Source organism: Nocardia sp. NPDC050697 (genome assembly GCF_040654395.1).
Classification (GTDB): Bacteria; Actinomycetota; Actinomycetes; order Mycobacteriales; family Mycobacteriaceae; genus Nocardia.
The window spans coordinates 54,364-110,609 of sequence record NZ_JBFAHY010000004.1 but is presented as its reverse complement, the minus strand read 5'-3'; the positions used below and the strand labels follow the sequence as shown (position 1 = coordinate 110,609).

The window sequence follows — 56,246 nt, the reverse complement described above, 5'->3', positions numbered from 1 at the left end:
TCGGCGCGTTCTGGAAGACGAACAGGGTGTCGAAGAGCGAGCTGTGCCCGGCGGCGCGCTGCACCGCCGAGAGGCTCAGGAATCCGGCGTCCCGCATGGCCGCCGATTCCCGCTGCAACCGCAGGCACTCCGCCCCCACCGGGGCCGCCGGGTCGAGGTCGAAGACCACCGGGATGGTGTTCAGGAAGAGCCCGACCATGCGCTCCACCCCGGCGATGGTCTCCGGCCGCCCGGTCACGATGGTGCCGTAGACGACATCGCGGCGGTCGGTGAGCCGGGAGAGCAGCAGCGTCCAGGCGAACTGCACCGCCGAGTTCACGGTCAGCCCCTGCGCGCGGGACCACTCGCGCAGCCGTGCGGTAGCGCCCGCGCCGAGCGCGAAGCGGGTGACCTCGGCGACCGCGCCGGTCCCGGCACCGACCATGAGCGGCCCGCTGAGCTGCTCCAGCTTGGCGCTCCACCAGCGCTGCGCCCCGGACATGTCCTTGGCGGCCAGCCAGCCGATGTAGTCGCGGTAGGGCCGGGCCGCGGGCAGCGCGTCCGCCGCGCCCCCGGCCGCGTACAGCGCGCGCAGCTCGCCGAAGAGCACGCCGAGCGACCAGCCGTCCAGCAGGATGTGGTGCACGGCCAGGATGAGCCGGGCCCGGGCGGCGCCGTCCGGGCCGGGCGGCAGCGTCACCAGGGTGGCGCGCAGCGCGGGTCCGGTGCCGAGGTCGAACGGCCGCGCCACCTCCTCGGCCTCGATCCGCGCCAGCTCCGCGTCGGTGGCGGCGCGCTCGGTCCAGGGCAGCGTGACCGCGCGCGGCACGATCTGCACCGGCCGGGGCAGGTCACGATCCCAGAACACCGCGCGCAGGTTGGGGTGCCGCCGCAGCAGCGCCTCGAGGCAGCGCCGCAGCAGCGCGGGGTCGAGCGGGCCGTCGAGGTCGACGACGAACGGGATCGTGTAGACGTCGGGGCCGTCGCCGGCCAGCCGGGCCAGCGAGAAGAGCCCCTCCTGCAGCGGGCTCAGCGCCAGCACGTCCTCGATCTCGGGCGGGGGCTGGTTCATGCGGTTCTCCTCCTCCACCGGCGGATCAGCGCTGCGCCGACCAGGAACTCTGCAACGCCGCGAGCGCGTCGGCATCCAGCCCCGAGACCGACATGGGGGCGTGCTCCCGCTCGTCGGCCGCGGGCGGATCGGCGGCGGCCGCGTCCACGGCGGCGCCGAGCTCGGCGATGGAGAAGTGCTCGAACACCATCTGCGGGCTCAGCGGCAGCCCCTCCTCCGCGGCGCGCGCGGCCCACTTGACGGCGATCACGCTGTCCCCGCCCAGCCCGAAGAAGCCGTGCTCGCGGCCGATCTCCGGCACCCCGAGCAGCTCCTCCAGCAGCGCGGCCAGCGCCCGCTCGGTCTCGGTCTCCGGTTCCACGTAGACCGTGGCGACGGCGGCCTGCCCGTGCCGCACCGCCGAGCGGCCGGTGTCCCAGCCCGCGGGCAGCAGGTCGAGCTCGGCGAGCGGGCGGTCCGGCTGCTCGGCGAAGGCGCGCAGCACACCGGTCAGCACGTCGGCGAAGATCTCGGCGGTGGCGGGCTCGTAGAGGTCGGGGTTCACCACCACCCGTGCGACCAGTTCGCCGGTGGTGTCCACCGAGTAGTCCAGGTGAAAGTCCATGAACGAGACGTCGTAGTAGCCCGCGATGCCGGTCATGGTGGTCGCGCCGTCGGTGCTGAACGGCTCCGGCGCCGGACGGTGCCGGAAGTGCATCATCACCTGGAAGAGCGGGTTCCTGGCGAGCGAGCGCGCCGGGTTGATCGCCTCCACCAGCCGCTCGAACGGCACGCCCTGGTGCGTGATGGCGTCCAGCGCGGCGGCGCGCACCCGCTCCAGCAGGGTGCGCGGGGTCGGCGCGCGGGAGACGTCGTGCCGCATGACGACCACGTTCGCGAAGAGCCCGACCAGCTCGTCGGTGGTCTGCCCGATCCGATTGGCGACGGCGGCGCCGATCGCCACGTCCTCGATGGCGCTGAGCACGTGCACCACGGCGGCGCTGACCGCCTGGCACAGCATGAACTCGGTGGCGCCGACGGCATCGGCGGTCCCGCGCAGCGCGGTCCAGGTGGCGGCGGGCAGCACCCGGTTCGCGCTGACGCCGTTGCGGCCGAGCACGGCGGGGCGCGGGTGGTCGTGCGCGACGGCGATCTCGTCCGGCAGCCCGGCCAGGGTGGCGCGCCAGTAGTCCAGCTCGGCCTGGCCGTAGGGGCTGACCGCGCGGTCCGCGCCGCGGTCGAAGATCTCCCGCTGCCAGATCGCGAAATCGGCGAACTGCAGCGGCAGCTCGGCCCAGCCCGGCGCGGCGCCGGTAGCCCGGGCGCGGTAGGCGGTGGTCAGGTCGGCCAGGAAGATCTGGCACGAGCGCATGTCGGCGATGATGTGGTGCATGAGGATCGAGAGCACCGTGCGGTCCGGGCCGAGCCGCAGGATCCGGAACCGGGCCATGGGCTCGGCCGCGAAGTCGAAGACGTAGTCCCAGTCGGCGGCGAGCTCGGCGTCGAGCTCCGCCTCGGTGATCTCGACGACCGGCACCGGGACCGGCGCGGGCGGCGCGATCAGCTGGTAGGGCGTGCCGTCGTGCTCGGGGAAGGTGGTGCGCAGCGATTCGTGCCGCGCCACCACGTCGCCGATGGCGGCGCGCAGCGCGGCGATGTCGAGCTCGCCGTCGAAGCGCACCGGGTAGCTGACGTTCTCGCCGTCGATCGCCCCCTCCAGCCGCCGCTGCAGCCAGTACACCCGCTGCGAGTACGAGAGCGGGACGTGCTCGGGGCGCTCCCGGCGGACCAGCGCCGGCTTGCCCGGCCGCGCGTGCGCCGCCGGGGCCGGCTCGAACTCCTCGGCGTCGTCCAGCAGGTCGATCTCGTCCAGGTCGATGTCGAACTCGGCGCGGAAGGTCTCGACCAGGTGCCCGGCCAGCGCGGTCACCGTCGGCTTGTCGAACGGCACCCGCATATCGATCTCGATGCCGAACTCCGCGCGGATCATGGTGATCAGCCGCGCCGCCAGCAGCGAGTGCCCGCCCAGCTCGAAGAAGGAGTCGTCGGCGCCGATCGGCTCCCGGTCGAAGAGCGCCGCGAACAGCTCGGCCACCCTGGTCTCGGTCGGCGTCGCGGGCTCGCGGTAGGCGGTGGCCTCGGCGAAGGCCGGGGCGGGCAGGGCCCGCCGGTCCAGCTTGCCGTGCGCCGTCAGCGGCACCTCGTCGATGACGGTGAAGGCCGCGGGCACCATGTACTCCGGCAGCACCGCCGCGACCCGCGCGCGCAGCGCGGCCAGCTCCGGTTCGGCGCCCGCGGCGGGCACCACGTAGGCGGCCAGCGCGGGGCCGAGGCCGGCGTGCTCGGCGACCACCACCACGCAGTGCGCCACCTCAGGCGCCGCGGCGACCGCGGCCTCGACCTCGCCCAGCTCGATCCGGTGCCCGCGCACCTTGACCTGCTCGTCGGCGCGGCCGAGGAATTCGATCAGCCCGGCCTCGTTGCGGCGGGCCAGGTCGCCGGTGCGATAGAGCCGCCCGCCCGCGGTGAACTGGTCGGCCACGAAGCGCTCGGCGCTGAGCCCGGGGCGGTGCAGGTAGCCGCGGGCCAGCTGGTTGCCGCCCAGGTAGATCTCGCCGGTGGCGCCCTCCGGCACCGGCTGCAGCGCCGCGTCGAGCAGGTAGAGGTGCACATTGCGGTTGGGCCCGCCGATCGGCACCACCCCGGTGCCCTGCGGGCCCGCGACCACGGTGTGCGCGGAGCAGACCACCGCCTCGGTGGGGCCGTAGTGGTTGCGCAGCTCGGCGTCGAAGCGGGCGGCGAAGCGGTCGGCGACCTCGCCGGGCAGCGCCTCGCCACCGACCGGGACATGCCGCAGCGTGCTCCAGTCCCCCGCCTCGGGAAGCACCAGGAAGGTGGCGAGCATGGACGGCACCATGTGCAGCACGGTGACGCCGTGCCGCCGCACCAGCTCCGCCACGTACGGGACGTCGCGGTAGGCGTGCGCCTTCGGGATCACCACGCAGGCGCCCGCGGTGAGCGTCACGAAGATGTCGAGCAGCGAGGCGTCGAAGCTGACCGAGGTCGATTGCAGCACCCGGTCTTCGGGGGTCAGACTCCACTCGGCATTGAACCCCGCCAGGTGCTCGGCGATCGCCGCGTGCGGCACCGGGACGCCCTTGGGCTGCCCGGTGGAGCCCGACGTGTAGATGACGTAGGCGGTGTTCGCGGGATGCAGGGCCGCCGGGCGATCGGCGTCGACCGGGTCGTGGGCGGGCAGCCCGGCGGCCTCCCGCTCGGCCGCGGCCAGTGCTTCCGGGTCGAGGACCAGCGCGGGCCGGGCATCGGCGAGCAGGTAGGCGGTGCGCTCGGCCGGGTAGGCCGGGTCGATGGGCAGGTAGGCGGCGCCCGCCTTCTGCACCGCCAGCGCGGCGACCACGAACTCCACCGAGGTGGCCATGCGCAGCGCCACCAGCCGCTCCGGCCCCGCCCCGGCGCGAATCAGCCAGTGCGCCAGCCGGTTCGCCCGCTCGTTCAGCGCGCGGTAGCTCAGCTCGAGCTCGTCGGAGCGCACCGCGATGCGCTCCGGGCCCGCGGCCACCTGCCGCTGCACCATGTCGATCATGGTGTCCGGCCGCTCCGCGACCAGGGTGCCCCTTGACCCGGCGAGCACCCGCTCCCGCTCCGCCGCGCCGAGCAGATCCAGCGCGCGCAGCGGCGCGGCCGGAGCGCGCAGCGCGCTCTCCAGCAGCCGCACGTAGTGGCCGAGCAGCCGCTCGACCAGCGGCCGGGCCAGCGCACCGGGTCGGTAGGTGGCCTCGACCCGCGTGCCCGCGCCGTCCTGAACGACCATGAGCCCCAGCGGTTCCTGCACCGCGACCGGCGGAATCGCCAGCTCGGTACTGCGCACCCCCGGCAGCTCCGGTCCGTTGGTCGCGCTGCGCACGGCGAAGCTCACCCGCACCAGCTGGTGCAGCGCGTCGCCGCCGCCGGTCCGCTGCGGCGCCACCGCCGCGATCACCCGGTCGACGCCGGCGCCCTGGTTGGCGAAGGCGGCGGAGACGGTGGCGCGGGTGCGGTCGAGCAGTGCGGTGAACGGCTCGCGGCCGTCCGGCTGCGCGCGGATCAGCAGCGCATTGCCGAAGTAGCCGATGAGCGGCGCCGCGCGCGGGTCGCGGCGCTCGGTGACCGGCACCGTGATCAGGAAGTCGGTGGCGGCGGTGTAGCGCTGCAGTACCGCCTGGAAACCGGCGAGCAGCACCATGAACGGCGTCGCCGAGCGCTCCCGCGCGGCCGCGGCGACCCGCTCCACGAGGTCGGCGGGGAGCGGGTGCGTCACCCGGTCCGCGCCGGTGCCGGTGCCGCCGCCGGGCAGCTCCAGCGGCTCGGGCAGCGGGGTCAGCGCGGTGCGCCAGTACGCCAGCGCCGCTTCGTCGCCGGCGGTGCGGGCCTGGAGTTCGACGTCGATGTACTGCATCGGCAGCGCGGGCAGCTCGGCGCCGCGGTAGGCGGCGGCGAGCTCGGCGAAGAAGACCGGCCAGGAATCGTCGTCCCAGGCGATGTGGTGCACGACGAGCACCAGGACCCAGGCATTGCCGCCGAGCGCGGCCAGGGTGACGCGCAGCAGCGGGTCCGCTGCGAGGTCGAAGGGAAGGGCCAGCCGCTCGCGGGCGATGGCGAGCGCCCGGCCGAGCCGCTCCGGCTCGTCGACGGCGTTGAGATCGAGCTGCTGCCAGTCGATTCCGGGCTCCGGATGCGCGATCTGGTACGGCTCGCCGTCCGCGCCGACGCCATAGGTCGTGCGCAGCACCTCGTGCCTCGCCACCACCGCGGCGACGGCGGCGCGCAGCCGCTCCGGATCGAGCTCGCCGTCCAGCCGGTACGCCACCCCGATATTCAGCGTGGTGTCGGCCGGATCGAGCCGCTGCACGAACCACATCCGCCGCTGCGCCGCCGAGAGCCTGGCCGGTTTGTCCGGATTACGTTCCGGGACAGCGGTTTCCCGCGACGACGCCTCGACACCGTGTTCCCGCAATCGTCGCTGCAGCAGCTGCTTGCGGCGCTCGAGAATGTCGTCTGCCATCTTCATCCTTCGACTGTCTCGGTTCGATGCGCGGGCGCACCGGACGGGCGGGGATACGGGGGAGTTCCGGGTGCGGCGCGCGGATCCCGCGGCTTCCGATCCGGCCGGACGGTCAGGGGACCGCCGGATTCGCGACCTCGGGCTCGAACGACAGCGCACGCATGACCCGACCCCCTCCTAGCGAATGCTAGGTTAGCCTAGCCTATCGCCCACGCGCATACATGGGATCAATCCTGTACGGGGACAGCGGGTTTACCCGGGGGTGGCCCGTTCCAGCCCTGGGGTGGGTTCTTCCGAGGTCACGGCGGCGGAATCATGGTTACTACAGCAGCCACACCGCCGGATCGAGGGAAGACATCATGGGAACCACCCGCAACCACCTCCGCACCTTCGCCATCGCCACCGCACTCGCCTTCACCGCGCTCGCCGGCGCCGGCGCCACCGCGGTGGCCGACCCGGGCGCCGAGGCCTCGTTCCTCGAGCAGATCGGACTGACCAATGCCACGCTGCCGGGCCGGACGGCGCCGGAGATGGTGGAGGCCGGGTACATCACCTGCGGCCACCTGCGCGGCGGCACCTCGGTGCTGGACGAGATCTCCGCGGTCGAGGGGACCTACCACTTCGACCAGGGCACGCTCTTCGTCAGCGCCGCGACGACCAACCTCTGCCCGGACTTCGCCGGCTGATTCACAGCAGGTGACCGAGCGCCATGAGCAGCATGGCCGCGGTCATCGCGAGGTGGGCGACGGTGCCCGTGACGGATTGGGCGGGTTCGCGCACACCGCGCCCCGCCCACCACACGTGCACCCGCACCCAGCCCCACACCAGCAGCGCCACCAGGGGCAGCGAGAGCCAGCCCGGCCCCGCCGAGCCACCGTGCTGGTGCGCCGCGCCCGGCATCGCCACCGCGCCGGCCGCGCCCACCGCGCCGTCCGCGGCCAGCAGCAGTACCGCCATGACCAGCACATCCGCGATCACCGGGAGCCGGAGGGCGAGCGGAACCGGGGCGTCGGCCAGCCACAGCCCGACCCCGCCGAGCACCAGCGCCCACGGCAGCGGCCCCAGCGGGTCGTAGGCGGGGACCAGCATGGCGGCCATCGCGACGCACAGCACGCCGTGTGCGACCCGCCCGCGCCCCGCACACGGGTGCGGGCAGGCCAGGGCCAGCGCCGAGACCGCGACCAGGGCGGCCGTCACCGGCACGATCCACTGCTGCGGCTCCCCCATCGGCCCCCCGCACATCCGGTAGCGCCGCGGCCGCGGCGATATCGCCGCCGTCAACGGTAACCGGGCGCGCGGGGGCCGCGCACCGGTTCCGATCGAAAGCAGTTCGCTAGATCCCCGACGCCACCGCGGCCTCCTCCGGCGCCTTCGTGCGGTGCCGGGGCAGGAAGAGCGCGGGCAGGATGATCACCGCGGTCAGCGCGAAGGCGACCCAGAAGGCGAAGCCGAAGGCATCGGCGAGCAGCGGCCCGACGATGGGCAGCGCCTCCGGCGGCACCGTGCTGATCTGGTCGGCGCCGCCACCGGCGGTGCTGAGCCCCTTGGCGGTCAGCTGCTCGGTGAGGTGCTGGGTCAGCGCGGTCACCAGCAGGGCGCTGCCGAGCGAGGCGCCGACCTGCTGGATGGCGGAGAGCGTCGGCGCGGCCCTGGAGACGATGTCGCGGTCCAGGCTGGAGTAGGCGGCGGCCATGGTCGGCATCATCACCGAGCCGAGCCCCATGCCGCGCACGAACAGCGCCAGGCTCAGCCAGAGGTACGAGGTATCGGTGCCGACCTGGGTGAACGGGAAGGTGCCGAGGAGCGCGAGCAGCACGCCGACCGGCACCACGTACCCCGCGCCGATCCGGTCCACCAGCCTGCCGCCGATCACCATGGCCACGATGGCGCCGAGGCCCTGCGGGGCGAGCAGCAGCCCGGCGCCGAGCGCGCCCTCGCCGCGCACGGTCTGGTAGTAGAGCGGGAGCAGCAGCATGCCGCCGAAGAGCGCGATCGCCACCAGGAACACCGCGACGGTCGCGCCGGCGAAGAGCCGGTTGCCGAGCAGCCGGACATCGATGATGGAGGCGGAGCCGCGGTTCAGGCTGTGCCAGGTGTAGAGGGCGAGGCCGATGGCGCCGGCGAGCAGCCAGCCGAGCACGCCCCACTCCCCGAAGCCGCCCCGCGACGCCGCCTCGGAGAGGCCGTAGAGCAGGCAGACCAGGCTGCCGGAGAGCAGCACCAGCCCGCGCAGGTCGAGCTTGCCCGGGTCGGCGAGCACGTCGCCCGCGGGCAGCTTCCACACCGCGAGCGCGAGGGCGAGCGCGCCGACCGGCACGTTCACCAGGAAGATCCAGTGCCAGCCGGTGTACTCCACGAGCAGCCCGCCGAGCACGGGGCCGAGCACCGGGCCGAGCAGCATGGGGACGCCGATGATGCTCATGGCCCGGCCCAGCCGGTTCGGCCCGGCCGCCCTGGTGATGATGGCCTGCCCGGCGGGGAGCAGCATGCCGCCGCCGAGCCCCTGCAGCACCCGGAAGAAGACCAGGCTCTCCACCGACCAGGCGGTCGCGCAGAGCGCGGAGCCGAGCACGAAGAGCGAAACCGCGGTGAGCCAGGTCGGTTTCGGGCCGAAGCGGTCCATGGCCCAGCCGGTCAGCGGGATGACCAGCGCCACCGCGAGCAGGTAGCCGGTGACCACCCACTGGGTGGTGGAGAGCGGGGCGCCGAGCTCGGTGCTCAGCGCGTCCAGTGCCACGTTCACGATCGTGGTGTCGAGCACCACCATGATCATCCCGGACACGATGACCAGCCCCGTGACGATCACGCCGCGATCGAGCTTGTCGGTGGGTGCGGCGGTGGCGGCGGTGTTCATGCCTGCTCCAATCGGGCCGGTTTCTCCCGAGTATGCCGGGCGGGCCGTCCGGTGCCGCGCGCGCCCCGACCGGTGTCCGATTGCCGCGTGCCTGCTCAGCGGTGGTTTTGCCCGGATAGTCCCGATCTCCTGCGGGCCGCCCGGGCCGATCGCTGCGCCGGGGCGACCTCGCGTGGCCGGGTAGTACGGGGCCCGGCGGAAAGTCGGCCCGAAGCGGTTTGGGCGCAAAGGGTCCGGGTACCAGCTAGGACGTGCGTTCGCCCTGCCCGGCCGGAAGAGGTACCCGATGAACTCGACGACGATGACCGCCTACCGCGATGTCGCCCGCCGTACCAGCAAAGGCGGCTACGAGAACCTCGAGCCCCGTTTCACCGAATTGGCCGCTCTCGACCAGGCCGATCCGGCCAGGGCCAGGCTGCGCGAGGACATCATCACCGCGGCGCTACCGCTGGCCGAGCACATCGCGATGAAGTTCGCGGGCCGCGGCGAGAACGCGGACGACCTGGTGCAGGTCGCCATGGTCGGGCTGGTGCAGGCCGTCGACCGCTTCGACGTCACGGTGGGCGCCTCGTTCGTCGGCTTCGCGGTGCCGACCATCATGGGCGAGGTGCGCAGGCACTTCCGCGACCGCACCTGGGCGGTCCGGGTGCCGCGCGCCACCAAGGAGCTGCAGCAGCGGCTGGCCCCGGCCATCGAGGTGCTCTCGCACAAGCTGCACCGGATGCCGACCGCGCGCGAGATCGCCGCGCACCTCGACGTCGACCTGGTCGAGGTCACCCAGGCGCTGATCGCCCGCAACGGCTACGCCGCCGAGCCCATCGAGCAGCCGCGCGGCGGCGACGACGACTCCGGCACCACCTCGGCGCTCGACTCCTTCGCCGCCCCCGACCCCGGCTACAACCTGCTGGAGGACGCCATCACCGTCGGCCCGCTGCTGGCCGCGCTGCCCGAGCGCGACCGGCAGGTGCTGACGTGGCGCTTCGGCGACAACCTCACCCAGTCGGAGATCGCCAAGCGGCTCGGCATCTCGCAGATGCAGGTGTCGCGGATTCTCACCCGGGTGCTGGCGACGCTGCGCGAGCAGGCGCTCGCCGAACCCGCCGTGGCCTGACACACCGCGAAGGAGCCCGGGGATCCCGGGCTCCTTCGTCGTTTCCGGTGGATCAGAGTTTGCCGCCGCCGCCGATCAGCCACGGGTTGAAGGTGCACACCAGGCTCGGGTGCGCCTGCGGATCGAGCGCGTTGAGCGTGATCGACAGGGCCCGCGGGGAGTACATCACCGTCAGGTGATCGGAGACGTCCTGCTCGCAGCCGTCCTGCAGCGTGATGTTGCGGACCGTCGCCCCCGGCCCCGCCTTCAGGAACGTCAGGTCGTACGGGTTGGTGATCTCGTCGTAGCGGGTACCGACCACGGTGTAGTCGACGCCGGCCACGGTGTCGCCGTTGGCGTTCAGGTTGTTCACGAAGTCCGAGCCGATGGTCTGCTGGATACCGGCGTGGCCGACGAAGATCTCGATGAAGCCGAGGATGTCGATCCCGAGGTTGTTGATCGCCCGGCCGAGCGCGCCGATGCCGTCCAGGCTGGTGCCGTGGTGGGTGGCGCCGAAGGTGACCAGCTTGTCGACCTTGGCCGCGCCGCCCTCGAACTTGGTGTACCAGTTCGCCATCGAGCCGCCCTGGGAGTGGGCCACCAGGTCGACCTCGTCGGAGCCGGTCGCGGCCAGCACCCGGTCCACGAACGTCGCGAGCTGCTTGGCCGAGTCCTGGATGTACCCGGTGCCCATCACCCCGGGCAGGACCGCGCCGAGACCACCACCCTCGATCAGGCTGGACCGGCCGTAGTTGAAGGTGAACGTGCAGAACCCGGCATCGGTGATCGGCTTGGACATGTAGGCGAACCCGTTGTAGGCGTTCATCCACGTCCCGTGCACCAGCACCACCGGCTTCGGGTGCTCCGCCGTCGGCTTGCAGTTCCAGTCGTTGGTTCCCGGCGGGGCCACATCGGGGTTACCGAGCCCGTACCCGAACGCCGCCACCCACGACGACTGCTCCGGACCGAAACCCACGGTGTCGCTGGCATATCCGCCCGAGGAGCCCGAGCTGGAACCGGACCCGCCGTAGCAGTCACCCGAGCCGTTGCCCGACCCCGCACCACTGCCGGAGTCGCACGCCGACCCCGACGAGCTCCCCGAATCCGCCACCGGGCGACCCGCCGCGATGTAATCGGCCAGCGCCTGCTCATCCGCCGACACCGGCTCCGCCTGCGCGACACCGGTGAACCCGATCGCCAGCATCGAGACCACCATCAGCACCGCCGAGCCCACTGCCCGACCACACCTACGACGTTTCATACCGTGCCTTTCTCCGAGAACGGCATCGTTCTCCCGACAACGTCGCCGACCGCGACTGCGGGCTGACGCTACGGCGGAAACCAGCTTGAATACCCCGGTCAGCGGCGGTTACTGGAATGCTCACTAAGTTCGCCCGGAAAGGGCGGTGTCCGGCCACAGAAACTCCGAAAAGGTTCGGAGAGCGATGTTTTCGGACACGGGAAAAGTGAGCACCGGGCGACGGGAACAGGTTCCGGCCTCTCATCCCGCCCAGGTGGCTCCGGTATTCCCCCAGTTCACAGCCGTCGACCGAAGTTCGGAGAAGCGGAGTGGTAAGCGAGCGAAGGCGCCTATTACCGTTCGATAACGCCGTATTCGTCGAGAACACGGCGGCGCGGCGGTTTCCACGCGAGGAGGTCACCCGTGATGGCCGAGAGCAGCGTCCGGCCCGATTCCGGACCCCACAATTCCCCGATATCGCCCGCGCGACCGGAGATGCACCGGCTGTCGCGCGATCTGACCGCGCACCTGGCGCGCTCCGGCATCGCCTGCGCGGGCGCGCCGAACGCGCCTGCGGGCGCCGACCTCACCGCCGTCGTGCGCGGCTGCCTCGGCTGGCTCGTGCAGCGGCTGGAGCAGGGGCGGGCGCCGGACGGCCGGATCGAGCGGCTGGAGCCGGCCGCGGCCGAGTGGGCCAGGGAGGGCGTCCCCATCGACACCGTGCTGCGCGGCGTGCACCACGGCGTCCGGGCGGGGCTGGACGCGCTCTTCCCCGGCCCGGCGGCGGGGTTCGACATCACCACCGGCACCACGGCGGTGGTCGAGCTGCTCGACCTGATCAGCTGCACCGTCAGCAAGACCTACATCCGGGAGCTGCGCGGCGTCGCCGACGGGCACCAGACCTCCGTGCACACCCTGACCTCGGCGCTGCTCGGCGGGCACGGCGGCTCGGCGATGGCGCGGGAGTCCGGGATCCCGCTGGCGCCGGGGTACTTCGTGCTCGCGCTGGCCGTCCCGGCGCACCCGGACGAGCACCGGGCCGACCTGGACCGGGCGGTGGTGGCGCGGCGCAAACTCCGCAGGCTGCAGTCCGCGCTGGCCGGGCGGTTCGGCGAGCACGCGCTCTCGCTGCTCTCGGTGGACGGCGGGACCGTGCTGGTCCCGGAGGACCACTGCACCGAGGACCAGATCGACGGGCTGGTGCGGGACCTCGCGGCGGCGGCCCGGGTGCCGCTGACCGCCACCGTCTTCAGCGCGACCCCCGAGACGGTCGCCACCGCCGCCAGGCAGGCGCACGAGCTGCTGGACACCGTCGAGCAGCTCGGGCTGGAGCCGGGGGTGCACCGCTTCGACGAGCTCGCGCTGGAGTACCAGCTCACCCGCCCCGGCATCGGCCGCGACCTGCTGCGCACCCAGCTCGCCCCGCTGACCGAGCACCCCGAGCTGCTGCACACCCTGCGCGTCTACATCGAGGCGAACCGGCACCGCCAGCTCACGGCGCAGCGGCTGCACGTGCACCCCAACACCCTCGACTACCGGCTGCGCCGGGTCGGCGAGCTCACCGGGCTCAACCCCACCGAGCCGAGGGACTGGTGGTACCTGCACGCCGCCGTCATCGCGACCACGCGCGGCGGCAGCTGACGCCGGGAAGAATGTCGCCGTTCCGTCGGCGTGTCGTTGCCGAAACATTGCTGGTCTCGCGGGCGATGTACCTGGCACGATGGTTGCGAGGTCGGACTCGCCAGCCGCGGTCGAGCGCGAGGGACGGGAGCGATGTGGGCGAGCGAACGGGGACGTGACCCGAAGCGGCACCTGTGGATGCTCGGGCTGATCGCGCCCGCCTCCGCGCTGCTGCCCTCGCAGCTGGTGTACCGGACCGGGCTGCCGGTGTTCTGGTGGATCGGGCCGATGATCGTGCTCGTCGCCATTCCGCTGCTCGACGTGCTCATCGGCGAGGACGGCTCCAACCCCCGCGACGAGGACTACGAGCTGCTCTCCGCGGACCGGTACTACCGCTGGTGCACCTACCTCTTCCTGCCGGTCCAGCTGGTCGGGCTGCTGCTCGCCTGCGCCATGTGGGGCGGGGCCGAGCTGGGGACCTGGGACAAGATCGGGCTGGCGACCACGCTGGGGCTGGTCTCCGGTATCGGCATCAACGCCGCGCACGAGCTGGGGCACCGCGCCGAGCACCTGGAGCGGTGGCTGGCCAAGATCGCGCTCGCGCAGTCCGGGTACGGGCACTTCTTCGTGGAGCACAACCGCGGGCACCACGTGCGGGTCGCCACCCCGGGGGATCCGGCGAGCGCCAGGCTCGGCGAGTCGCTGTACGCCTTCCTGCCGCGCACGGTGGCGGGCGGGTTCCGCTCGGCGCTGCGGCTGGAGCGGGAGCGGCTGGCGCGCACGGGCTCGGGGTGGTGGAGCCCGCGCAACCACATCCTGCAGGCGTGGACCATGACGCTGGTGCTCTTCAGCGCGCTGATCGCGGGCTTCGGCTGGGAGATAGCGCCGTGGTTGCTGCTCCAGGCGGTGATCGGCGCGGGGCTGCTGGAGACGGTGAACTACGTCGAGCACTACGGCCTGCTGCGCGAGCGCCGCCCGGACGGCCGCTGGGCCCGCTGCTCCCCCCGCGACAGCTGGAACAGCGACCACCTGGTCACCAATATCTTCCTGTTCCACCTGCAGCGGCACAGCGACCACCACGCCAACCCCGGCCGCCGCTACCAAACCCTGCGCAGCACCGAGGTCGCGCCGCAGCTCCCGGCCGGCTACGCGGGCATGATCGTGCTCGCCGTGCTGCCCCCGCTCTGGCGGCGGGTGATGGACCACCGGGTGCTCGCCCACTACGGCGGCGATGCCGCGCGGGCGAACATCCAGCCGGGCAAACGCGAGCACTACCTGGCCGCGCTGCCGTCCGGGCGCTGACGGCGGCCGGTGTCACCCCGGCCCGCTACCCTTCCCCGATGGTCAAACCCGATTCGGCGCTGCGCCGCCTGTGGCGCACAACCGGGAAGTTGCTGGAGCCGTACGGGTTCGCCGGGGCCGAGCCGCGCTGGGTGCGGGCGGAGCCGGGGGGCGTGGCGGTGGTGGAGCGCACCCGGGTGGTCCGCACCTGGACCGACGGGCAGCAGGTCATCAGCTTCGGGCTCGCCGCGAGCGCCGTGCCCGACGCCTGGCGCGACTACGTCACGTGGCGGGGCACCGCCGCGGAGCTGCCCCGGCTCCCCGACCCGCACTCGCCCTGGTCGCTGCGCCCGGACCCGGAGCAGCCGGGCCACGCCCTGGAGAGCGACCTCGCGCTCATCCGCGCCGAGCTCCCGCGCCGGGTGCACGCCTGCGCGCGCCGCGCCATCCAGCTCACCGAGCCGGAGCGCTACCGCGAGGAGCTGCGCGCACTCCCCGGCCCCGAGGCCGCCGCCGCCATCGTCGTGCTGCTCGCCGCCGTCGGGTCGGGCGCCGAACTCGACGCCGCGCTCCGGCACAGCGATTCGCCGGAGGCGGCCGCATATGCCCGCGCCAGGGCCACCCCCGGCGAGGGCCGCGCGGTCATCCGGTAGCGCTCAGAGCTCCGGCGCCAGCGAGTTGCCGGAGGCGATGGTCGCGCAGTTGTTCGGCGCGGGCTTCCCGGCGAAGCGGTCGACCAGCCAGGTGACCGCCTCCGGCGACCAGGCGGCCAGCGCCGGGATGTGGCTGAGCGCGTCGTACTGGCGGTAGGTGACCGTGGTGTTGCCGGTGTCGCAGTACTGGCGCGCCAGCGCCCGCACGTCGCCCGCGATCATCACGCCGTCGCCCGGCCCGACGCCCGGCTTGCCGCCGTCGGTGCCCTCCAGGATGCCGTTGGCGCCCTGGCCGATGAACATCGGCACCGTCGGGGTCGGCGCCAGCCCGAGGTCGATCCTGGCGACCGTCTCCACGAAGGGCGGCACGCTGTTCGGGTTCGCGTACTCCGGCTTGGTCAGCTGCGCCCAGGTCAGCCCCGGGTACTGGAACAGCACATTGGCGATCGACGCCGACGACAGCTGCGCCGCGATCCGCGCGCCGAAATCATTGAGGTACGGCGTGAAGTCGATGTCGTAGGAGCGGGCGATCCCGATGATGGCCATCGCGGCCACCCCGGCCCAGCCGATGCTGCCGTCGATGTAGCGCAGGTTGCGTGCCGGGTTCACCAGCACGCCGCCCTCGGAGACGCCGACCAGGCCGGCATTCACCTCCGGCGCGTACTCGGGCGCCAGCGCCGCCGCCCAGTTGGTGGCGATGGCGCCGCCGGAGTAGCCGAAGAGCCCGACCCTGGCCCCCGGATTCAGCCCGGTGGCGGCGGTGGCGGTCGCGGCCCGGATGGCGTCCAGGGTGTTCATCCCGTACTCGGGCCCGGCGGCGAAGTTCGCCGACTGCCCCTCGGTGTCGGGGACGATCACGGTGAAGCCCTGCGCGAGGAAGAGCCCCATGACCGCGGCCTCGGAGTCGGCGATGGCGCCGCCGAAGCTGACATTGCCGGAGACCGCGCGGGAGGGGCTGTGCTCCGGGTTCAGCGAGTCGTACGCCGACCCGTACGCGACCACCCGCTCCGGGTCGGCGCCGCCGGGGGCGAGCAGCACCGAGGTGACGTTGGCGCTCGGCCTGCCCTGCGCGTCGGTGCTGCGGTAGAGGAGCTGCACCGCGGTGAGCGGCGTGGCGAACCCGAGCAGGTGGTAGGGGAGCGTGCGGCTGGCGAGCACCGTGCCCGGCTCGTAGGCCGCGAGCGGCGTCTGCCCGCGGTAGGCGAAGAAGCTGTTGTCCGGCGCCGCGTTCGCGACCGGCGCCACCGTGCCGCCGGCCAGCACGGTCACGGCGGCGGCGGCCGCGGCCACCGCGAGGGTTATCCGACCGGTTCCCACGTTGCCATCCTCTGCATCGAGGCGCGCCCGAGCGACGCCGCTCCCCAACCGGACACGACAGTCCGATTACCGGTCAGTAGTGTTGCCGGTCGCACCCGGCGCGTCAAGATCCCGGCTCCGCGTGCGGGCGCCGCATGCAGGTGGCGGTCCAGCTCCCGGTGATCGCCGTGTGGTCGGTGATCACGATGCCGGCCCGGTCGGCGGCGTCGACCAGCGCGCCCGCCGGGATATGGCCCCGGTGGCCGGGTTTCGGGGTGAGCACCCAGATCGGCGCGTAGGGCGGCAATGCGTCGGCTACCTCGCGCAGCTCGATCGGCGGCGCGTCGTCGGCGCGCAGCCAGACCAGCGCGGCCTCCGGTGCCGGAGCGGCGAGCCCCGCCCCGAGGTGCGCGGCGAGCTCCGCCCTGAGCTGTTCGTCCACTCCCCCGTCGGCGCCGTACTCCCGGACCGGCATATCCGCGCGCAGCTCCAGCCGGTGCGCCCGTTCTCCGGCGGCGTGCATGGTCTACCCCCTCGCGATCCCCTGGTGCGTGTCGGCTGCCACCCAACCAGGGCGGCGCGCTGCGGGACCGGAGCCACCGGTCGCCGGGCGTGTCCTCAGCGCACGACCCGCAATCGGGAGCGCGGGGCGCTCGCGGTGGTGTCGAGCCAGGTGAGCCCGGCCTCCCAGCCGTGCGTCCTGGCCACCTCGAGCAGCAGCCGCAGCGCGGTCAGGGTGAAGCGGTGCCCGCCGGGGCCGAGGCCGAGCAGCGCGGCGGCGCGCCGCTGCCACCCGTGCTCGGCGAGCTCGGGGCGGCCGATATCGCGCTCCGCGCGGTCCGCGACCACCGCCTCGTGCAGCCCGCAGCGCTCCGGCGCCTCGTCCAGCCAGAGCAGCGCGGTGACCGCGCGGCCGTGGCTGCTCGGGCGGTGCGCGTAGCTCAGCGCCCCCGGCCGCAGCAGCTCGTCCGCGCGCAGCTCGGCGACGAGTTCCGCCATCTGCCCGACGGTCGGGCCGTCGACCCAGCGCACCGTGGCCGGCTCGCCGGGGCCGACCTCGACCGGAACGCCCGCCCGCCGGGTGAGCAGGGCGGCGAGCCCCGCGGCCGCGGGCCGCTCCCGCTGTTCCCTGTCCATGCGACCAGCTCCTGCTCCCTCGGATGAGCGTCGGGTGTCCGGATGCACGAGGATCAAACCGGCAACCGCACACCGTCGGCGAAAGGCCCCGATGACCGAGCTCCTGCGTGGCTACCTCAGCGACAACGCCGCCGGTGCGGCGCCGGAGGTGCTGGCCGCGGTGGCCGCCGCCGCGGCCGGGCCCGCCGTCCCGTACGGCAACGACCCGCTCTCGCAGGCGGTGTACCGGCGCTTCGCGGAGCTGTTCGAGCGGGAGGTGGCGGTGTTCCCGGTCAGCTCCGGCTCGGCCGCGAACGGCATCGCGCTGGCCGCGCTCACCCCGCCGTGGGGCAGCATCCTGGCGCACCCGGACGCGCACATCGACAACGACGAGGCGGGCGCGCCGGAGTTCTTCACCGGCGGCGCGAAGATCGTGCCGGTCGGCGGGGCGAACTCCAGGATCGACCCGGCGGCGCTGCGGGCCGCGGCCGGGCGCAAGCGCGGCGACGTACACAGCGTGCAGCCCTCGGTGCTCAGCCTCACCCAGGCCACCGAGACGGGCAGCGTCTACACCGTGGCCGAGCTGAACGAGCTGACCGGCATCGCGCGGGAAGCCGGGCTGCGCGTGCACATGGACGGCGCCCGCTTCGCCAACGCGCTCGCCGCGCTCGGCGCCACCCCCGCCGAGCTGACCTGGCGCAGCGGCGTCGACGTGCTCTCCTTCGGCGCCACCAAGAACGGCACCATGACCGCCGACGCCATTGCCTGCTTCGACCCCGCGCTCGCCACCGAGCTGGCCTTCCGGCACAAGCGCGGCGGCCAGCTCACCGCCAAGATGCGGTTCCAGACCGCGCAGCTCGGCGCCTACCTCGAGGACGGCCTCTGGTTGCGGCTCGCCGCGCACGCCAATGCCATGGCCGAGCGGCTGCGCGCCGGGCTGGCGGCGGCGCCCGGCGTGCGGGTCTCCGGCGAGCTCGGCGCCAATATCCTGTTCTGCCACTTCCCGGCCGAGCTCACCGCCGGGCTGCGCGAGCGCGGCTACGCCTTCTACGCCGACCGCTGGGAGCCGGGGATCGTCCGCCTGGTCACCTCGTTCGCGCACCGGGAGGCCGATATCGACGACCTCCTCGCCGCGGTGCGCGCGCTGACTCAGAACGCGTAGCGCACGGTGAGCCAGGGCGTGCGGGCGGCGATGAGCTCGGTCAGCGCCGCCACCCCCGCGGCCTTGAGGTCGTTGCGGTAGCGCACATTCCACATGCCGCCGTTCGAGCGCTTGGGCTGCTGCGCCGCCGGCCGCCAGAGCAGCTCCTCGGCCTTCGGGTGCCAACCCAGGTTGACCTCGTGCAGCTGCTCGTTGTGCGTGAGCATGATGATCTCGGCGGCGGCCTGCGCCCGGAAGGCGGGGCCGGTGCCGTCGGCGAGCTGCTCCAGCAGCTCGGCCCAGTCCCGCTCCCAGCCCGCGCGCAGCACCACCGGCGAGAAGTTCACGTGCACCTCGTACCCGGCGGCCACGAAGTCGTCGATGGCGGCGATGCGCTCGCGGATCGGGGTGGTGCGCAGGTCGAGCAGCTTGGCGTCGGCCTCGGGCATGAGCGAGAAGCGGATGCGGGTGCGGCCGCGCGGGTCGAGCGCGAGCAGCTCGCGGTTGACGTACTTGGTGGCGAAGGATGCCTTCGCCGTCGGCCAGCCGCGGAAGGCGGTGACCAGATCGGCGACATTGTCGCTGACCAGGGCATCCACCGAGCAGTCGCTGTTCTCGCCGAGGTCGTAGACCCAGGCGTGCGGGTCGCACTGGTTCGGCTCCGGCTTCGGCCCCTGCCTGCGCACGTGCCGCTCCAGGTAGCCGACGATCCGATCGATATTGGTAAAGACCGTGATCGGGTTGGCGTAGCCCTTGCGCCGCGGGACGTAGCAGTAGGCGCAGGCCATGGCGCAGCCGTTCGAGGTGGAGGGCGCGATCCAGTCCGCGGAGCGGCCGTTGGGGCGCGCGGTCAGCGATTTCTTCTCGCCGAGCACCAGATCCTCGGTCTTCACCCGGATCCAGCGCTCGACATTGCCCTCGTTGCCGTGCAGCCGGTCGATCTTCCAGTGCGAATCGACCGGGATGATCTCGGCCGCCGGGAAGCGCGCCCGCACCTGCTGCCCGCGCGGGCTGGCCAGCGCCGCGGGCTCGGCCCAAATCCGGCGAACATCCAGCAGCCGGGTGCTCGTTCTGGTCATGGCTCCCTGCCTACACCACGGCACCGACACCGCTACTCCACAGCAGCAGCCGGCTCCTCGGTGCCGTGCACCTCCGCGTGCAGCTCCTCCATGCGCCGGTCCAGCTCGTCGGCGACCCGCGCCGCCTCGGCCAGGTCGGCCACGATCCGGGGCGGGACGTCGCCGTCGTACTTGTAGAAGATCTTGTGCTCGGTGGTGGCCCAGAAGTCCATCGCGACGGTGCGGATCTGCAGCTCGACCTTCATGTCCTTGGGGCCGGTGGAGAGGAAGACCGGAATCTGGACGATGGCGTGCAGGCTCTTGTACCCGTTCGGCTTGGGCCGGGCGATGTAGTCCTTGATCTCCAGCACCCGGACGTCGCTCTGCGCGGTGAGCGTCTCCAGCACCAGGTAGGTGTCGGCGATGAAGCTGCAGGTGATCCTGATCCCCGCGATATCGGTGAGCTGGGCCCGGATGCTGTCCAGGTCGGCGGGCACCCCCTTGCGCAGCGCCTTCTGCAGCATGCTGGCCGGCGACTTGACCCGCGAGGTGACGTGCTCGATCGGGTTGTAGTGCCGCAGGTGCATGAACTCCCGGCGCAGGATGGTCACCTTGGTGAGCAGCTCGTCCACGGCGAACTGGTGCTCCAGCAGGAACCGCTCGAGCTCGTCGCGCTCGCGGGCCATGAAGGTGACCAGTTCCGTATCCACCGTTCCCAGGGTACGGAGTGCGGGCCACAGCTATCCGGCAGCACGCGCGGCGCATCCCGCGCGGAACGGGCGGCGCGCCTCCTCGAGCTCGGGAATACCGACCAGTGCGCTCAAAACCGCCCGCTGTTACCGTAGTCGGGTCCATTGTGACGAAGCCCGCTTTTCGCGGCCACGTCACCGGATTCACGCCCGGGTCTCCCGGGTGAGTGGTGCGAGAAGGCTGGGGGAAGCGTGGGGTCGATCGGTCGTGAGTGCGCGCCGGCGGCTCCGCGGGCGCGGCCGGACTCCGCACCGGCCACCCCGGGCGTCGTCCTGTACCCCTGCTTGGAGCCGCGTCTGTGAATACCCCCCGATCCGCCCCGTCCACGCTGTCCGACGCGCCCGCCGGTGGCTGCCCGGTTGCGCACGGTTCGCCCGTCGAGACCGACGGCCCCCGCGTTCCGCTGCACACCGCGGAGTTCGCGGCCGACCCGCACGGCGCCTACCGCGCCATGCGCGACAAGTACGGGTCGCTGGCGCCGATCGAGCTGGCGCCCGGCGTGCCCGCGACGCTGGTGCTCGGCTACCAGACCGCGGTGCGGATCCTGAACGACCCGGAGCACTTCCCGGCCGACCCGCGCGCCTGGCAGGACAGCATCCCGCCGGACTCCCCGGTCAAGCCGATGATGGAGTGGTACCCGAACGCGCTGCGCAACAGCGGCCAGGCGCACCTGCGCTACCGGCAGGCCTACGTCGCCGCCATCGACGGCATCGACCTGCACGCGCTGCACGCCACCGTGGAGCAGATCGCGGTGCCGCTGATCAACCAGTTCTGCACCACCGGAGCCGCGGATCTCATCGCGCAGTACGCCTTTCCGCTGGTCTTCGAGGTGCTGAACCGGATGGTCGGCTGCTCGGCCGAGCTCGGCGCGCGGGTCGCCAACGGCATGGCCATGCTCTTCGACACCGTCGAGGCGGCGCGCGGCATGGAGATGCTGAGCACCGCGCTGCTGGAGCTGATCGCGCTGCGCCGCCGGGAGCCGGGCGACGACGTCACCTCCCGGCTCGCGCACCACCCTGCCGGGCTGGACGACACCGAGATGCTGAGCAACCTGATCAGCTTCTACGGCGCGGGCATCGAGCCGCAGCAGAACCTGATCGCCAACACCCTGCTGCTCATGGTGACCGACGACCGCTTCGGCGGGAACATGCTCGGCGGTGCGCTCTCCACCAGGGACGCCCTGGACGAGGTGCTCTTCGACGACCCGCCGATGGCGAACTTCTGCACCTCCTACCCGCGCCAGCCGATCCTCATCGACAACACCTGGCTGCCCGCGCACCAGCCGGTGCTGATCAGCCTCTCCGGCTCCAACAACGACCCGCGGATCCGCGCCGCCGACCACACCGGCAACCGCTCGCACCTGGCCTGGGGCGCGGGCCCGCACGCCTGCCCCGCCAAATCGGTCGCCTACCTGGTCGTGCAGGAGGCCATCGACCAGCTGCTGGACGCGCTGCCCGATCTCGAGCTCGCGGTGCCGGAGGCGGAGCTGCAGCGCCGCCCCGGCCCGTTCCACCGGGCGCTGGCGGCGCTCCCGGTCACCTTCCCCCCGTCCCCACCGATGCAAACCCGATAAAAGGAGCTTCCCGACCATGAACGCGATCGTGCTGGACCCGACCGGCGCGGATATCCAGGGTGAGTCGGAGCGGATCAGGGCGGGCGGCGCGGTCGCGCCGGTGCTGCTGCCCGGCGGGGTGCCCGCCTGGTCGGTCACCGACGCGGCGGCGCTGAGGAGCCTGCTCGCCGATCCGCGGGTCTCCAAGGATCCGCGGCAGCACTGGACGGCGTTCCGCGCGGGCGAGATCGACGAGTCCTGGCCGCTGCACCCGTGGGTGGCCGCGGAGAACATGTTCACCGCCTACGGCAGCGAGCACCGGCGGCTGCGCACCCTGGTCTCGCCCGCGTTCACGCACCGGCGCAGCACCGGCATGCGCGACCGGATCACCGAGATCACCACCGAGCTGCTGGACCGGCTCGCGGCCACCCCGCCGGGTGAGATCGCCGATCTGCGCACCGGTTTCGCCTACCCGGTGCCGATCACGGTGATCACCGAGATCCTCGGCGTGCCCGCCGAGCTGGGCGGGCCGCTGCACCGGTGCGTGGACGGCTTCTTCGACACCTCGCTCGGCCCGGAGGCCGCGCAGGCCAACTACCTCGAGATGTACGGTCTGGTCACGCAGCTCGTGGCGTACCGCACCGAGCACCCCGGCGACGACGTGACCAGCGTCCTCATCACCACCAGGGCCGAGGACGGCTCCCGGCTCTCGGAGAAGGAGCTGGTCGACACCCTCATGCTGGTGATCAACGCGGGCCACGAGACCACGGTGAACCTGCTCGACCAGGCGATCACCGCGCTGCTCACGCATCCGGAGCAGCTGGCCGATGTGCTGGCCGGGCGGGTGCCGTGGGCGGAGGTGGTGGAGGAGGCGCTGCGCTACCAGGCCCCGGTCGCGCACCTGCCGCTGCGCTACGCGGTGGCGGATATCGAGGTCGGCGGCGCGGTGATCCGGCAGGGCGATGCCATCCTCGCCTCCTACGCGGGCGCGGGGCGGGATCCGAAGATCCACGGCGCCACCGCCGGGCAGTTCGACGTGCACCGGGCGAACAAGGAGCACCTCTCCTTCGGGCACGGCGCGCACCACTGCATCGGGGCGCCGCTGGCCCGGCTGGAGGCGTCGATCGCGCTGCCCGCGCTGTTCGAGCGGTTCCCCGGGCTGCGCTTCGCGGTCGACCCCGCGGAGCTGGTGCCGATGGGGAGCTTCGTCTCCAACGGCCACCAGCGGCTCCCGGTCTACCTGGGCTGATCTGGGAGGGGCTACCCGGGCCGACCTTCGCCACCGCGGTCTTCCGGCGCCGCCGGGTCCGGCCGATCGGCGCCGATCCGGGCCGGTGCCAACGCCGGGCCGGTGGCGGCCGCGCACTGCGGCATGCAGTCGACGCCGTCGAGGCTCGCGGTGTGCCGGGGCCGGAGCAGGACGGCGGCCAGCACCGAGCCGGTGACCAGCAGCCCCGCGCAGATCACCATGGCCCGGCCGAAACCCTGGTCGAAGGCGACCGGGTCGTCCAGCGCGCCGGTGAGCCCGGCCAGCCCGGGCAGCGCCGCCACCGCGAGCAGCTGCGCGGTGCGGGCCACCGCGTTGTTCACCCCGGAGGCGATGCCTGCCTCGCCCGCGGGCACCGCGCCGAGCACCGCCCCGGTGAGCGGCGCGACCAGCGCCGCCAGCCCGAGCCCGAAGATCAGCACGCCGGGCAGCACGTCGTGCAGGTACGGGCTCTCCGGCCCGATCCGGGTGAGCAGCAGCAGCCCCGCCGCCGCGAGCAGCGGTCCCGCCGTCATGGGCAGCCGGGCGCCGTTGCGCTGCGCCCAGCGCCCGGCCGGCGCCGAGAGCGCCAGCATGATCAGCGTGATCGGCACCGTGGCCGCGCCGGACCGCAGCGGCGAGTACCCGGCGACCAGCTGCAGCTGCAGCACCAGCAGGAAGAAGACGCCGCCGAGCGCCGCGTAGACCGCGAGCGTCACCAGGTTGGCCGCGGTGAAGACCCGGGAGGCGAAGAGCCGCGGCGGCACCAGCGGATGGTCGCTGCGCAGCTCGATCGCGACGAACGCCGCGAGCAGCGCCACCCCCGCGACCAGCAGCAGCGGTGCGCCGTCGATCAGCCCGAAGGTCAGCGCGCCGAGCGCGAGCGCGATCACGAAGGCGCCGGGGATGTCCAGCCGGGCCGGGGCATCCGGGTCGCGGCTCTCCGGCACGTGCCTGCGCGCCACCAGCACCACAACCAGGGTGAGCGGCACGTTCAGGAAGAAGAGCGAGCGCCAGCCCGCCACGTCGATGAGCCAGCCGCCGAGGAACGGCCCGAGCGCCCCCGCCACCCCGCCGAACCCCGACCACAGCCCGATCGCCGCGCCCTGATCGCGCCGGTCCAGCGAGGACGCGATGAGCGCGAGGCTGCCCGGCGTCAGCATGGCGCCCGCGACGCCCTGCAGGATCCGCGCCGCCACCAGCATCTCGATACTGGTCGCGGCGCCGCAGAGCACCGAGGTGATGCCGAACGCCACCGCGCCCCAGAGGAATACCCGGCGACGGCCGAGCCGGTCCCCGAGCGAGCCGCCGAGCAGGATGAACGAGGCCAGCGTCAGCGTGTAGCCGTTCAGCGTCCACTGCAGCCCGGCGACATCGGTGTGCAGCGACTCGGCGATGCGCGGCAGCGCGATATTGACGACCGTCGCGTCCAGCGAGGCGACCGAGGAGCCGAGCACGGTCGCGAGCAGGATCCAGCGGCCGGGGGCCGAGGCCAGCCGGGGAAGCTCCGTGGTCACCACCCGCCCAACCTAACCCCGGCGCGGCGCCGCCGTCTGCCCACCGGTGACGCGGAGCAGCTCGAGTCTGCCCGCGTCCGGCGTGTGCGCCGCCGCCGTGTAGGTGACCACCCGCAGCTCGGCGCCGGGGACGAGCAGCACGTCGCAGTCGAGCGTGAGCTCGCCGACCTCCGGGTGCGTGATGGTCTTGCGCTCGCTGGCGTGTGGCTGCGGCGGGGTCGGGGCGGCCCAGAGCCGGGCGAACTCAGTGGATTCCGCGTTCAGGTCGCGGACCAGGCTCGCGAGGCCCGGATCTGCCGGGTACCGCGCCGCGGCGTCCTTCAGGTCGGCCACGATCGACTCGGCGAAGGCCGCGGTGCCGCGCTCGGAGCGCATGGGGTGCATCACCGCCGCGTACGGGCCGAAGAGCAAGCGCGCGAGGTTGCGCTCCCGCGGCGGGAGCAGGGCCGGGTCGCCGTGCAGCGCGCACCACAGCGGGTTCCAGGAGACCAGGTCCCACGCCGCGGTGAAGACGCCGATCGGGACGTCGCCGAGGCGGGCAACCAGGCGCTGCACGCCCGCCGGGACGTGGGTGCCGACGGTGCCGTCCCTGGGCGGGAGGAGTCCGGCGGCGCGGAAGAGTTCGTCGCGCTCGGAGCGGGAGAGTTGCAGTGCGCGCGCCAGGGCGCCGACGACCTGCGCCGATGGCCGGGTGGCGCGGCCCTGCTCCAGCCGCAGTACGTAGTCGACCGAGATGCCGGCGAGCTGGGCAAGTTCCTCGCGGCGGAGTCCCGGTGCGCGGCGTCTGCCCGCGGGGAGTCCGGCGTCGGCCGGGTCGAGCCGGTCGCGCCAGGCGTGCAGCAGCGGGCCGAAGGACATGGCTCCATTCTGGCCCGGTGCCCGACGATGAGCCTGGGTACCGCCGGTCCATACGCTGTGCCGGACCCTGGTTGCGCACCCGGCGACCACCGAGTGTTGTCCCCATGCACACCCTCGTCATGACCGGAGCGACCGGCGGCATCGGCCGCATCGCCGCCGAGCACCTGCTCACCGAACCCGACCTGCACCTCGTGGTCCTCGCCCGCGATCCAGCCACCGTCGACCCGCGCGCCACCGCGATCCCCGCCGACCTCCGCTCGCCGGCGAGCATCCGCGCCGCCGCCGAGCGGATCACCACCCTGCTCGACCGCGGCGACCTACCCCCGCTGCGCGGCTTCGCGGGCAATGCCGGGATCCAATACACGAACGCGACCACCACCGGCCCGGACGGCTTCGAGGCCACCTTCACCGTCAACGTGCTCGCCAACCACCTGCTGCTCCGCGGCCTGGAGCGGCACTTCGCCGCCCCGGCGCGGATCGTGCTCACCGGCAGCGACACCCACTTCGGCGATCTGTCGCACAACCTCGGCCTGGTCCCCGCCCCGGTCTGGCGCGACCCGCGCACCCTGGCCCGCCCCGCCGCCTTCCGGCGTCCCGCGAGCACCGCCGCGGGCCGCACCGCCTACTCCACCAGCAAACTCGCCGTGCAGTACCTGGTGCACGAGTGGGCGCGCCGCCTGCCCGCGGGAGTCGGCATCGTCTCCTACAACCCGGGTTTCGTCCCCGGCACCGGCCTCGCCCGCCACGCGGGCGCCGTCGAACGCCTCGTCGCCCGGCGCGTCCTCCCCGCCCTCACCCGCACCCCCTTCGCCACCGACCTGCCCACCGCCGGAGCCCGGCTGGCGGCCGTGCTGCTCGGCCGCGTCACCGCGCCGACCGGCGGGTACATCGACCGCGACCGCGCGGCCGACTCTTCCCCGGAGTCCTACGACGAGCGGCGCGAGCGGGAATTGTTCGCCGCGCTGGAGGATTTCGTCGCGTAGCTGTCCCCTTTTCGACCGACACCGTGGGGGGCTCGGCATCGCTACCGTCTCTCGACGGACCGTCGGGAGGGGATGCCGGTGCTCGCCACCAGCCGCGCACAGGGGATCGATCAGAACAATCAGCAGGGCAAGTTCGGCGCCGACTACGTGCGGGTGCTCGCCTCCGCGGCGGGGTTGCTGTGGGCGCAGGACGATGTGGATCTGGACGGGGTGGACCTGTGCCTGAAGTTGCCGGGGCGTAGTCCGCGCGGGTTCTCGCCGCGGATCGATGTGCAGGTCAAAACGGTGCGCAAGCCGCTGATCCGAAACGGAGTGCTTGCCTTCGATGGGCTCGACGCGGCGCAGTACGACCGGCTGGCCGGAGCCGGGTCGATCGTGCCCCGATACCTGTTCGTCGTGCACGTGCCGAAGCGAATCGGCGAGTACGCCGCCATGCTCAGCGCCGGGCTGCTGCTCCGCAATATCGGCTACTACCTGCCGCTGAGCGACGAACCGCCGCGCGCCGCCACCGACTCCAGGGAGCACATCCGGGTCAGGATCCCGCTCGGCAATGTGCTCACCGCGGAGAGCCTGCGCGGCCTGGTCACCGGCGGCCCCGCGATCCCGGCGGGCTAGCCGATGCACCCGCCGATCGGAGACATCACCGGCTACCTGCGCGCTACCGGCTGGACCGGTACCGGGCACTGGCGCGGCGCCGAGATCTGGAGCCGGGACGAATTCGACGTCCTGGTCCCGCCCGCCGAGCTCCCCGACACCGCCGCCCGGCTCCGGGAGCTCACCCGCTGCGTCGCCGACGCCGAGCGCCGGACGCCCGCCGCGGTCCGGCGCGACCTCGGCCGGGTCCGCTACGACGTGATCGGCTACCGCGCCGCCGAGCACACCGAATCGGTGCCCGCCGGGCTGCGCGCGATCCAGGCCATGCACGACCTGCTCGCGCACTCGGCGCAGGAGGCGCTCGCCGCCGACGTGCTCGACCGCGCCCGGATCGCGCTCGGCGACGAGGTCTTCGGCGTCGACCTGGTGCTCCCCGCGGACGACGGCGGCCGCCGCACCGCCCTCCGGCTGCTGCGCACCTGCGCGGCGGTGCGCACGGCGGCCGACAACGGCACCGCGCCGGACGGCGTCCCGGAGCCGATCTGTCTCGCCGTCGCCGACCTGGCCGGAACCGAGCGCACGGGCGCCTTCGCGCTGACCTTCCGCTGGTCACCGCTGAACCCGCGACCGCACGAAACGCTGACCTTCCCCGCGGGCGCGGGCGCCCGCATCCACGCCGCCGCGACGCTCGCCGAATCCGTACCCGCGGTCGTCGCGGGTCCGGTCACCGGGCTCTTCGACGACGAGGAGGGCGAGCGCAGGCTCATCCGGGTGCGCGGCGTGCTCGAACTGGACGGCACCCCCGTCGGCCGCCGCCGCACCGTCCCGGTCCGGCTCCCCGCCGACACCGACTACGAACGTGCCCTCGCCGCACACCGGGACGGCCGCTCCGTGCGCGCCGAGGGCACCGTCACCGACGGCCGCACCCGCGGCATCGCCGCCGCCCCCGGCGGCTTCACCGTGCTCGACCACCCCGCGCCCTGACGCCCCACAGAAACGGAACCCGCATGTCCGACCGGTTGACCCTCACCCAGCGCTGCGTCCTGCTCGTCCTGCTGGCCGAGGCGAGGGAGCTGACCAATGCCGAGCTGTACGGGCTGGGCGGGCTGCGGCTGGAGAAGCCGCAGCGGGAGCAGTTGAACGAGCGGGGGTTGATCGCCAGCACCAAGGTCGGGCGGACCTACGCGCACGAGCTCACCGATCGCGGGGCGGTGTGGTGCGCGGAGGAGATGGGCGGGGCGCGGCCCGCGCGGTCCGGGCCCGCGGGTGGGGCGCTGTACGCGGTGCTCGCGGGGTTGCGGCGGTACCTGGATGGGAGTGGGCAGGTGGTGGCGGAGATTTTTCGGCCGGATGTGCCGAGCCGGGTGGTTGCGGCGTATGCGGCGGTGGCCAGGGGTGGCGCGCACCCGATTCGGCTCGCCGTGCTGCGGGAGCGGCTGACCGATGTCTCGCGGGACGATTTCGACGTAGCCATCAAGCAGCTGGCCCGCCGAGATGGGGTGCACGTGCGCTCCGAGGCCGATCAGAAGACGCTGACCGATCAGGACCACGACGCCGCGGTGGTGCTCGGCGGCACCACCCGGCACCTGCTCACCATCGAGGCTGCCCGGTGAACGAGGAGCAATACCACGCCCTGGCTTCGATCCAATTCAGCAGCGCGCTCACCCCGGACGAGATCTGGAGTCCGCTCAGCCACCACGTGGACGGCCTGCATCCGAGAGCGGCCGCGGAGATCGAGCGGGCCGTCCAGCGGGCGGTGACGCAACCGCGGCGGTCGCCGACCGGACTGGTACTGCAGGGTGAGCGCGGCGTCGGCAAGACGCACATGCTCGGCTGGCTGCGCGAGCTGGTGGAGCAGCAGGGCGGCGCCTTCTTCATGCCCAAGCTGATCGACGGCGCGTCCTTCTGGGCCGGTGCGGTGCACGGCATAGTCGCGCGGCTGCTCGCCGAGGGCGGCAGGCTCGGCTGGCTGCTCGGCGAGCTGGCCGAGCGCACCGGCTGCGATGCCGAACTCACCATGCGGCTGCGCGGCAACCTGGAGGTGCAGCCGTCGCACCTGAACGACTTCGTCGGGCGGATCGAGGATCTCGACATCCGGGTGGCCACCGAGTGCTCCGACACGCTGCGCGCCCTGGTGCTCTACCGGGCGCGCGGGCCGCTGCGTGAGATCGGGCTCAGCTACCTGACCCTGGACGACGGTATCGAGGAGTCGGCCAAGGGGCAGTGGGGGTTCCGGCAGCGCGGCAAGCAGTCGCAGTTGCTCTTCCACGACCTGTGCCGGATCTTCGCGCTGGCCGGACCGGTGGTGCTCGCCATCGATCAGGTCGACACCGTGATCGCGCAGTCCGACCAGAACGATGAGGACGGGCTGGCCAACCGGCTCGCCGACGGGCTGATGCGCATGCGCGAGGAGACCACGCGCACCGTGATCGTCGCCGCCTGCATCCCGAAATCGTGGGACCTCATCACCAAGCGCGCGGTGAACTCCGCCGCCGACCGTTTCACCGTGCTCGAGCTCTCCACCGCCATGCCCGGCGGCGACGTAGCCAGGGCAATCGTGGAGCGGCACCTCGGCGGGTTGTACGGCGAGATCGGTTTCGAGCCACCCCACCCCACCTGGCCGGTACTCCCCGCCGCATTCGAGCACCCGGACATCGTGGAGTACACCCCGCGCAGACTGCTCCAGCAGTTGGAGAAGCACGTCGCCCACTGCCTGGCGCAGCACACCGTCGTCGAGCTGACCGACTTCGGCACCGTCGACGAACCGGCGGCGGCGCCGATGCCGGACCGGGCCGACCTCGGCACCCTCGACGCGCGCTTCGCGGCACTGCACGACTCCGCCGACGTGATCCGCCCCCTCGACCCCCGCTACGAGGACGAGCGCATGGTCGCCCTGCTCAACGCCGCCCTGCAGGCCTACGTGCTGGAGCAGAACCGAGGGAGCCAGGAACTCACCATCGACCCGGACCGCACCGTCGCCCCCGCCCTGCACGCCCGCCTGCGCCGCACCCTGGACGAGGCCAGCGAGGACGAGGAGCACTGGAGTTTCCGCGCCATCGCGCACAGCCACCACCGGGCGGTGCTGGCCCGGCTGCGCTCCGCCTCGCTGGAGGCGGGGATTCAGCCGAACGCGGCCAAGCGGCACCTGGTGGTGCTGCGGAACTCGACCTTCTCCACCGGGCCGGTGACCACGACGACGCTCGCCGATTTCGAGGCGGCGCGCGGGGTGGCGGTGCCGATCGCGGCGGCCGATCTCAAGACCTTCACCGCGCTGGAGACGCTGCTCGCCGAGCGGGCGCCGGGGTTGGCGGGATGGTTGGCGGCGCGGCGGCCCGCGAGCCGCTCCGAGCTGTTCGTCCGGATCTTCGGCGAGCCGGCGAACGGCCACGTCCCGACGTCGTTCGTTCGAACGAACGACACCTCGGCGGCCGTCGTGCCGACGGCCCCTTCGGTCGCCGCGGAGCCGGAGCGGGAGCCGGCCACCGACGAGCCCACCGTGCTCCTCGGCCGCAAGACCACGACGGGCAAAGACCTCCGCACCCCGCTCCTGCAACTCCGCAAACACACCACGGTCTTCGCGGGCAGCGGCTCCGGCAAGACCGTCCTGCTCCGCCGCCTGGTGGAAGAGGCCGCCCTGCACGGCGTCTCCTCCATCCTCATCGACACCAACAACGACCTCGCCCGCCTCGGCGACGGCTGGCCCACCCCGCCCCCGAGCTGGCTCGACGGCGACGCCGAGCGCGCCCGGCGCTACCTGGACGGCACCGACGTCGTCATCTGGACCCCGCGCCGCGAGACCGGCAACCCGATCGCGCTCGACCCGCTCCCGGACTTCTCCGGCGTCCTCGACGATCCGGACGAGTTCCGCATCGCCATCGACGCCTCGGTGGCCGGACTCCTGCCCCGCACCGGCCTCACCGGCCGCCGCACCGCGACCGGCAATGCCGTCCTGATCCAGGCGCTGACCAGGTTCGCCAGGGACGGCGGCAGCGACCTGACCGATTTCGTCGACTTCCTCGCCGACCTGCCCGACGGCGTCAGCACCCTGCGCGACTCCGCCAAGCTGGCGGCGAGCATCGCCGAGGAACTCGCCGCGGCCACCATCAACGACCCGGTCTTCGGCGGCGCGGGCACCCGGCTCGACCCCGGCATGTTGCTGACCCCGCGCCCCGGCAAGCGGGCACGGGTCTCGGTGATCAGCTGCATCGGGCTGCCGGTGGACGCGCAGCGGCAGACCTTCGTGAACCAGCTCCAGCTCGCGCTCTTCGCCTGGATCAAGCGCAACCCGGCGGGGGATCGCCCGCTCGGCGGGCTGCTGGTGCTGGACGAGGCGCAGACCTTCGTGCCGCAGGGCAGGGCCGTGGTCTCCAGCCAGAGCACGCTGCAGCTGGCGGCCCAGGCGCGCAAGTACGGGCTCGGCATGGTCTACGCGACGCAGGCGCCGAAAGCGCTGGACAACCGGGTCACCGGCAATGCCGCCACCCAGTTCTTCGGCAGGCTCAACGCCCCGGTCCAGATCCAGGCCGCGACCGAGCTGGCCAGGGCCAAGGGCGGCCAGGTGGACGATATCGCCCGGCTCGCCGCTGGCAGTTTCTACGGCACCACCGAGGGCGCGGGCTTCGCGAAACTCGCGGCGCCCATGTGCCTGAGCCACCACCCCGCCAGCGCCCTCACCGAGGACGAAGTCCTGGCACGAGCCAAAACCACCCGACCCTGACCCCCTTCAGAACGGAAACTGCACCTCCAGCTCCCCGCCGAACCACCGCATCCCGTGCTCCCGCATCCGCCTGCTGTAGATCGGATGCCCGACCAGCGCGGTGTACTCCGGGAACTCGAACTCCAGCACCCCCGCGGCAGCACCGAGATACACGTCAAACCCGGGGTACATGAGCCCCAGGTACGGCAGGTCGTCGAAATCCAGCGCAAGAACCGGGTATTCGCCGGTCTCGTCGACCGCGCCGACGGCGAGCAGGCGGCGCGAGTCCGAGCCGCCGGGGAGCAGGAAGCACTCGTCGAAGCGCTCGGCGAGGGCGGCGAATTCGGCGGCCCAGGCGGGGTGCAGCTCGTCGGCGACGAAGCGGTCCAGCGGGCGCGGGGCGAAGGTGCCGTCGGCGGCGAACCAGCCGTGCCTGGCCAGCAGGCCGGTGTCGTAGCCGAGCCAGGCGCGCAGGCTCGGGGTGAGCGGGCGGCCGGAGGGGAAGGTCGCGGCGGCGAGGTCGGCGGGAGGCATGGGCATGGGCGGCCCGTCGAGCAGGGTGGCGGTGGCGGGGTGGCGCAGCACCCGCTCGACCAGCGGGACGCCGTGTGCGGGGTCGGGCATGCCGGGAGGATAGCGGCGCTTCGTATTGTGGTGCCGTGCGCACCATCTCACCGGAGTCCGTCACCGCCGCGAACGCGCTGACCGCGCGCTGGGCCGCCACCGCCGGCTCCGGCGATTTCGTCCTCTCCGGCGCGGGGGTGTGGCCGCTGCTCGCGCTGCTCACCGGCGCCGCCGACGGTCCCGCGCGCGCCGAGCTGGAGGCCGCGCTCGGCATTCCGGCCGCGGCGGCGCACGAGGGCGGGCTGCGGCTGCTGGAGCTGCTCGGCAGCTCGGTCGACCTCTCCGCCGCGCTCGGCTTCTGGGTGCGCGACGGGGTGCCGCTGCGCCCGGAGTGGCGTGCCTCGGTGCCTACGGGGACGGTCGCGCCGCTCACCGGGCAGCAGGCGCTGGACGATTGGGCCCGCCGCTACACGAAGGGGCTCATCGACCGCTTCCCGCTCACCGTCGACCCGGGCACGCTGCTGGTGCTGGCCACCGCGCTGGCGGCGGACACCGAGTGGCAGACCGAATTCCGGAAGACCACGCTCGCCCCCGAGGACGGGCCGTGGCGCGGGCAGCGGACGGCCGGGCTCACCCGCACGGAGCCGTGGGTCACCGATATCGCGGTCCTCGACGCGCCGACGCCGGTGACGCGGCTGGTGGTCAGGGGGATCGGCGACGCCGACGTGCACCTGCTGCTCGGCCCGGAGCAGCCGGGCGCGGTGCTCGAGGCGGGCATCGCCGCGCTGGCGGGCACGGTCCCGGTGCGCACCGGGCTCGATGCCGACGGCCCTGGTCTCACCAGGGAGGAGGTGTACGGCCACCGGCAGCAGGACTCGCTGACGGTCGAGCTGCCGCACTTCCTGGTCCGCTCGCAGCACGACCTGCTCGAGCACCCGGAGCTGTTCGGGCTGCGCACCGCGCTCGACCCCACCCGCGGGCACTTCCCCGGCCTCTCGCCGCAGCCGCTCGCGGTGCAGCGGGGGGCGCAGGGGGTGCTCGCCGAGTTCGGCGCGACCGGGTTCACGGCGGCCGCGGTGAGCGCGTTCGGTATGCGCGCCGGGTCGGCGCGGCCCGCGCTGCCGCCCAAGCGGACGACGACCGCGCTCCGGGTACGGTTCGACCGTCCCTTCGGCTTCCTGCTCGTGCACCGGGTGAGCGGGCTCGCGGTGGTGGCGGGGTGGGTCGGCACTTGCCCTGGAGTGCACTCCAGGTAATAGCGTCGGTACCGAGATCGTCACCGACACCACTGGAGGGTCCACCTCATGCAGCTCGGCATCCACGTTCCCATCTTCGATATCGACGGCGGGCCCGCGGCCATCGCCGGTGAACTGGCCGCGGTCGGCCGCGCCGCGGAGGAGTCCGGCGCCACCTGGCTCTCCTTCATGGACCACTTCTTCCAGATCGAGCCGACCGGGCTGCCCGCCGAGGCGAACATGCTGGAGGGCTACACCACGCTCGGCTACCTGGCCGCGCACACCAGCGCCATCGACCTGGGGCTGCTGGTCACCGGGGTGACCTACCGGCACCCGGGGCTGCTGGCCAAGATCGTCAGCACGCTGGACGTGCTCTCCGGCGGGCGGGCGGTGCTCGGCATCGGCGCGGCCTGGTTCGAGCGCGAGCACCTCGGCCTCGGCGTGCCGTACCCGCCGATCGCGGAGCGCTTCGAGCGGCTGGAGGAGGCGCTGCGGATCGCCAAGCAGATGTGGGATCCGGCCGACAACGGGCCCTTCGAGGGCAAGCACTACCAGCTGGCGGAGACGCTGTGCGCGCCGCAGCCGCTGCGCACGCCGCCGGTGCTGATCGGCGGCGGCGGGGAGAAGAAGACGCTGCGGCTGGTGGCGCAGTACGCCGACCGCTGCAATCTGTTCGGCACCTCGCCCGCCGATGTGGAGCACAAGCTCGACGTGCTGCGCGGGCACTGCGACACCGTCGGGCGGGATTTCGCCGACATCCGGGTGACGGTGATGGCCGGGTCGCCGAACCCGGACGATCACGACGGCTTCGTCCGCGGGCTCGCCGGCTACGCGAAGATCGGCGTGCACCAGGCCATCGTCATGCCGCCTGCGGGCAAGCCCGCGGCGTGGATCGAGAGCCTGGCGCCGGTCGTCCCCCAGCTCGCCGAGCTGGGCTGATCGGGTAGCGGCCGCGCCGAGCCGGGCTCGCAGGAGCACAGGGCTCGGCGGGCCGGGCTCGCGGGTGGGCCGGACTCCGGCGCACCCGCGGCTTCCCCGGAACTACCGCCCGGCCCCGACCCCGTCGAGCACCCGCTTCTCCCCCGACGACACCTCCAGCTCCCCCGCCCCGATCACCGCGGTGGCGACCTTGGGCAGCGCCCTCGGATGATGCTCCCCCAGCCAGCCGATGAGCTCCTCGCGCACCGCGCAGCGCAGCGTCCACACATCGTCGGCATCGGCCGCCGACATCGAGGCGCGCACCACGATATTGGTCGGCGTGCTGTCGGTGACCAGCAGATTCCAGGTGCGCCCGTCCCAGTCGTCCCGCTGCTTCAGGAAGTCGCGGAGATGGTCGCGGAGCGCGTCGATCGGCGTGCAGTGATCGAGGTGCAGGAACACCGTCCCGGTGATCTGCGACCCACCGCGCGACCAGTTCTCGTACGGCATGCTGTTGAAGTACGAGACCGGCATGGTCAGCCTGCGGTCGTCCCAGATCCGGACGGTCAGGAAGGCGAGGGTGATCTCCTCGACGGTGCCCCACTCCCCCTCCACCACGACGGTGTCGCCGATCTTCACCGAGTCGCCGAAGGCGATCTGCAGCCCGGCCACCAGATTGCTCAGCGTGGACTGCGCCGCGACACCGGCGATGATGCCGATCACGCCGGCCGAGGCGAGCAGCGAGGTGCCGAGCGTGCGCATGGTCGGGAAGAGCAGCAGGATCGCCACCGCAGCGGTGGTGACCACCAGGATCGAGGTGATGATCCGGCGCACCAGCCCGAGCTGGGTGCGCAGCTGACGCACCCGGGCGATGTCCTGGGTGCGGTGCGAGTAGGCCGCGAGCGTGTTCTCCGCCACCGCGTCGGCGAACCGGATGACGGTCCAGGCCAGGGCCATGACGGCCATGGTGGCGAGGATATTGCGGATCATCGCGTCCTGCCGCAGGTGCAGCTCCGCGAGCGGGTAGGTGAGGTGCAGGGCCACCGTTCCGAGCAGCACCTGCACCGGTAATTGCAGGCGCCGCAGCAGGAGCGGCAATCGGGTGTCCGGGCGTTTCCGCGCGCTGTACCGCAGCAGGCGGTCCATGACCAGCCCCGCGAGCACGGTGATCGCGACGGTGACGCCGAAGACGATGAGCGGCCGGATGACGTCCTCCAAGGCGTAGAACTCCTTGTCGTGTGGTCGGTCGGTTCGTCCTCACGACAGGCTACCCACGCGTTCGCGGCTCACTCGGGGGTGCGATCCGCGCCACCCGGCAGCGCGAGGTCCGGAAGCCGCCAGCGCCGGAACGCCGCGCGGGCGAGGCTTTTCGCATGGATCTTCTGCTGCAGGACAGGGTCGCGGTGGTCACCGGCGCTTCGAAGGGCATCGGGCTCGCCATCGCGCGCACGCTGCGCGCCGAGGGCGCGCTGGTGGTCGCGGTCTCCCGGCGCCCGACCCCCGAGCTGACCGAACTCGCCGGTGCTCGCCTCGTGCACGTCGCCGCCGACCTGGCCACCCCGGAGGGCCCCGGCCACGCGATCGAGCGCGCGGCCGAGCTCTTCGGCGGGGTCGACGTGCTGGTCAACAATGCCGGCGGGCCGCCGCCGGGCGCGGTGCTCCCGCGCTTCTCCTTCACCGCGCTGGACGACGCCGACTGGCTCGCCATGTTCGACTTCAACGTGATGGCGACGGTGCGGGCGGTGCGCGCGGCGGTGCCGCTCATGCTGGCCCGCGGCGGCGGGGCGATCGTCAATGTCTCCTCGACGCACGCGCACGTGCCGAGCGCGATCAATGTCGACTACGGGGTGGCCAAGGCCGGGATCGGCAACCTCACCAAGGCGCTCTCCGAGGAGTACGGGCCGCGGGGCATCCGGGTGAACACGGTCTCGCCGGGGCCGGTGCTGACGCCGTGGTGGACCGAGCCGGGCGGCGCCGCCGAGGTGATCGCCGCGGCGACCGGATCGGATCGGGACGCCGTGCTCGGCGGCGGGGCGGCGGCCATGATGGCGCTCACCACCGGGCGGCTGATCGATCCCCAGGAGATCGCGGACGCCGTCGCGCTGCTCTGCTCGCCGCGCTCGGCCAGCACCACCGGCGCCGACGTACTGGTCGACGCGGGGCTGCGCAAGGCCGTCTGAACCGCCGGATTATGTGAATCTCCGTTCCACATAATCCCAGGTGGCGGCTCAGCTGGACCGAGAGTATGTTACGTCCGATTCCTTCCTGGGCGGCCGTTCAGGAAGGCCGGGTGAAACGGAAGGCGGGACGGATGACCGCAGCGACCAGCATCCCTGTCCGAGCGGCCGCGACCTCGATCGCCGCCGCGTGCGCCGAGTTCGAGGCGGATCGCGATCCGCGGCTGGTCCGGCTCCGGCTGCGCGGTATCGAGATGGCGATATCGACGGTTCGCGCCAACCTCGGCGAGCCGGAGCCGGCCCCGCTGCGCGCGGCGCTCGGCGCGGTGGCGCAGCGCTGCCACGGCGCCGCGGCGCTGGCGGGCACGCACTCCGGCACCGCCGTCCCCGCCGAGCTGCTCGCCGTCCTCGACATCGTCGACCGCTGCGCCCGCCTCGTCGTCCTCGGCCTCCCCGGCCTCACCGCCACCCGCCTCCCCCTCCTGCACCTCGCCACCGAGGCCGAGCAGACCCTCACCCGCTGGACTCTGGAACTCCCCGCCGCCGACGACGACCGCGCCCTCGGCCGCGAACTGCTCCGCACCGTCCACGCCTTCCTCGCCCTGGCCTATCCCGTGCGCTGAGCCGACCGCTCAGCGGACCAGGGCGGGGCGTTTGCTGTCGAAGGTCCAGCCGGGCACCAGGTACTGCATGGTGGCCGCGTCATTGCGGTCACCGAGCCCCTCCCGCAGGTAGAGCTCGTTGGCGGCGGCGACGCGCTCCTCGTCGAGCTCGACGCCGAGGCCGGGGCGGTCCGGGAGGGTGAGCTGCCCGTCGGCGATGCGGTAGGGGTCGCGGGTGACGCGCTGGCCGTCCTGCCAGATCCAGTGCGTGTCGATGGCGGTGATGGTGCCGGGGGCGGCGGCCGCGACGTGGGTGAACATGGCCAGCGAGACGTCGAAGTGGTTGTTCGAGTGCGAACCCCAGGTGAGTCCCCAGGCGGCGCAGAGCTGGGCCACCCGCACCGAGCCGGCCATGGTCCAGAAGTGCGGGTCGGCCAGCGGGATGTCGACCGCGCCGGTGCGGACGGTGTGGCCGAGTTCGCGCCAGTCGGTGGCGATCATATTGGTGGCGGTTGGCAGCCCGGTGGCCCGCTTGAACTCGGCCATCACCTCGCGCCCGGAGAAGGTGCCCTCCGGGCCGACCGGGTCCTCGGCGTAGGCGAGCACGTCCCTGAGCTCGCGGCCGATCTCGATGGCCTCGGCGAGCAGCCACCCGCCGTTGGGGTCGAGCGTGACCCGCGCGTCCGGGAACTCCCCGGCCAGCGCGCGCACCGCCGCCGCCTCCGCGCGGGCGGGCAGCACCCCGCCCTTGAGCTTGAAATCCCGGAAGCCGTACCGCTCCCGGGCGGCCCTGGCCAGCGCCACCACGGTATCCGGGGTGAGCGCCTCGGCGTGCCGGAGCCGGGTCCAGGCGTCGGCGTCGGCGGGCTCGTCGGCGGGCGAGCGGTAGGGCAGGTCGGTGCGCTCCCGATCGCCGACGAAGAAGAGGTACCCGAGCACCGGCACCGCGGTGCGCTGCACGCCCTCGCCGAGCAGCGCCGCCACCGGCACCTCCAGGTGCTGCCCCAGCAGGTCGAGCAGCGCCGACTCCACGGCGGTCACCGCGTGCACGGTGACCCGCAGGTCGAAGGTCTGGGCGCCGCGGCCACCGGCGTCCCGCCCGGCGAAGGTGCGCCGGATATCGCCGAGCACCGCGTTGTACTCGCCGACGCTCCGCCCGACGATCAGCGCGCGGGCCTCCTCCAGCGTGGCCCGGATGCGCTCGCCGCCCGGCACCTCGCCGACCCCGGTGCGCCCGTCGGTATCGGTGAGAATCACCAGGTTCCTGGTGAAGAAGGGGGCGTGCGCGCCGCTGAGGTTGAGCAGCATGCTGTCGTGGCCCGCGATCGGGACGACGCGCACATCGGTGACGCGGGGGGTGCTGGTCATGACCTGGCCTCCAGGGTGGGTCGGGCGGACGCGGCGGCGGCCAGGTCGCGCGTGGTGGGCTCGGCGGACGGGCCGCCGCCGTCGCCCGCGGGCACGTCGCCGCCGGCGTTCAGGGCGGTCAGCCCGCCCGGCTTCCGGATCGCCAGCACCGAGAGCGCGGCGAGCACGGAGGCGGCGGCCAGGGCGTAGAGCCCCCAGGTGACCTCGCCGGTCGCCGACTTGATCAGCCCGAAGCCGTACGGCGCCACGAACCCGCCGAGGTTGCCGAGCGAGTTGATGATGGCGATCGCGGGGGCGAGCACCAGCGGGTGCAGCCCGGACTGCGGAATCGACCAGAACAGCGGGCTCGCGCTCTTGAACCCCATGGCCGCGACGCAGAGGAAGAGCAGCGCAAGCCAGGGCGAGGCGATCGCGGCGAGGTAGGTGCCCGCGGCGGCGGTGAGCAGCGCGATGATCAGCAGCGGCCTGCGGTTGCCGGTCCGGTCGCCGACCCGGGCGGAGAGGTACATGGCGACCACCGCGCAGATCCAGGGCAGCGAGGAGAGCAGCCCGACGGTGACGTCGGTGAGGCCGCCGATCCGGCGCACGATGGACGGCAGCCAGAAGGTGTTGGCGTAGATCGAGAGCTGGATGGCGAAGTAGATCCAGCAGAGCAGGATGAGCTTGGGGTCGAGCAGCATCTTCCAGCGCGAGCCGCGGTGCGCGACCCCGGAGTTGGCGGCCTTCGCCACCTCCTCGGCCTCGATGGTCTCGGTGAGAGCGCGCTGCTCGCCCGCGGTCAGCCACTTCGCGTCGGAGATCCGGGAATCCAGGAAGAAGTAGGCGATGCAGCCGACGAGCACCGAGACCATGCCCTCGATGCCGAACATCCACTGCCAGCCGTGCAGCCCGCCCGCGCCGTGCAGCGAGAGCAGCGGGCCGGAGAGCGGCCCGGAGATGGCGGCGGCCACCGAGGAGCCGGCCACGAAGAGCGCGGTGGCGCGGCCGCGGTGCGAGTTCGGCAGCCACTTGGCCAGGTAGAAGATCACCGCGGGGAAGAACCCCGCCTCGGCGGCGCCGAGCAGGAAGCGCAGCACGTAGAACATGGTCGCGTTCTGCACGAACATCATGGCCGCGGAGATCAGCCCCCAGCTCACCATGATCCTGGTGAGCCAGATCCGGGCGCCGAACTTCTCCATCATGACGTTGCTCGGCAGCTCGAAGAGCGCGTAGGCGATGAAGAAGATGCCGGCGCCGAAGCCGTACGCGGCGGCGCCGATGCCGACATCCGCCTCCAGGTACTCCCTGGCGTAGCCGATATTGGAGCGGTTGATCTGGTTGCAGATCAACATCACGATGAACAGCGGGACGACGCGGCGGAAGAACTTGGCAACCGCGGTTTCCAGCTCCGCCGATGACGGCCGAGTGAACGACATCGTCCACTCCTTTCGTTCGAGTCCTGACCGGCGAGTGACTCGCCTCACAGACTCCGAATCTAGGACCAGGCACGATGCCGGTCCAACACTAATTAGGTGTGAATCGATCCAGTAAAGGTATCGTGCCTGAGCTCGGCCAGCAGCCGGGCCAGCGCCGGATTCTCACTGCCCTGCCGCCAGACCAGATCCAGCTCCACCCGGGCGGCTACCCCGGGCAGCTCGCGGTAGACCACATTGTCGAACCGCATCCCGGTCGCCGACTCCGGCACCAGCGCCACGCCCCAGCCCAGGTTCACCAGCGCGAGCAGGCTGTGCACCTGGGTCATGTACTGGGTGACCAGCGGAATCACCGCGGCGTCGTGCAGCACGCTGGTCACCAGCTGGTGGAAGTAGCGGGCCTCGACCGGCGCGTGCATCACCATCTCGACCCCGTGCAGCGCGGCGACCGGCACCGGCTCGCCGGATTCGGCCAGTGGGTGCCCGGCGGGCAGCGCCAGCACCAGCCCCTCGCGCACGAAGGCCCGGGTGGCGAGATCCGGCCTGGCGATCGGCGGGCGCACCAGCCCGAGGTCGAGCGAGCCTTCGGAGAGCGCCTCCACCTGATCCATGGTCACCAGTTCGCGCAGCTCCACGTCGACGTCGGGCAGCCGCTCGCGGGCGGTGTCGAGCACCGGCGGCAGCCCGGAGTGCACGCTGGCGCCGGTGAAGCCGACCCGCAGCACCCCGCCGGTGCCGTCCGAGACCCGGCGCACCGCCAGCGCCGCGCGCTCGGCCTGCTGCAGCAGCCTGCGGGCGTCCACCAGGAAGGCGCGCCCGGCCCTGGTCAGCCGGACGGTGCGGTTGGAGCGGTCGAAGAGCTCCGCGCCGACCTCCTTCTCCAGCAGCTGGATCTGCCTGCTGAGCGGCGGCTGGGTCATGCGCAGCCGCTCGGCCGCGCGGCCGAAGTGCAGCTCCTCGGCCACCGCCACGAAGTGGGTGAGCTGGACGAAGGTGAACATTCGATACCGGCCTTGTATTGATAGAGAGAAAAACAGTGTTGGACGTGAATCATAAGTGCTCCCTACCGTGAGGACATGACCACCGCATCGCCGCAGCAGATCGCCGCGCAGCTCGGCTCGGGGCTGCTCTCCTTCCCCGTCACCCACTTCCGCGCCGACGGCTCGTTCGACGAGGCCGCGTACCGGGAGAACATCGCCTGGCTCGGCCAGTTCGACGCCTCCGGGCTCTTCGCCGCCGGCGGCACCGGCGAGTTCTTCTCGCTGACCCCCGGCGAGGTCGAGCAGGTCGTCACCGCCGCGGTGCAGGAGGCGCCCGCCGGGCTGCCGGTGATCGCGCCGACCGGCTACGGCACCGCCACCGCGGTGGAGATGGCCCGCTCGGCCGAGCGCGCCGGGGCGCACGGCCTCCTGCTGCTGCCGCCCTACCTCACCGAGGCCAGCCAGCGGGGGCTGGTCGAGCACGTGGTGCGGGTCTGCGCGGCCACCGAGCTCGGCGTCACCCTCTACTCCCGCGCCAATGCCGCCTTCTCCGATGTCGCGGTCGCCGAGCTCGCCGACCGCTGCCCGAACCTGGTCGGCTTCAAGGACGGCATCGGCGATATCGAGCAGATGACCAGGATCTACGCCCGGGTCGGCGAGCGCCTCACCTACGTGGGCGGGCTGCCGACCGCGGAGCTGTTCGCGCTGCCGTACCTGGCGCTCGGCGTCACCACCTACTCCTCGGCGATCTACAACTTCGTGCCGGAGTTCGCGCTCGCCTTCTACCGCGCGGTGCGCGAGCAGGACACCGAGTTCGTGCGGAATGCGCTGAACGACTTCGTGATTCCGTACTGCGAGCTGCGCAACCGGAAATCCGGGTACGCGGTGAGCATCATCAAGGCGGGGATGAAGGTCATCGGCCGCCCGGCCGGGCCGGTGCGCACCCCGCTGACGGACCTGGATGATGTGGAAGTGGCCGAGCTGGCCGATCTCGTGAAACGGGTGAGCTGATTTGACCACCACCGAAACACTGCTGACCGGCGCCGCGCTCATCGGCGGTACCGATGTGCCCGGCAGCGGCGAGCCGTTCCAGGCCGTGAACCCGGCGACCGGCGCCGCGCTGGAGCCGGTCTTCCGGCCGACGGCCGAGGACGATGTCGCGCGGGCCGCCGAGCTGGCGCACGCGGCCTTCAAGGTCTACCGCCACACCGGCTTCGAGCAGCGCGCCACCTTCCTGGAGCGGATCGCCGCCGAGCTGGAGGCGCTCGGGGACACCCTCGTCGAGCGGGTGATCGCGGAGACCGGGCTGCCCGAGCCGCGGGTGCGCGGCGAGGTCGGGCGGACCACCGGCCAGCTGCGGCTCTTCGCCGCCGTTGTGCGCGAGGGCAGCTGGACCGGAGCCAGGCTGGACACCCCCGACCCCGCACGCACCCCGCTGCCCAAGCCGGACCTGCGGCAGCGGCGGATTCCGCTCGGCCCGGTCGCGGTCTTCGCCGCGAGCAACTTCCCCCTGGCCTTCTCGGTGGCGGGCGGTGACACCGCCTCCGCGCTCGCCGCCGGCGCGCCGGTGGTCGTGAAGGCGCACCCCGCGCATCCGGGCACCTCGGAGCTGGTCGGCCGCGCGGTGCGGAGCGCGGTGCGCGGCTGCGATCTGCCCGAGGGCACCTTCTCGCTGGTGCACGGCGGCGTCGAGCCGGGGCTCGCGCTGGTGCGGCACCCCCGGATCGCCGCGGTCGGTTTCACCGGCTCGCGCCGGGGCGGGCTCGCGCTGGTCGCCGCGGCGGCGGCGCGGCCGGTGCCGATCCCGGTCTTCGCCGAGATGTCCAGCGTGAACCCGGTCTTCGTGCTGCCGGGGGCGCTCGCCGAGCGCGGCGCGGAGCTCGGCGCGGAGTTCGTCGCCTCGCTGACCACGGGGGTCGGGCAGCTCTGCACCAGTCCGGGGCTGGTCTTCCTGGCCGAGGGGCCGGGCGCGGACGAGTTCGTGGCCGCGGCGAGCGCTGCGGTCGGCGCGGCGGCCGCCGCCCCCATGCTGAACGTCGGGATCGCCGCCGCCTTCACGGACGGCGTGCGCAGGCTGACCGGGAGCGCGGGGGTGCGCACCGCGGCCACCGGCACCGGCACGAGCGATACCTGCACCGGGGTGCCGCACCTCTTCGTCACCGACGAGGCGCGCTTCGCCGCCGATCCGGCGCTGCGCGAGGAGGTCTTCGGGCCGTCCTCGATCGTGGTCAGGGCGAGCGCCGACCGGCTGCCCGCGCTCGCCGCGGAGCTGGAGGGCCAGCTCACCGCCACCGTGCACGCCGCCGCGGGCGACTGCGAGCAGGCCGGTGCGCTGCTGGACGAGCTGGAGCTGATCGCGGGGCGGGTGCTCTTCGACGGCTGGCCCACCGGGGTCGAGGTCGGCCACGCCGTGGTGCACGGCGGCCCCTTCCCCGCAACCAGCGCCCCGGCCACCACCTCCGTCGGCAGCCTGGCCATCGAGCGCTTCCTGCGCCCGGTGGCCTACCAGAACGTGCCCGATGCCCTGCTCGCCCCCGAGCTCCGCGCGGCGAACCCGCTCGGTATCCCGCGGCGAGTGGACGGGTCCCTTACCGGGGACTGATCCGGTACCGATGCGCTGCGCGCCCGCCTGCCCGGCCGGGCGCGCAGCGCCCTTTGCTACACCGCGACCACGGTTTTCAACCAGCCGTCGTGGCGCAGGTCGAAGTCACGGTAGGCATCGATGGCGGCGACCGTCTCGATGCGCTGGGTGATGAAGCGGGTGGGGTCGATATCACCGCGCGCCACCCGGCCGAGCAGCCCGGGGATGTAGCGGCGGTGGTTGCAGTTGCCGCCCTGCACGGTCAGGTTCTTGTTCACCGTCGCGCCGACCGGGAAGGCGTCGAAATCCGGCGGGTACACGCCGATGACGCCGATACTGCCCGCCTTGGCGACGGCGTCGGCGGCCCAGCGCAGCGCCAGGCTGGGGGCATCGCCCGCCAGCCACTGGCCGTCCCCGGTATTGCCCTCCGGCGCCGCCTTCGCGCGCTCGGCCTCGAAGGTGCCGGTGTCCACCGGCAGGTTCTCCGCCGCCGGGCCGGACTTCGGGCGCTGGGCGTCGACGCCGACGGCATCGATCACCCGGTCCACCCCGATTCCGCCGGTGAGCTCGCGCACCGCGGCCACCGGGTCCTCGGCGTTGAAGTCGATCGGCTCGGCATTCTGCGAGCGCGCGACCTCGAGCCGATCGGCCAGGCCGTCGATCACCAGCACCCGGGACGCCCCCTGCCGCTTCGCCGAGGCGATGGCGCACTGCCCGACCACTCCCGCGCCCAGCACCAGCACGGTGTCACCCTCCGTGACCTGCGCCAGCTTCGCGCCGAACCACCCGGTGGGCAGTACATCGGAGACCATGATGGCCTGCTCGTCGGTGACCGAATCCGGCACCTTGACCAGGGTGGTCGCGGCATACGGGATGCGCGCGTACTCGGCCTGCAGCCCGTCCACCGGGCCGGTGCCCTCGGGGCCGCCGAAGAAGCTGGTGCCCGCCTGCGGGCCGTTCGGGTTGGCGACGTCGCACTGCGCGTAGTACCCGGCGCGGCAGTAGCCGCAGTGGCCGCAGGCGATGGTGGAGCACACCACCACCCGGTCGCCCGCCGCGAAACCGCGGACCGCGGAGCCGGTCTCCTCGACCACCCCGACCGCCTCGTGCCCGAGCACCGTGCCGGGCAGCAACCCGGGCATGGTGCCGCGCACCAGGTGCAGGTCGGTGCCGCAGATGGCGGAGGTGGTGATCCGCACGATCGCGTCGGTGGGCTCCTGGATCTTCGGATCGCTCACCTCGTCGAGGCGGATGTCGCCGACGTCGTGCCAGACAACTGCTTTCACGTCGTTCTCCTGTCTCCGTGGTGTCGGGGCGCGGCTACCCGGCGCCCGGAGACGGAAACAGGGCCCCGGCCCCCTGGCGGGGTCGAGGCCCTGTCGGCTTCGGAGAATGCTGCCGGTCAGTAGTCCCGGCTCGAGCGGCTGCTGCGACCGGCGGCGCGCGCCTGGCGCCGCTTCTCGCGGAGCTCGGCGAGCTCCTGCTCCAGCATGTCGGCGACCCGGAGCGCGCCGGTGTCGTAGACGTCCGAGGTCGCCGGGATCGGCGCGGGCTCGGGCTCGGGGGCCTTCTTCTTCCTGCCGACGGCGGCCAGCGGGCCGGTGCGCGGGCCGGAGTTGCGCGGGCGGGACGGGGTCGGCTCGATCGGCATCATGATCGGGTCGCGATCCGCGGCGGGCCTGGCGGCGGCCTTGCTGGCGAAGCTGATCACCGGCGCGGCCGGACGATCCGGCTCCGGCACCTCCACCGGCGCGGTCGCGCGGGCGGTGGCCTGCCTGGACACCGGCTGCGCGGCGGCGGCCGCCCTGCCCTGGCCCGCGGCCCGCGCGGCGGGCTGCGTGACGCGAGCGGGCTGCGCGGCCCGCGCGGCGGGCTGCGCCGACCTGGCCGCGGCGGCGGGCTGGGCCGCCCGTGCGGCGGCGGGCTGCGCTGCGGGCGCGGCGACCGGCTCGGCCACCCTGGCGGCGGCGGGCCGGACGACCGGCTCGACGGCCGCGGGCTTCGGCGCGGGCTCCGGCACGGCGACGGGCTCGGTCCGCACCGCGGCGGGCTGCACCGCGGCGGGCTTGGCGGTCTTCGCGGCCGGCTTCGGCGCGGGCTGCTCCTCGGCGGCGGGCTCCTCGACCGGGGCCGCCTTCGCGGCGACGGTCTTGGCGGCGGTCCTGGCCGCCGTCTTCGCGGCGGGCCGCGCCGCCTTCGCCGCGGTCTTCCTGGCGGCGGGCTGCGGTGCGGCTGGCGCCTCGGCCTCGGCGACGACGGCCGGGATCACGCCGGTCGGGGCGTCATCCGCGGGCACCTCCTCCGGGGCGGGGGCGCGCTGCGGCTTGGCGGCCGCGGGCTTGGCGGTCTTGGCGGCGGGGCGGGCGCGCTTGGCCGGGGCCGGCTTCGGCTCCTCGACGACCTCCGCCGCGACGACCTCTTCGGTCTCCGCGACTTCGGCCTCGGCCTTCGCGGTCACCGGCTGCCGCGCGGGCTGGTTCGGCGAGCGGAAGGCGCTGCCCTCCTCGGCGCCGCCGGTGAGCTCGGTGCGCTCGTCCTCGTCGGGCTGCTCCGCCGCGTCCGGGTCGTTGTCCGGATCCTCCGGCGGCAGCTCGTCCTCCTCGACCACCTCGTACTCGCCCTCGGCCATCGGGGGCAGCGCGACGGGCTCGTCGATGGGCGGCCTGCCGAGCTCGGTGATGGCGCTGCCGCGGTAGGCGCCCGGCATCCGCAGCCGGATCTGGTCGGTGGCGTCCGGCAGGTCGCGCACCTGGGCCGTCGCCCTGGCGATGGCCAGGCCGTAGCGGGCGCTCACCGCGTCGTGGATGAGCAGCGCGACGCCGATCATCACCGGCGCCACCGCGTGCACCGCGGCGTCGTACCAGTTGCCGAGCCGGACATACGGATAGGTGTTCAGCGAGACGGTGAGCGCGAGCAGCGCGGCCTCGGCGGCGAGCACCTGGCGCCGGTTGTCGATGACGCCCCACTCGGCCACCTTGTTGGTGCCGATCATGATGATGATCAGGCACGCGCTGATCATCGCCTCGAGCAGGTAGCTGAACCAGAAGAGCGGGTCGGTGGGGCCGCCCGGCGCGATGTTCTGCTGGACGTTGACCGCCGACCACAGCATGCCCGCCGTGACGACGCCCGCGAGGGCCCGCAGCGACCAGGAGCGATGCCGGTAGAGCGAGGCGAGTTTGGCGTGCGGGCTCGACTCGCGCCGCTGCGCGGCGATCGCCTTGCGGGCGAGCAGGAGATCTCGCATGTCGGCCTTCTCGATGGCTTCGGTGGTCTGCCGTGCGCGATCCGAGGCCGAGGCGGCCGCCTGCACCTCTTTCCACCGTTGCCCGCGCTCCTCGGTGCGGATGCGCTCGGCGAGCTCGCGCTCGGAGCGCAGTTCGTCTTCCGAGAGCGCCTGGGTCAGCGCCGGATCGAACTGATACGCGAGACGGCCTCTCGCCCGCTCGACCCGTCTCGCCAGCGCGGTGACATCGTCTTCGTTGTTCTGTTCGATGGTCACTGCGACTCCCTGCCGGGAAGATACGATGGCAGACAAGTGATCACGCGTGGGTACGGTACCCGGCTTCGCCGCTCATCGCACCGTCGTGGCCGAATTGCTTTCATTCCCTTTCGCTATCGCTCATTCCGCGGACTCCGCGGGGCCGTACGGTCCCGCCCGGAGCGCGGGCGCGATCGACTTCGGCGCCGAGCGTATCGCCACCGCGCGGCGGCGCCGGAGACGGTGGCGGGATATGTCAATCCCGACCGGCGCTGCGCGGCAGCGGGTCTGCCCACCGGAACGCCGAAACCGCCTCCGGCAGAGCGAAACCCGTGCTCAGGGCTCGCCGGGAAGCAGCCCGGCGCGGACGCCGAGCGCGGCGGCCTCACCCCGGGTGGCGACCGCCAGCTTCTTCAGCACCCCGGTGACGTGGAACTTGACGGTGCTCTCCGCGACCCCGAGCTCGGCGGCGATGGCGCGGTTGCGCCTGCCCGCGGCGAGCAGCCCGAGCACCTCGCGCTCGCGCCGGTTCAGCCGGTCGAGCGCGCCGCGCTCCCGGCGCGCCGCGGGCGCGGCGAGCGGCAGCCGCAGCGCCACCCTGCTGCCCCAGCCGGGCAGCGCCTCGATCTCCAGCGCGGCGCGCAGCGTGCGGACCCGGCCCTCGAGGGTGCGGCGCAGGGCGTCGGCGTCGAGTGCACCGGACTCCTGATCGCGCACATCGATGAGCAGCGCGGCGTCGGCGTGCTCCCAGCCGACCCGGAGCCGGCGCAGCCCCGGCTGGGCCGCGAAGGCGAGCACGACGGCGGTGGTCATGGCCCGCGCCCCCACCGCGATCTCGCCGGGCAGCGGGGCACCGGCGCCCGGGGCGGCGAAGAGCACCTCGGTGTCCCTGAGCACCGGGGCGAGCTCGGCGCGCAGCCGGTCGAAGGCGGCGGCGGGTGGCTCCTCGGCCAGCGCGCGCTCGGTGGCCCGGCCCGCGCGGGCGGCGAGCAGTGCGGCGGAGGCGGTCTCGGTCGCGGCCGCCCTGGCCTGGCGGTCGTCCAGGCCGGTGGCGCGCAGGGTGGCGAGGACCGCGGTCAGCGTCGCCTCGTGCGCGGCGGTGAGTTCGGCGACCGCGCGGGCGCGTTCGGCGGAGGCCGCGCGGGCCTCGGTCAGGTACTCCGGGCTGGCCTGCGCCACCTGCTGCCGGATCGAGGTGGCGACGATGCCGAACCGCGCGGCGAGTTCGGCGGCGTGGCGAACGGGCCGCGCCGGTTCCCGCGGCACAAGGACGAGCAGCATGCCGGAGTGGTCGAGCACCGCCCAGACCCGGCGCGGCTGCTCCCCGAGCCGCGCGGTGAGCTCGGCGTGCTCACCCGGCGCGAGCGCCGACCGCACCGCCTCCAGCTCCCCGATCCCGACCCGATCGACCACCTCGGCGGCGCCCGCCACCTTGCGCGGCCGCCCGGTGCACTCCCTGGTGAAGATCACCAGCGCGTCGTGCGGCCAGCGCTCGGCCAGGTACCGGGAGCAGCGGCCGGCGATCTCGGCCAGCGGGCCGTCGATCACCGTGCGCAGGGCGCGCAGGTCAGCGGGGGATGCGGCGAGTTCGGCCATCGCGGCCGAGTCTAGGCGACCTGGCCGAAAGGCGAGGTTTTCCTGTCCGTCCGGCCAGGACACCACCGGCCCCGGCACCGATACGGTCGAGGTAGCCATGCGGGTACACGCATGCGTCCATACCGTCGTCGGAAGGGATGAACAGCCATGCCACAGCAGGTTCGCGGGGTGGTCGCACGGAGCAAGGGGGCGCCGGTGGAGCTCACCGAGATCGTGATCCCCGACCCGGGCCCGGGCGAGGTGGTGGTGAAGATCGCCGCCTGCGGCGTCTGCCACACCGACCTGCACTATCGCGAGGGCGGGATCAACGACGAGTTCCCGTTCCTGCTCGGCCACGAGGCCGCGGGCACGGTGGAGAGCATCGGCGCCGGGGTCGACACCGTCGAGGTCGGCGACTTCGTCATCCTGAACTGGCGCGCGGTCTGCGGTCGCTGCCGGGCCTGCAAGCGCGGCCGCCCGCAGTACTGCTTCGACACCTTCAACGCCACCCAGAAGATGACGCTGACCGACGGCACCGAGCTCACCCCGGCGCTCGGCATCGGCGCCTTCGTGGAGAAGACGCTGGTGCACGCGGGCCAGTGCACCAAGGTCGACCCGGAGGCCGACCCGGCGGTGGTCGGGCTGCTCGGCTGCGGCGTGATGGCCGGGATCGGCGCCGCGGTGAACACCGGCGGCGTGAGCCGGGGCGATTCGGTCGCGGTGATCGGCTGCGGCGGCGTCGGCGACGCGGCCATCGCGGGCGCCAGGCTGGTCGGCGCCACACCGATCATCGCCGTCGACATGGACGACACCAAGCTGGAGTGGGCGAGGGAGCTCGGCGCCACGCACACCGTGAACGCGCGGGAGACCGACGTGGTCGCGGCCGTCCAGGAGCTCACCGGCGGCTTCGGCGCCGACGTGGTGATCGAGGCGGTCGGCCGCCCGGAAACCTACGAGCAGGCGTTCTACGCCCGCGACCTGGCGGGCACCGTGGTGCTGGTCGGGGTGCCGACCCCGGACATGCGGCTGGAGATGCCGCTCATCGACTTCTTCTCCCGCGGCGGCGCGCTCAAGTCGTCCTGGTACGGCGACTGCCTGCCGGAGCGCGACTTCCCCATGCTGGTGGAGCTGTACCGGCAGGGCAGGCTGCCGCTGGAGAAGTTCGTCACCGAGCGGATCGGGCTGGACCAGGTGGAGCAGGCCTTCCACACCATGCACGGCGGCAAGGTGCTGCGCTCGGTGGTGGTGCTGTGAGCGGCGCGCTGCGGATCGATCGGGTGGTGACCTCCGGCGTCTTCACCCTGGACGGCGGCAGCTGGGACGTGGACAACAATGTCTGGCTGGTCGGCGACGACGACGAGGTGCTGATCGTCGACGCCGCGCACGACGCGGGCCGGATCGCCGACGCGGTCGGTAACCGCCGGGTGCTCGGCGTGGTCTGCACGCACGGCCACAACGACCACGTCACCGCCGCGCCCGAGCTCGCCGCCCGGCTGGATGCCCCGATCCTGCTGCACCCCGGCGACGAGCCGCTCTGGCGGATGACCCACCCCGACGCCGCCTACCAGCCGCTCGCCGACGACCAGCGGCTCCCGGTGGCCGGCACCGACCTCCGGGTGATCAGCACTCCCGGCCACTCCCCCGGCTCGGTCGTCCTCTACCTGCCGGAGGCCGGGGTGCTCTTCTCCGGCGACACCCTCTTCGCCGGCGGCCCCGGCGCCACCGGCCGCTCCTTCTCCGACTTCCCGACCATCATCGGGTCGATCCGGGAGCGCGTCCTCACGCTCCCGGCGGAGACGACGGTGCACACCGGCCACGGCGACGGCACCACCGTCGGCGCCGAGGCGCCGCACCTCGAGGAGTGGATCGCGCGCGGGCACTGAGCGGGCCGCGGCGCACGGTACCCGCTAACTTATAGCCAGCGGGTACCAGCGAACCTCCGGCAGCACGAGGAAGAGGCGATGAGCACGCAGCTGATGATCGTGGAGGACGACAATCGGGTGCGTGCCGCGCTGCGGCTCGCCATGGAGGGGGAAGGGTACGAGGTGGCCGAGGCCGCGGCCGCCGAGTCCGCGCTGCGCCAGCTGCGCGAACGGGGGGCGCCAGACGTGATGATCATCGACCTGATGTCCGGCGGGATGGACGGCTTCACCTGCATCCGGGAGATCCGCCGCGACCACGACGTCCCGATCATCGTGGTGAGCGCCAGGGACGACACGCACGACGTGGTGGCCGCGCTGGAGGCGGGCGCCGACGATTTCGTGGCCAAGCCGTTCGAGGTCAGGGTGATCACCGCGCGCATGCGGGCGCTGCGCCGCAGGGCCGGGCTCACCGCGGCGCGGGACACCCCGCACGACATCCTGCTCGATGCCGATCCCGGGCACCGCCTCGTGCTCTCGCCGGAGCGCGGCACCGTCCGCCGCTGCGGCGCCGAGCTGCGCCTCACCCTCACCGAGTTCCGGCTGCTCTGCGAGCTGGCCACCGCGGGGCGGGTGCTGAGCCGGGCCGCGCTGCTGGAGCGGGTGTGGGACCGCGGCTTCTTCGGCGACGAGCGGATCGTGGACGTGCACCTGCGCAGGCTGCGCACCAAGATCGAGCGCGATCCCTCCGATCCGCGCATCGTGGTGACGGTGCGCGGCCTCGGCTACCGCCTCGATCCGCAGCGCTGACCGGACGGGGCCGGGCGCGCCCGGCCCCGTCCGCCGGAATCAGCCGATGCTGAAGGGCTGGCCCCACAGGGTGACGACCGACTGCACGTGATCGGTCTCCACCTTCACCCGCACGAACGCGCGCGCCTGCGCGTAGCCGCCGCAGCCGCTCAGCCCGATGGTGGAGTCGGCCCAGGTCACCGAGCCGGAGTTGCCCTTGAACGAGTTGTTGGTGGAGTGGTCCTCGCTGCCGTAGTCGTCCGGCTTTTCGATATCGAGGATGTAGAACGAGGTCGCCTGGCCGGGGCCGAGCGACAGGTTGCCACCGGACTCGGCGCCGAGCACCGGCACGTCGTCGTCCCAGTTGTAGCCGCCCGCGACAGCGCCCTCGACGCCGCCGCCGGAGATGTTCACCTGGCAGCCGACGACGTACCCCGGATAGATCTTGCCGCCGATGTCCTCCCCGCCGTCGACGCTGACCTGCGCGGAGCCCGAGACCCAGGCATTGCGGTGCGCCGGGGTGGAGCCCAGCGACGGGCTGATGGTGGCCGACTCGCCGACCAGGTTCACCGTCACCACGGTGCCGTCGGAGAGCGTCTTGCTGATGCTGCCGCCCGGCAGCGCGACGAAGGTGTCGGCGTTGGCCGCGCCGGCCGAGAACAGGCCGACCGCGACCGTGGCGGCGGCACCGATGCCGGCCAGCTTCTTGCTGTTCCTCATGCGATACCCCTCGTGGTGTGAAATCGCCTCAGCGAGTGATTGATTCGACCGAACCGGATCAGCCGATGCTGAACGGCATGCCATAGAGGGAGGTCTTCGAGTAGTTGTCGCCGATGATCTCGACCACGGTGTAGGCGCGGGCCTGCGCGTAGCCGGCGCAGCCCTGGATCTCGATCTCCACATCCTGGTACTCCACCGAGTAGACACCCGGCTCGGTGATGTCCTTGATCTCGATCTGCACGAACTTCACCTCGCCCGGGCCGAGGTCGAGTCCGATGGAGCCGCCGACGGTGCCCTCCGTCAGGTCGATGGCACCGGCGAGCCCGAGCCCGATGGCGTCGTCGGCGATCGAGACCTGGCAACCGACGATGTAGCCGGTATTCAACTGCGAGGCACCGTGGGTGGACGAATTGTTACTGCCCGGCTCGTTCGCGGGGCCGTTGAACGGCCCGATCTCCCCCTCGGGGGTGGCGGTGACATCGGCGACGGCATTGCCGGAGACCCACACCACCCGGCCCGCCCCATTGGCCGCGAGCGACGGCGAGACGATGGCGTGCTCCCCGACCCGGGAGACGGTGACACCGGGGCCGAGCTTCTGGCCGTCCGGCAGCGGCACGAAGGTGTCGGCATTCGCGGCGCCGGTCGAGAGCAGACCGATGGCCACAGCGGCCACGGCGCCGGCACCGGCGACGCGCACACCTGCGGTGCGGTAGTTGGTCATATTTCCCCTCATCGATTCTTCGCACTGATCAGGCCCGCAAAGTGTGTTGGGTCACAGTGGCGCCGAGATGAATCATTGCCCGTTCGAATGTGAACGCTCAGGAACCGCAGGGTGAACGGGTCTTGACAAGTGCGGGAACAATCTTGACGATTCCATGACTATTCGTCCCAGCACCCATCCGTACGGACAGCGAGGGCCCGGCGCCTGCGCGCCGGGCCCTCGCTGTCGAGCGGTGGATCAGCCGATGCTGAACGGCTGGCCCCACAGGGTGACCACCGAGTGCACGGTGTCGGTCTCCACCTTCACCCGCACGAAGGCGCGCGCCTGCGCGTAGCCGCCGCAGCCGCTCAGCCCGATGGTGGAGTCGGCCCAGGTCACCGAGCCGCTATTGCCCTTGAACGAGTTGTTGGTGGAGTGATCCTCGTTGCCGTAGTCGTCCGGCTTCTCGACGTCGAGGATGTAGAACGACTCGGCCTGGCCGGGGCCGAGCGAGAGCTCGCCGCCGGACTCGGCGCCGACGGTGCCCTCGCCGCTCTCCCACTCCACGCCGCCGGAGACGCCGCCCTCGACACCGCCGCCGGCGATATTGACCTGGCAGCCGACGACGTAACCCGGGTAGATCTTGCCGCCGACATCCTCGCCGCCGGCGATCGAGACCTGCGCGGAGCCGGAGACCCACGCATTGCGGTGCACCGGCGTGGAGCCGAGCGACGGGCTGATGGTGGCCGACTCGCCGACCAGGTTCACCGTCACCACGGTGCCGTCGGAGAGCGTCTTGGTGATGCTGCCGCCGGGCAGCGCGACGAAGGTGTCGGCGTGCGCGGCGCCGGCCGAGAAGAGGCCGATCGCCATGGTCGCGGCGGCGCCTGCCCCGGCGACCCGCGCGAGATTCCTACGGATGGTCATGTGTTTTCGCTACCCCTCCGGGTTGACTGAGTGATTCGACGCGGCCCGGGTCAGCCGATGCTGAACGGCTGGCCGTAGAGGGTGGTCTTCGAGTAGTCGTCGCCGATGATCTCGACCACGGTGTAGGCCCGGGCCTGCGCGAATCCGGCGCACCCCTGGATCTGGATCTCCACGTCCTGGTACTCCACCGAGTAGGTACCGGGCTTGGTGATGTCCTTGATCTCGATGTCGACGAACTTCACCTCGCCGGGGCCGAGGTCGAGGCCGAAGGAGCCGCCGAGCCCGCCCTCCGAGAGATCGACGCTGCCGGAGAGCCCGAGCCCGATGGCGTCGTCGGCGATGGAGACCTGGCAGCCGACGATGTAGCCGGTGTTCAGCTGCGAGGCGCCGTGGGTGGACGAGTTGTTGCTGCCCGGATCGCCGGTCGGGCCGTTGAACGGGCCGACCTCGCCCTCCGGAGTGGCGGTGACGTGGGCGACGGCGTTGCCGGAGACCCAGACGACCCGGCCCGCGCCATTGGCGGCGAGCGAGGGCGAGACGATGGCGTGTTCGCCGGTGCGGGTGACGGTGACGCCGGGGCCGAGCTTCTGGCCGTCCGGCAGCGGCACGAAGGTGTCGGCATGCGCGGCGCCGGTCGAGAGCAGCCCCATGGCCACGGCGGCCGCGGCGCCGGCGCCGGCGACGCGCACGCCGATGGTGCGGTAGTTGGTCATACTTCCCCTCATCGAAATTGCTTCGCACAGTTCGGGCCAGGAAAGTTTGTTTTGTCCGGTTTGCCGACACGTGAATCGCCGAGCGCCCACCCGGTGAACGCTCGGCTACGACGATGTGACCAGCGCGGTCTAGTGCCGCTCCGTCCCGACCGCCTCGGGGAACCGCGCCGCGAGTGCGGCCAGGCAGCGGCGGATTTCGTCCAGGTCCCGCGCCAGCCGCCGCGACTCCGTGGTCGAGCGGGGCGTGCCGCGGCGGGTGAGATCCGCGTCGAGTACCCGGGTGAGCTCGTCGGCTTCGTGCCGGAGCAGGGCGTACAGCAACCGCGCCTGCTCGCGATCGGATTCGTCGGGCATCGGCGGCCGCTCAGCGGCGACAGGAAGCGAAAACGGCCATAACCCATAGTTGGTCACGTCCACCACCGCGTCAACGTGAACACTCCGCGACGGTGCAAAACGGATCTATCGGACAACACTCACGAACCGGCATGTCCGAGAATCCCGTTTCCGCTCGACGCGCTCCGGCCCTATAGTTGGCCGAAGCAACTAGTTGAGGTGGTCAAGTACATGTCTCCTGCCGACTCCGGCGCGCCGAGCGATGCCGAACTCGCGGCGGCCGACCGGCTCGGGGTGCAGCTGGTGCGGTTCGCCCGCGCGCTGAACCGGGTGCGGCACCGCTCCGCCGCCGACGACGCCAGGCACCTGGACAAGCTCGCCTACGCCATGCTCTTCCGGCTGGTCGAGCACGGCCCGCAGCGGACCGGGCGGCTGGCCGAGCTGCTGTACGCGGAGATCTCGCTGGTCAGCAGGCAGACCAGGGCGCTGGTGCAGCTCGGGCTGATCGAGCGCCGCGCCGACCCGGACGACGGCAGAGCCAGCGTGCTCGCCGCCACCGAGGACGGGGTGCGGGTCTTCGAGCAGGCCAGGCAGCGGCGCAGCGAGTGGCTGGCCGGGCTGGTGACGGGGTGGTCGGCCGCCGAGGTCGGGCAGCTCACCGTGCTGCTGGACCGGCTGAACGACGGCATCGAAGCGGATCCGAAGGACTCCGAGCCCGGCCCGGCGGAGCGCGGGTGACCGGCACCGTCACCCCCGCGCCCACGCGGCTCGGGCACCGGCAGATCCTCACCGTGCTCTCCGGGCTGCTGCTCGGGCTCTTCCTCGCCGCGCTGGACCAGAACATCGTCAGCGTGGCGATCGTGCCCATCGCCAACAGCCTCAACGGCTTCGACCAGCAGGCCTGGGCCACCACCGCCTACCTGATCACCGCGACCATCAGCACCCCGCTCTACGGCAAGCTCGCCGATATCTACGGCCGCAGACCGCTCTACCTGCTCGCCATCGGGATCTTCGTGCTCGGCTCGGCGGCCTGCGCCTGCGCCACCACCATGCACCAGCTCGCCGCCTTCCGCGCCTTCCAGGGGCTCGGCGCGGGCGGGCTGATGTCGCTGGCCTTCACCATCATCGCCGATATCGTGCCCGCCAGGGAGCGGGTGCGGTACCAGGGCTACAACACCTCGGTCTTCGGCATCGCCACCGTGCTCGGCCCGGTGCTCGGCGGCTTCTTCGCGGCCAACGACACGCTGCTCGGGCTCACCGGCTGGCGCTGGGTCTTCCTGGTGAACGTGCCGATCGGCCTGGTGGCGCTGGTCGTGGTGTCCCGGGTGCTCCGCACCCCGCACCGCCCGCAGCGGCACCGGATCGACTGGTTCGGCGCGGTCGCGCTCGCCATCGCGGTGGTGCCGCTGCTGCTCGTCGCCGAGCAGGGCCGGAGCTGGGGCTGGAGCTCGCCGCGGGCGCTGCTCTGCTACGGCGTCGGGGTCGCGGGCACCGCGCTCTTCATCCTGGTCGAGCGGCGGATGCGGGATGCCGCGCTGATCCCGCTGCGGCTCTTCCGGAACCGCACCTTCAGCGCGGGGATCGCGGGCGGGTTGCTGATCGGCATCGCCATGTTCGGCGGGCTCGCCATGCTGCCGCAGTACCTCCAGGTGGTGCAGGGGCTCTCGCCGACGAAGGC

At 72.8% G+C, this 56,246-nt stretch carries 49 protein-coding genes (2 of these 49 only partly in view); 24 read left to right on the top strand and 25 right to left on the bottom strand.

What is annotated here, in order from left to right; genetic code table 11:
* Together AB0H71_RS16090 and AB0H71_RS16085 are read right to left on the bottom strand one after the other, a co-directional pair.
* Positions 1-1,051 carry the beginning of an amino acid adenylation domain-containing protein gene (locus AB0H71_RS16090; RefSeq protein WP_357020728.1) on the bottom strand. Its footprint begins 3,434 nt before the window's first position, so the window shows 1,051 of its 4,485 coding nt (coding positions 1-1,051); it begins with the start codon at positions 1,049-1,051; its stop codon lies off the left edge, out of view.
* 25 nt (positions 1,052-1,076) lie between these two features.
* Complete coding sequence (locus AB0H71_RS16085; protein WP_357020725.1) at positions 1,077-6,092, bottom strand: amino acid adenylation domain-containing protein; 5,016 nt, start codon at positions 6,090-6,092, stop codon at positions 1,077-1,079.
* A 359-nt stretch (positions 6,093-6,451) separates the two neighbouring features.
* Between AB0H71_RS16085 and AB0H71_RS16080 the strand changes: the two genes are divergently transcribed.
* The gene (locus tag AB0H71_RS16080; protein WP_357020722.1) at positions 6,452-6,778 is read left to right on the top strand and encodes a DUF732 domain-containing protein; all 327 of its coding nucleotides are present in this window, start codon (positions 6,452-6,454) and stop codon (positions 6,776-6,778) included.
* A 1-nt stretch (position 6,779) separates the two neighbouring features.
* Here the strand turns inward: AB0H71_RS16080 and AB0H71_RS16075 are convergent, their stop codons facing one another.
* Both AB0H71_RS16075 and AB0H71_RS16070 read right to left on the bottom strand, forming a co-directional pair.
* Positions 6,780-7,319, bottom strand: coding sequence for a DUF5134 domain-containing protein (locus AB0H71_RS16075; protein ID WP_357020719.1), 540 nt, complete (start codon positions 7,317-7,319; stop codon positions 6,780-6,782).
* Positions 7,320-7,425: 106 nt separating this feature from the next.
* Positions 7,426-8,946, bottom strand: coding sequence for a DHA2 family efflux MFS transporter permease subunit (locus AB0H71_RS16070; RefSeq protein ID WP_357020716.1), 1,521 nt, complete (start codon positions 8,944-8,946; stop codon positions 7,426-7,428).
* 286 nt (positions 8,947-9,232) lie between these two features.
* Here AB0H71_RS16070 and AB0H71_RS16065 point away from each other — a divergent pair, with 286 nt between their 5' ends.
* Positions 9,233-10,057, top strand: a complete 825-nt coding sequence (locus tag AB0H71_RS16065) for a SigB/SigF/SigG family RNA polymerase sigma factor (RefSeq protein WP_357020713.1) — start codon at positions 9,233-9,235, stop codon at positions 10,055-10,057.
* A 52-nt stretch (positions 10,058-10,109) separates the two neighbouring features.
* Here the strand turns inward: AB0H71_RS16065 and AB0H71_RS16060 are convergent, their stop codons facing one another.
* Positions 10,110-11,240: an alpha/beta fold hydrolase gene (locus tag AB0H71_RS16060; RefSeq protein WP_357021920.1), complete on the bottom strand. Its 1,131-nt coding sequence runs from the start codon at positions 11,238-11,240 to the stop codon at positions 10,110-10,112.
* Positions 11,241-11,771: 531 nt separating this feature from the next.
* Between AB0H71_RS16060 and AB0H71_RS16055 the strand changes: the two genes are divergently transcribed.
* The 3 genes from AB0H71_RS16055 to AB0H71_RS16045 all read left to right on the top strand — a co-directional run bounded on the left by AB0H71_RS16055 (position 11,772) and on the right by AB0H71_RS16045 (position 14,830).
* On the top strand, positions 11,772-12,917 hold the full coding sequence (locus AB0H71_RS16055; RefSeq protein ID WP_357020710.1) for a helix-turn-helix domain-containing protein: 1,146 nt from the start codon (positions 11,772-11,774) through the stop codon (positions 12,915-12,917).
* A gap of 132 nt (positions 12,918-13,049) precedes the next feature.
* Positions 13,050-14,198, top strand: coding sequence for an alkane 1-monooxygenase (locus AB0H71_RS16050; protein WP_357020707.1), 1,149 nt, complete (start codon positions 13,050-13,052; stop codon positions 14,196-14,198).
* Positions 14,199-14,236: 38 nt separating this feature from the next.
* Positions 14,237-14,830 (top strand): hypothetical protein, encoded by a 594-nt coding sequence (locus AB0H71_RS16045; RefSeq protein WP_357020704.1) that lies wholly within the window; start codon positions 14,237-14,239, stop codon positions 14,828-14,830.
* A gap of 3 nt (positions 14,831-14,833) precedes the next feature.
* On the opposite strand, the gene AB0H71_RS16040 is transcribed toward AB0H71_RS16045, so the two are convergent.
* The 3 genes from AB0H71_RS16040 to AB0H71_RS16030 form a co-directional block, all read right to left on the bottom strand.
* Positions 14,834-16,147: a lipase family protein gene (locus tag AB0H71_RS16040; protein WP_357020701.1), complete on the bottom strand. Its 1,314-nt coding sequence runs from the start codon at positions 16,145-16,147 to the stop codon at positions 14,834-14,836.
* A 103-nt stretch (positions 16,148-16,250) separates the two neighbouring features.
* Complete coding sequence (locus AB0H71_RS16035) at positions 16,251-16,649, bottom strand: DUF3052 family protein (RefSeq protein ID WP_357020699.1); 399 nt, start codon at positions 16,647-16,649, stop codon at positions 16,251-16,253.
* Positions 16,650-16,744: 95 nt separating this feature from the next.
* Positions 16,745-17,263 carry a hypothetical protein gene (locus AB0H71_RS16030; RefSeq protein WP_357020696.1) on the bottom strand — a complete coding sequence of 173 codons (519 nt, stop codon included), beginning with the start codon at positions 17,261-17,263 and terminating at the stop codon, positions 16,745-16,747.
* A gap of 91 nt (positions 17,264-17,354) precedes the next feature.
* Between AB0H71_RS16030 and AB0H71_RS16025 the strand changes: the two genes are divergently transcribed.
* Positions 17,355-18,404, top strand: coding sequence for a beta-eliminating lyase-related protein (locus AB0H71_RS16025; protein ID WP_357020693.1), 1,050 nt, complete (start codon positions 17,355-17,357; stop codon positions 18,402-18,404).
* On the opposite strand, the gene AB0H71_RS16020 is transcribed toward AB0H71_RS16025, so the two are convergent.
* Together AB0H71_RS16020 and AB0H71_RS16015 are read right to left on the bottom strand one after the other, a co-directional pair.
* On the bottom strand, positions 18,392-19,462 hold the full coding sequence (locus AB0H71_RS16020; protein ID WP_357020690.1) for a spore photoproduct lyase family protein: 1,071 nt from the start codon (positions 19,460-19,462) through the stop codon (positions 18,392-18,394). The two genes, AB0H71_RS16025 and AB0H71_RS16020, sit on opposite strands and share 13 nt — an antisense overlap.
* Positions 19,463-19,494: 32 nt before the next feature.
* Positions 19,495-20,127, bottom strand: a complete 633-nt coding sequence (locus AB0H71_RS16015; RefSeq protein WP_357021917.1) for a GTP pyrophosphokinase family protein — start codon at positions 20,125-20,127, stop codon at positions 19,495-19,497.
* Between the two features lie 362 nt (positions 20,128-20,489).
* Here AB0H71_RS16015 and AB0H71_RS16010 point away from each other — a divergent pair, with 362 nt between their 5' ends.
* Both AB0H71_RS16010 and AB0H71_RS16005 read left to right on the top strand, forming a co-directional pair.
* Complete coding sequence (locus AB0H71_RS16010; protein WP_357020687.1) at positions 20,490-21,764, top strand: cytochrome P450; 1,275 nt, start codon at positions 20,490-20,492, stop codon at positions 21,762-21,764.
* 16 nt (positions 21,765-21,780) lie between these two features.
* Positions 21,781-22,992 carry a cytochrome P450 gene (locus AB0H71_RS16005; protein WP_357020684.1) on the top strand — a complete coding sequence of 404 codons (1,212 nt, stop codon included), beginning with the start codon at positions 21,781-21,783 and terminating at the stop codon, positions 22,990-22,992.
* A gap of 11 nt (positions 22,993-23,003) precedes the next feature.
* Here AB0H71_RS16005 and AB0H71_RS16000 read toward each other — a convergent pair whose 3' ends face one another.
* Together AB0H71_RS16000 and AB0H71_RS15995 are read right to left on the bottom strand one after the other, a co-directional pair.
* Positions 23,004-24,506, bottom strand: coding sequence for an MFS transporter (locus AB0H71_RS16000; protein WP_357021915.1), 1,503 nt, complete (start codon positions 24,504-24,506; stop codon positions 23,004-23,006).
* A gap of 12 nt (positions 24,507-24,518) precedes the next feature.
* A complete protein-coding gene (locus tag AB0H71_RS15995) occupies positions 24,519-25,364 on the bottom strand; it encodes a helix-turn-helix transcriptional regulator (RefSeq protein ID WP_357020681.1) in 846 nt (281 codons plus the stop codon).
* Between the two features lie 119 nt (positions 25,365-25,483).
* On the opposite strand from AB0H71_RS15995, the gene AB0H71_RS15990 reads away from it, so the two are divergent.
* The 5 genes from AB0H71_RS15990 to AB0H71_RS15970 all read left to right on the top strand — a co-directional run bounded on the left by AB0H71_RS15990 (position 25,484) and on the right by AB0H71_RS15970 (position 31,658).
* Entirely contained in the window at positions 25,484-26,347 is an 864-nt protein-coding gene (locus AB0H71_RS15990; protein WP_357020678.1) for an SDR family NAD(P)-dependent oxidoreductase, read from the top strand.
* A gap of 78 nt (positions 26,348-26,425) precedes the next feature.
* A complete protein-coding gene (locus AB0H71_RS15985) occupies positions 26,426-26,962 on the top strand; it encodes a DUF4365 domain-containing protein (RefSeq protein ID WP_357020675.1) in 537 nt (178 codons plus the stop codon).
* Between the two features lie 3 nt (positions 26,963-26,965).
* Positions 26,966-27,925 carry a hypothetical protein gene (locus tag AB0H71_RS15980; protein WP_357020672.1) on the top strand — a complete coding sequence of 320 codons (960 nt, stop codon included), beginning with the start codon at positions 26,966-26,968 and terminating at the stop codon, positions 27,923-27,925.
* 23 nt (positions 27,926-27,948) lie between these two features.
* Positions 27,949-28,554, top strand: a complete 606-nt coding sequence (locus AB0H71_RS15975; protein ID WP_357020670.1) for a hypothetical protein — start codon at positions 27,949-27,951, stop codon at positions 28,552-28,554.
* Complete coding sequence (locus AB0H71_RS15970; protein WP_357020667.1) at positions 28,551-31,658, top strand: zonular occludens toxin domain-containing protein; 3,108 nt, start codon at positions 28,551-28,553, stop codon at positions 31,656-31,658. Before AB0H71_RS15975 ends, AB0H71_RS15970 begins: the two co-directional genes overlap by 4 nt.
* Positions 31,659-31,664: 6 nt before the next feature.
* Here AB0H71_RS15970 and AB0H71_RS15965 read toward each other — a convergent pair whose 3' ends face one another.
* Entirely contained in the window at positions 31,665-32,261 is a 597-nt protein-coding gene (locus AB0H71_RS15965; protein WP_357020665.1) for a hypothetical protein, read from the bottom strand.
* Positions 32,262-32,296: 35 nt separating this feature from the next.
* Here AB0H71_RS15965 and AB0H71_RS15960 point away from each other — a divergent pair, with 35 nt between their 5' ends.
* Positions 32,297-33,457: a serpin family protein gene (locus tag AB0H71_RS15960; RefSeq protein ID WP_357020663.1), complete on the top strand. Its 1,161-nt coding sequence runs from the start codon at positions 32,297-32,299 to the stop codon at positions 33,455-33,457.
* 48 nt (positions 33,458-33,505) lie between these two features.
* Positions 33,506-34,375 carry an LLM class F420-dependent oxidoreductase gene (locus AB0H71_RS15955; protein ID WP_357020660.1) on the top strand — a complete coding sequence of 290 codons (870 nt, stop codon included), beginning with the start codon at positions 33,506-33,508 and terminating at the stop codon, positions 34,373-34,375.
* 102 nt (positions 34,376-34,477) lie between these two features.
* Here AB0H71_RS15955 and AB0H71_RS15950 read toward each other — a convergent pair whose 3' ends face one another.
* Positions 34,478-35,572: a mechanosensitive ion channel domain-containing protein gene (locus AB0H71_RS15950; RefSeq protein WP_357020658.1), complete on the bottom strand. Its 1,095-nt coding sequence runs from the start codon at positions 35,570-35,572 to the stop codon at positions 34,478-34,480.
* A 155-nt stretch (positions 35,573-35,727) separates the two neighbouring features.
* Between AB0H71_RS15950 and AB0H71_RS15945 the strand changes: the two genes are divergently transcribed.
* Together AB0H71_RS15945 and AB0H71_RS15940 are read left to right on the top strand one after the other, a co-directional pair.
* A complete protein-coding gene (locus tag AB0H71_RS15945; RefSeq protein ID WP_357020656.1) occupies positions 35,728-36,534 on the top strand; it encodes an SDR family oxidoreductase in 807 nt (268 codons plus the stop codon).
* A 131-nt stretch (positions 36,535-36,665) separates the two neighbouring features.
* Positions 36,666-37,154 carry a hypothetical protein gene (locus tag AB0H71_RS15940; RefSeq protein ID WP_357020653.1) on the top strand — a complete coding sequence of 163 codons (489 nt, stop codon included), beginning with the start codon at positions 36,666-36,668 and terminating at the stop codon, positions 37,152-37,154.
* A 9-nt stretch (positions 37,155-37,163) separates the two neighbouring features.
* On the opposite strand, the gene AB0H71_RS15935 is transcribed toward AB0H71_RS15940, so the two are convergent.
* The 3 genes from AB0H71_RS15935 to AB0H71_RS15925 form a co-directional block, all read right to left on the bottom strand.
* Entirely contained in the window at positions 37,164-38,501 is a 1,338-nt protein-coding gene (locus AB0H71_RS15935) for an enolase C-terminal domain-like protein (RefSeq protein ID WP_357020650.1), read from the bottom strand.
* Entirely contained in the window at positions 38,498-39,916 is a 1,419-nt protein-coding gene (locus AB0H71_RS15930) for an MFS transporter (protein WP_357020647.1), read from the bottom strand. Before AB0H71_RS15930 ends, AB0H71_RS15935 begins: the two co-directional genes overlap by 4 nt.
* Positions 39,917-40,008: 92 nt before the next feature.
* Complete coding sequence (locus AB0H71_RS15925; RefSeq protein WP_357020644.1) at positions 40,009-40,914, bottom strand: LysR substrate-binding domain-containing protein; 906 nt, start codon at positions 40,912-40,914, stop codon at positions 40,009-40,011.
* Between the two features lie 75 nt (positions 40,915-40,989).
* Between AB0H71_RS15925 and kdgD the strand changes: the two genes are divergently transcribed.
* Together kdgD and AB0H71_RS15915 are read left to right on the top strand one after the other, a co-directional pair.
* On the top strand, positions 40,990-41,904 hold the full coding sequence (gene kdgD, locus AB0H71_RS15920) for a 5-dehydro-4-deoxyglucarate dehydratase (RefSeq protein ID WP_357020641.1): 915 nt from the start codon (positions 40,990-40,992) through the stop codon (positions 41,902-41,904).
* Between the two features lies 1 nt (position 41,905).
* Positions 41,906-43,495 carry an aldehyde dehydrogenase (NADP(+)) gene (locus tag AB0H71_RS15915; RefSeq protein ID WP_357020638.1) on the top strand — a complete coding sequence of 530 codons (1,590 nt, stop codon included), beginning with the start codon at positions 41,906-41,908 and terminating at the stop codon, positions 43,493-43,495.
* Positions 43,496-43,551: 56 nt separating this feature from the next.
* Here the strand turns inward: AB0H71_RS15915 and AB0H71_RS15910 are convergent, their stop codons facing one another.
* The 3 genes from AB0H71_RS15910 to AB0H71_RS15900 all read right to left on the bottom strand — a co-directional run bounded on the left by AB0H71_RS15910 (position 43,552) and on the right by AB0H71_RS15900 (position 48,548).
* Positions 43,552-44,760, bottom strand: a complete 1,209-nt coding sequence (locus AB0H71_RS15910; RefSeq protein WP_357020635.1) for an alcohol dehydrogenase catalytic domain-containing protein — start codon at positions 44,758-44,760, stop codon at positions 43,552-43,554.
* Between the two features lie 116 nt (positions 44,761-44,876).
* Positions 44,877-46,973, bottom strand: coding sequence for a hypothetical protein (locus AB0H71_RS15905; protein ID WP_357020632.1), 2,097 nt, complete (start codon positions 46,971-46,973; stop codon positions 44,877-44,879).
* 315 nt (positions 46,974-47,288) lie between these two features.
* On the bottom strand, positions 47,289-48,548 hold the full coding sequence (locus AB0H71_RS15900; RefSeq protein ID WP_357020629.1) for a LuxR C-terminal-related transcriptional regulator: 1,260 nt from the start codon (positions 48,546-48,548) through the stop codon (positions 47,289-47,291).
* Positions 48,549-48,695: 147 nt separating this feature from the next.
* Between AB0H71_RS15900 and AB0H71_RS15895 the strand changes: the two genes are divergently transcribed.
* The 3 genes from AB0H71_RS15895 (at position 48,696) to AB0H71_RS15885 (ending at position 51,196) form a co-directional block, all read left to right on the top strand.
* Positions 48,696-49,781, top strand: a complete 1,086-nt coding sequence (locus AB0H71_RS15895) for an S-(hydroxymethyl)mycothiol dehydrogenase (RefSeq protein ID WP_357020626.1) — start codon at positions 48,696-48,698, stop codon at positions 49,779-49,781.
* Positions 49,778-50,410 (top strand): MBL fold metallo-hydrolase, encoded by a 633-nt coding sequence (locus tag AB0H71_RS15890; protein ID WP_357020623.1) that lies wholly within the window; start codon positions 49,778-49,780, stop codon positions 50,408-50,410. The genes AB0H71_RS15895 and AB0H71_RS15890 overlap by 4 nt, the downstream gene beginning before the upstream one ends.
* A 78-nt stretch (positions 50,411-50,488) precedes the next feature.
* On the top strand, positions 50,489-51,196 hold the full coding sequence (locus tag AB0H71_RS15885) for a response regulator transcription factor (RefSeq protein WP_357020620.1): 708 nt from the start codon (positions 50,489-50,491) through the stop codon (positions 51,194-51,196).
* Positions 51,197-51,235: 39 nt separating this feature from the next.
* Here AB0H71_RS15885 and AB0H71_RS15880 read toward each other — a convergent pair whose 3' ends face one another.
* The 5 genes from AB0H71_RS15880 to AB0H71_RS15860 form a co-directional block, all read right to left on the bottom strand.
* Positions 51,236-51,895 carry an MspA family porin gene (locus AB0H71_RS15880; protein WP_357020617.1) on the bottom strand — a complete coding sequence of 220 codons (660 nt, stop codon included), beginning with the start codon at positions 51,893-51,895 and terminating at the stop codon, positions 51,236-51,238.
* Positions 51,896-51,953: 58 nt separating this feature from the next.
* The gene (locus AB0H71_RS15875) at positions 51,954-52,616 is read right to left on the bottom strand and encodes an MspA family porin (protein ID WP_357020615.1); all 663 of its coding nucleotides are present in this window, start codon (positions 52,614-52,616) and stop codon (positions 51,954-51,956) included.
* Between the two features lie 237 nt (positions 52,617-52,853).
* Complete coding sequence (locus AB0H71_RS15870) at positions 52,854-53,522, bottom strand: MspA family porin (protein WP_357020614.1); 669 nt, start codon at positions 53,520-53,522, stop codon at positions 52,854-52,856.
* A 50-nt stretch (positions 53,523-53,572) separates the two neighbouring features.
* Positions 53,573-54,235 (bottom strand): MspA family porin, encoded by a 663-nt coding sequence (locus AB0H71_RS15865; protein WP_357020612.1) that lies wholly within the window; start codon positions 54,233-54,235, stop codon positions 53,573-53,575.
* 129 nt (positions 54,236-54,364) lie between these two features.
* Positions 54,365-54,589 carry a hypothetical protein gene (locus AB0H71_RS15860; RefSeq protein WP_357020610.1) on the bottom strand — a complete coding sequence of 75 codons (225 nt, stop codon included), beginning with the start codon at positions 54,587-54,589 and terminating at the stop codon, positions 54,365-54,367.
* 210 nt (positions 54,590-54,799) lie between these two features.
* On the opposite strand from AB0H71_RS15860, the gene AB0H71_RS15855 reads away from it, so the two are divergent.
* Both AB0H71_RS15855 and AB0H71_RS15850 read left to right on the top strand, forming a co-directional pair.
* Entirely contained in the window at positions 54,800-55,306 is a 507-nt protein-coding gene (locus tag AB0H71_RS15855; RefSeq protein WP_357020606.1) for a MarR family transcriptional regulator, read from the top strand.
* Positions 55,303-56,246: the 5' portion of an MDR family MFS transporter gene (locus AB0H71_RS15850; RefSeq protein WP_357020603.1), read on the top strand. 616 nt of this gene lie beyond the right edge of the window; only the first 944 of its 1,560 coding nucleotides appear in the window; it begins with the start codon at positions 55,303-55,305; its stop codon lies off the right edge, out of view. Before AB0H71_RS15855 ends, AB0H71_RS15850 begins: the two co-directional genes overlap by 4 nt.

Excerpts from the sequence above, each read along its gene's own strand:
- AB0H71_RS15900 (WP_357020629.1), bottom strand. The coding sequence starts at position 48,548 with ATGGCCGAACTCGCCGCATCCCCCGCTGACCTGCGCGCCCTGCGCACG.
- AB0H71_RS15880 (WP_357020617.1), bottom strand. The coding sequence starts at position 51,895 with ATGAGGAACAGCAAGAAGCTGGCCGGCATCGGTGCCGCCGCCACGGTC.
- AB0H71_RS16015 (WP_357021917.1), bottom strand. The coding sequence starts at position 20,127 with ATGGCCCGCGAGCGCGACGAGCTCGAGCGGTTCCTGCTGGAGCACCAG.
- AB0H71_RS15990 (WP_357020678.1), top strand. The coding sequence starts at position 25,484 with ATGACCGGAGCGACCGGCGGCATCGGCCGCATCGCCGCCGAGCACCTG.
- AB0H71_RS16050 (WP_357020707.1), top strand. The coding sequence starts at position 13,050 with ATGTGGGCGAGCGAACGGGGACGTGACCCGAAGCGGCACCTGTGGATG.
- AB0H71_RS15870 (WP_357020614.1), bottom strand. The coding sequence starts at position 53,522 with ATGACCATCCGTAGGAATCTCGCGCGGGTCGCCGGGGCAGGCGCCGCC.
- AB0H71_RS16025 (WP_357020693.1), top strand. The coding sequence starts at position 17,355 with ATGACCGAGCTCCTGCGTGGCTACCTCAGCGACAACGCCGCCGGTGCG.
- AB0H71_RS16045 (WP_357020704.1), top strand. The coding sequence starts at position 14,237 with ATGGTCAAACCCGATTCGGCGCTGCGCCGCCTGTGGCGCACAACCGGG.
- AB0H71_RS15875 (WP_357020615.1), bottom strand. The coding sequence starts at position 52,616 with ATGACCAACTACCGCACCGCAGGTGTGCGCGTCGCCGGTGCCGGCGCC.
- AB0H71_RS15895 (WP_357020626.1), top strand. The coding sequence starts at position 48,696 with ATGCCACAGCAGGTTCGCGGGGTGGTCGCACGGAGCAAGGGGGCGCCG.
- AB0H71_RS15930 (WP_357020647.1), bottom strand. The coding sequence starts at position 39,916 with ATGTCGTTCACTCGGCCGTCATCGGCGGAGCTGGAAACCGCGGTTGCC.
- AB0H71_RS15940 (WP_357020653.1), top strand. The coding sequence starts at position 36,666 with ATGACCGCAGCGACCAGCATCCCTGTCCGAGCGGCCGCGACCTCGATC.
- AB0H71_RS15865 (WP_357020612.1), bottom strand. The coding sequence starts at position 54,235 with ATGACCAACTACCGCACCATCGGCGTGCGCGTCGCCGGCGCCGGCGCC.
- AB0H71_RS16030 (WP_357020696.1), bottom strand. The coding sequence starts at position 17,263 with ATGGACAGGGAACAGCGGGAGCGGCCCGCGGCCGCGGGGCTCGCCGCC.
- AB0H71_RS15995 (WP_357020681.1), bottom strand. The coding sequence starts at position 25,364 with ATGTCCTTCGGCCCGCTGCTGCACGCCTGGCGCGACCGGCTCGACCCG.
- kdgD (WP_357020641.1), top strand. The coding sequence starts at position 40,990 with ATGACCACCGCATCGCCGCAGCAGATCGCCGCGCAGCTCGGCTCGGGG.
- AB0H71_RS16085 (WP_357020725.1), bottom strand. The coding sequence starts at position 6,092 with ATGGCAGACGACATTCTCGAGCGCCGCAAGCAGCTGCTGCAGCGACGA.
- AB0H71_RS16060 (WP_357021920.1), bottom strand. The coding sequence starts at position 11,240 with ATGCTGGCGATCGGGTTCACCGGTGTCGCGCAGGCGGAGCCGGTGTCG.
- AB0H71_RS16075 (WP_357020719.1), bottom strand. The coding sequence starts at position 7,319 with ATGGGGGAGCCGCAGCAGTGGATCGTGCCGGTGACGGCCGCCCTGGTC.
- AB0H71_RS15955 (WP_357020660.1), top strand. The coding sequence starts at position 33,506 with ATGCAGCTCGGCATCCACGTTCCCATCTTCGATATCGACGGCGGGCCC.
- AB0H71_RS15935 (WP_357020650.1), bottom strand. The coding sequence starts at position 38,501 with ATGACCAGCACCCCCCGCGTCACCGATGTGCGCGTCGTCCCGATCGCG.
- AB0H71_RS15925 (WP_357020644.1), bottom strand. The coding sequence starts at position 40,914 with ATGTTCACCTTCGTCCAGCTCACCCACTTCGTGGCGGTGGCCGAGGAG.
- AB0H71_RS16020 (WP_357020690.1), bottom strand. The coding sequence starts at position 19,462 with ATGACCAGAACGAGCACCCGGCTGCTGGATGTTCGCCGGATTTGGGCC.
- AB0H71_RS16080 (WP_357020722.1), top strand. The coding sequence starts at position 6,452 with ATGGGAACCACCCGCAACCACCTCCGCACCTTCGCCATCGCCACCGCA.
- AB0H71_RS16005 (WP_357020684.1), top strand. The coding sequence starts at position 21,781 with ATGAACGCGATCGTGCTGGACCCGACCGGCGCGGATATCCAGGGTGAG.
- AB0H71_RS16065 (WP_357020713.1), top strand. The coding sequence starts at position 9,233 with ATGAACTCGACGACGATGACCGCCTACCGCGATGTCGCCCGCCGTACC.
- AB0H71_RS16055 (WP_357020710.1), top strand. The coding sequence starts at position 11,772 with ATGCACCGGCTGTCGCGCGATCTGACCGCGCACCTGGCGCGCTCCGGC.
- AB0H71_RS16035 (WP_357020699.1), bottom strand. The coding sequence starts at position 16,649 with ATGCACGCCGCCGGAGAACGGGCGCACCGGCTGGAGCTGCGCGCGGAT.
- AB0H71_RS15980 (WP_357020672.1), top strand. The coding sequence starts at position 26,966 with ATGCACCCGCCGATCGGAGACATCACCGGCTACCTGCGCGCTACCGGC.
- AB0H71_RS15885 (WP_357020620.1), top strand. The coding sequence starts at position 50,489 with ATGAGCACGCAGCTGATGATCGTGGAGGACGACAATCGGGTGCGTGCC.
- AB0H71_RS15945 (WP_357020656.1), top strand. The coding sequence starts at position 35,728 with ATGGATCTTCTGCTGCAGGACAGGGTCGCGGTGGTCACCGGCGCTTCG.
- AB0H71_RS15855 (WP_357020606.1), top strand. The coding sequence starts at position 54,800 with ATGTCTCCTGCCGACTCCGGCGCGCCGAGCGATGCCGAACTCGCGGCG.
- AB0H71_RS15860 (WP_357020610.1), bottom strand. The coding sequence starts at position 54,589 with ATGCCCGACGAATCCGATCGCGAGCAGGCGCGGTTGCTGTACGCCCTG.
- AB0H71_RS15965 (WP_357020665.1), bottom strand. The coding sequence starts at position 32,261 with ATGCCCGACCCCGCACACGGCGTCCCGCTGGTCGAGCGGGTGCTGCGC.
- AB0H71_RS16070 (WP_357020716.1), bottom strand. The coding sequence starts at position 8,946 with ATGAACACCGCCGCCACCGCCGCACCCACCGACAAGCTCGATCGCGGC.
- AB0H71_RS15975 (WP_357020670.1), top strand. The coding sequence starts at position 27,949 with ATGTCCGACCGGTTGACCCTCACCCAGCGCTGCGTCCTGCTCGTCCTG.